The organism is Demequina sp. NBRC 110054 (assembly GCF_002090115.1).
Lineage (GTDB): Bacteria > Actinomycetota > Actinomycetes > Actinomycetales > Demequinaceae > Demequina.
Window position 1 is genome coordinate 681,820 of the sequence record NZ_BBRK01000005.1, and the last position, 47,595, is coordinate 729,414.

The 47,595-nt window shown below is 70.1% G+C and carries 44 protein-coding genes, 1 tRNA gene and 3 rRNA genes (1 of these 48 only partly in view); 14 read left to right on the top strand and 34 right to left on the bottom strand.

Annotation, left to right across the window (positions count from 1 at the left end; translation table 11 throughout):
- Positions 1–961 carry the 5' portion of an NAD(P)/FAD-dependent oxidoreductase gene (locus B7K23_RS12475; protein WP_304441567.1) on the bottom strand. The gene continues 362 nt to the left of window position 1, outside the view, so the window shows 961 of its 1,323 coding nt (coding positions 1–961); it begins with the start codon at positions 959–961; its stop codon lies off the left edge, out of view.
- 74 nt (positions 962–1,035) lie between these two features.
- Between B7K23_RS12475 and B7K23_RS15850 the strand changes: the two genes are divergently transcribed.
- A complete protein-coding gene (locus B7K23_RS15850) occupies positions 1,036–1,194 on the top strand; it encodes a hypothetical protein (RefSeq protein WP_200809833.1) in 159 nt (52 codons plus the stop codon).
- Positions 1,195–1,197: 3 nt separating this feature from the next.
- Here the strand turns inward: B7K23_RS15850 and B7K23_RS12480 are convergent, their stop codons facing one another.
- From B7K23_RS12480 to B7K23_RS12535, 12 genes are read right to left on the bottom strand one after another with little or no spacing between them, the layout of a single operon-like run.
- Positions 1,198–1,437, bottom strand: coding sequence for a MoaD/ThiS family protein (locus B7K23_RS12480; RefSeq protein WP_084126974.1), 240 nt, complete (start codon positions 1,435–1,437; stop codon positions 1,198–1,200).
- Positions 1,434–1,904: a cyclic pyranopterin monophosphate synthase MoaC gene (moaC, locus tag B7K23_RS12485; protein ID WP_084126894.1), complete on the bottom strand. Its 471-nt coding sequence runs from the start codon at positions 1,902–1,904 to the stop codon at positions 1,434–1,436. The genes B7K23_RS12480 and moaC overlap by 4 nt, the downstream gene beginning before the upstream one ends.
- Positions 1,901–3,073: a gephyrin-like molybdotransferase Glp gene (glp, locus tag B7K23_RS12490; RefSeq protein ID WP_084126895.1), complete on the bottom strand. Its 1,173-nt coding sequence runs from the start codon at positions 3,071–3,073 to the stop codon at positions 1,901–1,903. Before glp ends, moaC begins: the two co-directional genes overlap by 4 nt.
- Positions 3,060–3,767: a HesA/MoeB/ThiF family protein gene (locus B7K23_RS12495; protein WP_159451411.1), complete on the bottom strand. Its 708-nt coding sequence runs from the start codon at positions 3,765–3,767 to the stop codon at positions 3,060–3,062. Before B7K23_RS12495 ends, glp begins: the two co-directional genes overlap by 14 nt.
- On the bottom strand, positions 3,760–4,452 hold the full coding sequence (locus tag B7K23_RS12500; RefSeq protein ID WP_084126897.1) for a sirohydrochlorin chelatase: 693 nt from the start codon (positions 4,450–4,452) through the stop codon (positions 3,760–3,762). The genes B7K23_RS12495 and B7K23_RS12500 overlap by 8 nt, the downstream gene beginning before the upstream one ends.
- A 22-nt stretch (positions 4,453–4,474) precedes the next feature.
- On the bottom strand, positions 4,475–5,695 hold the full coding sequence (gene cobA / locus B7K23_RS12505; RefSeq protein ID WP_084126898.1) for a uroporphyrinogen-III C-methyltransferase: 1,221 nt from the start codon (positions 5,693–5,695) through the stop codon (positions 4,475–4,477).
- On the bottom strand, positions 5,692–7,068 hold the full coding sequence (locus B7K23_RS12510) for a glutamate-1-semialdehyde 2,1-aminomutase (RefSeq protein WP_307176063.1): 1,377 nt from the start codon (positions 7,066–7,068) through the stop codon (positions 5,692–5,694). The genes cobA and B7K23_RS12510 overlap by 4 nt, the downstream gene beginning before the upstream one ends.
- Complete coding sequence (gene hemB / locus B7K23_RS12515; RefSeq protein WP_084126899.1) at positions 7,065–8,045, bottom strand: porphobilinogen synthase; 981 nt, start codon at positions 8,043–8,045, stop codon at positions 7,065–7,067. The genes B7K23_RS12510 and hemB overlap by 4 nt, the downstream gene beginning before the upstream one ends.
- The gene (locus B7K23_RS12520) at positions 8,042–8,821 is read right to left on the bottom strand and encodes a uroporphyrinogen-III synthase (RefSeq protein ID WP_084126900.1); all 780 of its coding nucleotides are present in this window, start codon (positions 8,819–8,821) and stop codon (positions 8,042–8,044) included. Before B7K23_RS12520 ends, hemB begins: the two co-directional genes overlap by 4 nt.
- Positions 8,818–9,735: a hydroxymethylbilane synthase gene (gene hemC, locus B7K23_RS12525; RefSeq protein WP_084126901.1), complete on the bottom strand. Its 918-nt coding sequence runs from the start codon at positions 9,733–9,735 to the stop codon at positions 8,818–8,820. The genes B7K23_RS12520 and hemC overlap by 4 nt, the downstream gene beginning before the upstream one ends.
- A gap of 34 nt (positions 9,736–9,769) precedes the next feature.
- The gene (locus B7K23_RS12530) at positions 9,770–10,996 is read right to left on the bottom strand and encodes an MFS transporter (RefSeq protein WP_084126902.1); all 1,227 of its coding nucleotides are present in this window, start codon (positions 10,994–10,996) and stop codon (positions 9,770–9,772) included.
- The gene (locus tag B7K23_RS12535) at positions 10,993–11,718 is read right to left on the bottom strand and encodes a copper resistance CopC family protein (protein ID WP_143338269.1); all 726 of its coding nucleotides are present in this window, start codon (positions 11,716–11,718) and stop codon (positions 10,993–10,995) included. The genes B7K23_RS12530 and B7K23_RS12535 overlap by 4 nt, the downstream gene beginning before the upstream one ends.
- Before the next feature lie 107 nt (positions 11,719–11,825).
- Between B7K23_RS12535 and B7K23_RS12540 the strand changes: the two genes are divergently transcribed.
- The 3 genes from B7K23_RS12540 to B7K23_RS12550 are packed head-to-tail and all read left to right on the top strand — an operon-like array spanning position 11,826 to position 14,946.
- Entirely contained in the window at positions 11,826–12,992 is a 1,167-nt protein-coding gene (locus B7K23_RS12540; RefSeq protein ID WP_084126904.1) for a glycosyltransferase family 1 protein, read from the top strand.
- Positions 12,992–14,125, top strand: a complete 1,134-nt coding sequence (locus B7K23_RS12545; RefSeq protein WP_084126905.1) for a glycosyltransferase — start codon at positions 12,992–12,994, stop codon at positions 14,123–14,125. Before B7K23_RS12540 ends, B7K23_RS12545 begins: the two co-directional genes overlap by 1 nt.
- Positions 14,126–14,163: 38 nt before the next feature.
- The gene (locus tag B7K23_RS12550) at positions 14,164–14,946 is read left to right on the top strand and encodes a GDSL-type esterase/lipase family protein (protein ID WP_159451412.1); all 783 of its coding nucleotides are present in this window, start codon (positions 14,164–14,166) and stop codon (positions 14,944–14,946) included.
- Positions 14,947–15,096: 150 nt separating this feature from the next.
- Here B7K23_RS12550 and B7K23_RS12555 read toward each other — a convergent pair whose 3' ends face one another.
- Positions 15,097–15,681, bottom strand: coding sequence for a hypothetical protein (locus tag B7K23_RS12555; protein ID WP_084126907.1), 585 nt, complete (start codon positions 15,679–15,681; stop codon positions 15,097–15,099).
- Between the two features lie 233 nt (positions 15,682–15,914).
- Positions 15,915–16,541, bottom strand: coding sequence for a TetR/AcrR family transcriptional regulator (locus B7K23_RS12560; RefSeq protein ID WP_084126908.1), 627 nt, complete (start codon positions 16,539–16,541; stop codon positions 15,915–15,917).
- A 113-nt stretch (positions 16,542–16,654) separates the two neighbouring features.
- Between B7K23_RS12560 and B7K23_RS12565 the strand changes: the two genes are divergently transcribed.
- From B7K23_RS12565 to B7K23_RS12575, 3 genes are read left to right on the top strand one after another with little or no spacing between them, the layout of a single operon-like run.
- Positions 16,655–18,928: a glycoside hydrolase family 3 N-terminal domain-containing protein gene (locus B7K23_RS12565; protein ID WP_084126909.1), complete on the top strand. Its 2,274-nt coding sequence runs from the start codon at positions 16,655–16,657 to the stop codon at positions 18,926–18,928.
- 9 nt (positions 18,929–18,937) lie between these two features.
- On the top strand, positions 18,938–20,167 hold the full coding sequence (locus B7K23_RS12570) for an MFS transporter (RefSeq protein WP_084126910.1): 1,230 nt from the start codon (positions 18,938–18,940) through the stop codon (positions 20,165–20,167).
- Positions 20,168–20,208: 41 nt separating this feature from the next.
- Entirely contained in the window at positions 20,209–20,970 is a 762-nt protein-coding gene (locus tag B7K23_RS12575; protein WP_084126911.1) for a fructosamine kinase family protein, read from the top strand.
- 42 nt (positions 20,971–21,012) lie between these two features.
- Here the strand turns inward: B7K23_RS12575 and B7K23_RS12580 are convergent, their stop codons facing one another.
- The 3 genes from B7K23_RS12580 to B7K23_RS12590 form a co-directional block, all read right to left on the bottom strand.
- Positions 21,013–21,654 (bottom strand): MBL fold metallo-hydrolase, encoded by a 642-nt coding sequence (locus B7K23_RS12580; protein ID WP_084126912.1) that lies wholly within the window; start codon positions 21,652–21,654, stop codon positions 21,013–21,015.
- 81 nt (positions 21,655–21,735) lie between these two features.
- Positions 21,736–23,367: a SulP family inorganic anion transporter gene (locus tag B7K23_RS12585; protein ID WP_084126913.1), complete on the bottom strand. Its 1,632-nt coding sequence runs from the start codon at positions 23,365–23,367 to the stop codon at positions 21,736–21,738.
- Positions 23,364–23,708: a metalloregulator ArsR/SmtB family transcription factor gene (locus B7K23_RS12590; protein ID WP_084126914.1), complete on the bottom strand. Its 345-nt coding sequence runs from the start codon at positions 23,706–23,708 to the stop codon at positions 23,364–23,366. The genes B7K23_RS12585 and B7K23_RS12590 overlap by 4 nt, the downstream gene beginning before the upstream one ends.
- Before the next feature lie 162 nt (positions 23,709–23,870).
- On the opposite strand from B7K23_RS12590, the gene B7K23_RS12595 reads away from it, so the two are divergent.
- The 4 genes from B7K23_RS12595 (at position 23,871) to B7K23_RS12610 (ending at position 27,899) form a co-directional block, all read left to right on the top strand.
- A complete protein-coding gene (locus B7K23_RS12595; protein WP_084126915.1) occupies positions 23,871–25,058 on the top strand; it encodes an LLM class flavin-dependent oxidoreductase in 1,188 nt (395 codons plus the stop codon).
- On the top strand, positions 25,055–25,543 hold the full coding sequence (locus B7K23_RS12600; RefSeq protein ID WP_234996524.1) for a MarR family winged helix-turn-helix transcriptional regulator: 489 nt from the start codon (positions 25,055–25,057) through the stop codon (positions 25,541–25,543). Before B7K23_RS12595 ends, B7K23_RS12600 begins: the two co-directional genes overlap by 4 nt.
- 13 nt (positions 25,544–25,556) lie before the next feature.
- Positions 25,557–26,264 (top strand): CE1759 family FMN reductase, encoded by a 708-nt coding sequence (locus B7K23_RS12605; RefSeq protein ID WP_084126916.1) that lies wholly within the window; start codon positions 25,557–25,559, stop codon positions 26,262–26,264.
- A gap of 129 nt (positions 26,265–26,393) precedes the next feature.
- Complete coding sequence (locus B7K23_RS12610; protein WP_084126917.1) at positions 26,394–27,899, top strand: MDR family MFS transporter; 1,506 nt, start codon at positions 26,394–26,396, stop codon at positions 27,897–27,899.
- A 7-nt stretch (positions 27,900–27,906) separates the two neighbouring features.
- On the opposite strand, the gene B7K23_RS12615 is transcribed toward B7K23_RS12610, so the two are convergent.
- From B7K23_RS12615 to B7K23_RS15990, 4 genes are read right to left on the bottom strand one after another with little or no spacing between them, the layout of a single operon-like run.
- Entirely contained in the window at positions 27,907–28,614 is a 708-nt protein-coding gene (locus B7K23_RS12615; RefSeq protein ID WP_234996525.1) for an NADPH-dependent F420 reductase, read from the bottom strand.
- Positions 28,611–29,090, bottom strand: coding sequence for an NUDIX domain-containing protein (locus B7K23_RS12620; protein ID WP_084126919.1), 480 nt, complete (start codon positions 29,088–29,090; stop codon positions 28,611–28,613). Before B7K23_RS12620 ends, B7K23_RS12615 begins: the two co-directional genes overlap by 4 nt.
- 29 nt (positions 29,091–29,119) lie before the next feature.
- Entirely contained in the window at positions 29,120–29,881 is a 762-nt protein-coding gene (locus B7K23_RS12625) for an SGNH/GDSL hydrolase family protein (RefSeq protein WP_084126920.1), read from the bottom strand.
- 47 nt (positions 29,882–29,928) lie between these two features.
- On the bottom strand, positions 29,929–30,399 hold the full coding sequence (locus tag B7K23_RS15990) for a MarR family winged helix-turn-helix transcriptional regulator (RefSeq protein WP_084126921.1): 471 nt from the start codon (positions 30,397–30,399) through the stop codon (positions 29,929–29,931).
- A 25-nt stretch (positions 30,400–30,424) separates the two neighbouring features.
- On the opposite strand from B7K23_RS15990, the gene B7K23_RS12635 reads away from it, so the two are divergent.
- The 3 genes from B7K23_RS12635 to B7K23_RS12645 are packed head-to-tail and all read left to right on the top strand — an operon-like array spanning position 30,425 to position 33,496.
- Entirely contained in the window at positions 30,425–31,711 is a 1,287-nt protein-coding gene (locus tag B7K23_RS12635; RefSeq protein WP_255376307.1) for a multidrug effflux MFS transporter, read from the top strand.
- Complete coding sequence (locus B7K23_RS12640) at positions 31,708–32,556, top strand: HAD-IIB family hydrolase (RefSeq protein WP_084126923.1); 849 nt, start codon at positions 31,708–31,710, stop codon at positions 32,554–32,556. Before B7K23_RS12635 ends, B7K23_RS12640 begins: the two co-directional genes overlap by 4 nt.
- 40 nt (positions 32,557–32,596) lie before the next feature.
- Positions 32,597–33,496 carry an aldose 1-epimerase family protein gene (locus tag B7K23_RS12645; protein WP_084126924.1) on the top strand — a complete coding sequence of 300 codons (900 nt, stop codon included), beginning with the start codon at positions 32,597–32,599 and terminating at the stop codon, positions 33,494–33,496.
- Positions 33,497–33,716: 220 nt separating this feature from the next.
- Here the strand turns inward: B7K23_RS12645 and B7K23_RS12650 are convergent.
- From B7K23_RS12650 to B7K23_RS12700, 12 genes are all read right to left on the bottom strand, one after another.
- Positions 33,717–33,789: transfer RNA gene (locus B7K23_RS12650), tRNA-Ala, on the bottom strand.
- 64 nt (positions 33,790–33,853) lie between these two features.
- Complete coding sequence (locus tag B7K23_RS12655) at positions 33,854–34,495, bottom strand: histidine phosphatase family protein (protein ID WP_084126925.1); 642 nt, start codon at positions 34,493–34,495, stop codon at positions 33,854–33,856.
- Position 34,496: 1 nt separating this feature from the next.
- Positions 34,497–35,123, bottom strand: a complete 627-nt coding sequence (locus tag B7K23_RS12660) for a histidine phosphatase family protein (protein ID WP_159451414.1) — start codon at positions 35,121–35,123, stop codon at positions 34,497–34,499.
- Positions 35,120–35,482: a ribosome silencing factor gene (rsfS, locus tag B7K23_RS12665; RefSeq protein ID WP_084126927.1), complete on the bottom strand. Its 363-nt coding sequence runs from the start codon at positions 35,480–35,482 to the stop codon at positions 35,120–35,122. The genes B7K23_RS12660 and rsfS overlap by 4 nt, the downstream gene beginning before the upstream one ends.
- Positions 35,479–37,425: a hypothetical protein gene (locus tag B7K23_RS12670; protein WP_084126928.1), complete on the bottom strand. Its 1,947-nt coding sequence runs from the start codon at positions 37,423–37,425 to the stop codon at positions 35,479–35,481. Before B7K23_RS12670 ends, rsfS begins: the two co-directional genes overlap by 4 nt.
- A complete protein-coding gene (gene nadD / locus B7K23_RS12675) occupies positions 37,418–38,008 on the bottom strand; it encodes a nicotinate-nucleotide adenylyltransferase (RefSeq protein WP_234996526.1) in 591 nt (196 codons plus the stop codon). Before nadD ends, B7K23_RS12670 begins: the two co-directional genes overlap by 8 nt.
- 2 nt (positions 38,009–38,010) lie before the next feature.
- Positions 38,011–38,157 carry a hypothetical protein gene (locus B7K23_RS15855; RefSeq protein WP_200809834.1) on the bottom strand — a complete coding sequence of 49 codons (147 nt, stop codon included), beginning with the start codon at positions 38,155–38,157 and terminating at the stop codon, positions 38,011–38,013.
- Between the two features lie 75 nt (positions 38,158–38,232).
- Positions 38,233–40,980, bottom strand: a complete 2,748-nt coding sequence (locus tag B7K23_RS12680) for a cation-translocating P-type ATPase (RefSeq protein ID WP_159451415.1) — start codon at positions 40,978–40,980, stop codon at positions 38,233–38,235.
- A 79-nt stretch (positions 40,981–41,059) separates the two neighbouring features.
- Positions 41,060–42,346, bottom strand: coding sequence for a glutamate-5-semialdehyde dehydrogenase (locus B7K23_RS12685; RefSeq protein ID WP_084126931.1), 1,287 nt, complete (start codon positions 42,344–42,346; stop codon positions 41,060–41,062).
- 224 nt (positions 42,347–42,570) lie between these two features.
- Positions 42,571–42,687: ribosomal RNA gene (gene rrf, locus B7K23_RS12690) — 5S ribosomal RNA — on the bottom strand.
- Positions 42,688–42,772: 85 nt separating this feature from the next.
- Positions 42,773–45,872, bottom strand: a 23S ribosomal RNA gene (locus tag B7K23_RS12695).
- Positions 45,873–46,276: 404 nt separating this feature from the next.
- Positions 46,277–47,595, bottom strand: a 16S ribosomal RNA gene (locus B7K23_RS12700); the annotation flags it as partial.

Below are 47,595 nucleotides of genomic sequence, written 5' to 3' on the forward strand. Positions count from 1 at the left end.
TGAGCAGGGTGGGGACTCCGTGGAGGGCCGTGAGGTCGTACCAGGAGTGCCACCAGACACCCTCGGGCCCGAGCTGCCGGATCGCGTACACGCCCTCCTCCCAGAAGCGCTCCTCGAACCGCAGGAAGACCTTCTCGAACGCGTTCATCTCGAGCCGCGAAAGCGGCCCCGCCACCGCGGGAGGAAGGGGCGGATCGAACGCCAGGTCGCCGGCGTGAAGTACGCCGACGGGGACCGTGACCACCGCATCGTGCGCCTCGAAGCCCCCTCCCGTCGAGGTGACCCGCACGCCGTCCGAGCCCCACGAGACGCCTGAGACGACCTCGCCGAGCCGCACGTCCAGGCCCGCAGCCAGCCGAGTGGGCAGAACGTCGTAGCCTTCAGGGAACACGACCTCGTCGCCCTCGATCTCGTCGTCGTCGAGCCCGTGCGCCGCGAGGTCCCCTATCAACGCGCCGTACTGCTCCTCGCTGCGATGCTCGAGGTGCTCGCGCACAGGAGCCGCACGTGCGTCGTCCCACCCGAACGAGGCGAGCGCCGCGTCGGTGACGTCGCGGTACGAGGCATCGGGCGCGGAGCCGGCGATCACGGACACCAGAGCGGTATCGACGGCGTGCACGTCGGAGGCGAAGGACGCGGCGGCCTCGTCGGACAGGCGCGCGCCGTCGGGCCCGAAGTACGCGATCGGCCGGCTGTCGACCTGATACCCGCCGACGGTGAACTCGTGCACGCGCATTCCGAACGCTCGCGCCGCATCGAAGACCGGGCTGCCGTCGATCCCGTGGATCCACGAGGCGCCGAGATCCGTGACGGAACCGTCCTCACGCGAGGTCCACACGCGTCCGCCCACGCGGTCGCGCGCCTCGAGCACCACCACCTCGCGCCCCGCGCGGGACAGCAGCCGCGCTGCGGTGAGTCCCGCCACGCCTGCGCCCACGACCACGGTGTCGTACCGTCGCACCTGCTTCTCCATCCTTCTCGCCGCCTCGGCCCTACCGTTGACACCGCCTGTCAGCGAGTGCCAGCATTCCCGGCATGGGCTTTCTTGAGGGGATTCTGGCCTACGTTCTGGTCATCGGGGTCATTCTGTACGTGCTGTACCGGGTCATCCGGATGGCCGTGCGCGATGGGATCGTCGATGCCCACAAGCGCGTCGGCGCGCCGGCGCCGCTCCTCGACGAGGATCGCAACTGACCGCTATCCCCCCGCGAAGGGCGGAAGGACGTCCACGGTCGCGCCGTCGGGGATCGCCTCGCCGGGCTCGAGCAGCGTCCCGTCGGCCATGAGCGAGCACTTCGCGAGCACCGGCCCGAAGCCCTCGCCGAAGCGCAGCGCGAGCTCGGATCGCAGCGCGTCCTCGGTGGTCGCGGATGCCGAGGTCTCGGCGACGCCCGCGGCCTCCGCGGCGCCCGCGAACAGCCGCACCACGTGGCTCACGGACGCACCCACTCGCCCGAGCGCCCGCCGGACTTGCGGATCAGCTCGACGGACCGGATCGCGGTCGAGCGATCAAGGCCCTTCACCATGTCGATCACGTTGAGCGCCGCGACCGAGGCCGCAGTGAGCGCCTCCATCTCGACGCCCGTGCGGTCGGCGGTCGAGACGGTCGCCTCGATGGCCACCCCGTCGTCCTCGACCGCGACGTCCACCACGCATCCGTGCACACCGATCACGTGCGCGAGAGGCAGCAGCTCGGGGGTCCTCTTGGCCGCGGCGATCCCGGCCACCCGGGCTAGCGCGAGCACGTCCCCCTTGGGCACCGAGCCGGAGCGGAGCGCCTCGACGACCTCGGGTGAGCACGCGACGGACGCGCGCGCGGTCGCGGACCGCACCGTCGGCTGCTTCGCGGTGACGTCGACCATGCGCGCGTGGCCGGCCTCATCCAGGTGCGTGAAGTCGGTCATGGGGAGAGCCTCATGATGCCCACGGTATCGCCGGCCCGGACCTCCTCGGTGTCCGCGTCGACCATGGCGAAGGCCTCGGCCCTCGAGAGCGACCCGATCAGATGGGATGCCGAGCCGCCGGTCGTCGCCGGGAAGGCGAGTCCCCCCTCGAAGCGCACCGGCATCGCCTGCGCGCGGCCGGGAGGGCACCGCCACCCCTCTCCGACCACCGCGGCGCGCATCCCGGAATCCGGGAGCCGCAGCATCTCCCGCAGCATCGGCCTCACGACCACCAGGAACGTCACGACGACGGACACCGGATTGCCGGGAGCGCACACGATCGGCACGCCCCTCCACATCCCCAGCCCCTGAGGCTTGCCCGGCTGCATCGCGACCGGGCCAAACCACACTCCCTCGGGAGCGAGCGCCGTCTTCACGACGTCGTACGCGCCCGCGCTCACGCCGCCGGCGGTGATCAGCAGATCCGCGTCGAGCGAGTCGAGCGCCGCGACCAGGTCCGCCTCGGAGTCCCCGACGACGCGCACTCCCGCGCACACCCCGCCCCACTCCTCGATCAGCGCAGGCAGGGTCGTCGAGCTCGCGTCGAAGATCTCCCCTGGTTCCAGCACGGATCCTGGCGGCCGGATCTCGTCCCCGGTGACGACGACCCCGATGCGGGGACGACGCACGACGCTCACGTCCGGGGCACCCGCCGTCGCGGCCGCGGACAGGTCCACCGCGCGCAGCCGCCGGGGCGCGTCGAGGACCACGTCGCCCGTACGCAGATCCTCTCCTGCCTGCCTCACGAACGCGCCCGCGGAGGGCCAGCGTCTGATCTCGACCCGGTCGACGCCTCGGTCCGTGTCCTCGACGGGCACGACCGCGTCGGCGCCGTCGGGCATCGGGGCACCCGTCATCACGCGGGCCACGGTTCCCGGTGCGAGGGGCGGCGGCGCGATGCCCGCGGGGCCGTCCGCGCTGACGTCCCACGCGCCCGCGCCTCCGGAGCCGGAGGCGACGGCGTACCCGTCCATCGATGTCGTGCGGAACGGAGGCGCGTCGTACAGGGCGGCGATGGGCTCGGCGAGCGACCGGCCGAGCGCCGAGGCGAGCGGCACGCGCTCGACCCCCAGCGGCTCCACGAGCGCCATGGCCTGGGCGACGTGGTCGTCGACGCTACGCACGGACACCCGCGCGTGAGCGCACGGGTACGTCGCGCCAGCCTCCGGCGCGGCCGTCGACGATGCTGAGCCGACCCTCCATGGTCTGCTCGCCGAGGAGGGCGAGCAGGGTCTGCGTGGCCATCGCGGTGCCGACGAGCCCGCAGACGGGGCCGATCACGCCCTGGCCCTCGCACCCGTCGAGCGGGTCGAGCCCGCGGTCGGGGAAGACGTCGTCGAGTCCGACGCGATCGCCGAAGACGGTGACCTGACCGTGCCAGCCCTGGACCGCTCCCCACACGAGCGGGACGCCGAGGGAACGGGTGACCGAGAAGACGTCGCGGCGCGATACCCACGTGTCCGTCGCGTCGATGACGACGTCGTGACCCTTGAGCACGCCAGCATCGTCCGGTCCCAGGCGAATGGCCCGGGTCTCGACCCGGCACCACGGGGACGATGCGGCAAGGGCGGTCGCGGCGGCGTCCACCTTGGGCGAGCCGACGTCGGTGGGGCCGAAGAGGATCTGGCGCGGCAGGTTCGAGGTCTGCACGGAGTCGGCGTCGATCAGCGTGAGGCCGCCCACCCCTGACGCCGCGAGGTACTGCGCGGCCGGGCAGCCCAGTCCCCCGACACCGACGATCGCCACGCGGGCGGAAGCCAGCCGCTCCTGGCCTTCCTCACCGAATCCAGGGACGATGCGCTGCCGTACGAAGGGATCAGACACCACACGCCTCACGGTAGCGGTCGAGGACGATGCTCACCAGCAGCGGATGCGGCGCGAGAGGCGCGGTGACGCGGTCGGCGCCGGCGCCCGACAGCCGCTCCTGGAACACGCCGGGCGCGAGCAGGTACGACGCGATCGTCACGCCATCCTCCTCGCCGAACTCGCGCGCCTTGGTCACCGCATCGGTCACCGTCGGGTGGATGTCGGACGCGAAGCCGACGCGCACGGGACCGCCCCACGCGGTGCGAAGCATCTCGGCGGCCTTGGACGTGTCCGCCTGCGCGCGCTCGTCGGACGAACCCGCGGGCGCGAGCACGACGGTCGACTCGGGAGCGGCCCCGGCCTCGGCCAGGCGCTGCCGGAGCAGCTTCACGAGCTTCGCGTCGGGGCCGAGCGCGCGGGCGGACACGATGTCGGGGCGCGGCGCGACGGCATTGGCGATGTCGTGATGCACGTGATAGCCCGACGCGAGCAGCAGCGGGACCACCACCGCGGTCACGCCCTCGCCCTCGGGGATCTCCGCGATCACCTTCTCGAGCTCGGGGCCGTGGACGTCGACGTAGGCCTCCCGCACATCGACATCGGGAAGCGCCTCCCTCACCTCGTCGAGCAGACCGCGCACGACCGCGCGGCCCTCCTCGCTGCGCGTACCGTGCGCGCATCCGATGAGGATCGGAGACGTCATCCGTGGACCTCCTGATCGACTGTCACGACGGCGGCGTCGCCGCCAGCGCCGACGCCAGGAACGCCGGTGCGGCGACCCTGCCGAAGACGATAACGGCCGGAGGTTTCACCGCCGTTTCCCCTGCGATACGAACGATGTCAGCAAGTGAACCTCGCGTGACGCGCTCGCGAACCGTCGCGGCGGACTCGATGATTGCGACCGGCGTCGACGGGTCCGCGCCCTCCTCGAGGGCGGCCTCGACGAACGCGGGAAGCGCGGCGACGCCCATGAGCACGACGAGCGTCGCGCCCTCCCCCAGCGCCGCCCTCGCGGTCGGCTCGGGCCCGGCGTGACCCGAGGTGATGACGACCGAGGTCGACACCTGACGATGCGTCGGCGGGATCCCCGCGAGCGCGGGTGCGGCGAGCGCCGAGGTCACTCCCGGCACCACCTCGACGGGGATGCCCGCCTCGGCGCACGCGTGCACCTCCTCGCCTCCGCGGCCGAAGACGAACGGATCGCCGCCCTTGAGCCGTACAACTGTGAGGCCGCGGCGGGCACGGTCCACGAGGATCTCGTTGATCTCGTGCTGCGGGACCGGGTGGTTGTCGGGAGACTTCCCGACATTGATCACCTCGACGTGCTCCGGCAGCGCGGCGAGCAGCCCCGTCGCGCCGAGCCGGTCGGTCACGACGACGTCGGCCTCCGCCACCAGACGCGCGCCGCGCACCGTGATGAGGTCGACGCTGCCCGGACCGGAGCCGACCAGGACCACGCGCCCCGCACGTCGCCTCACGCGGCGCATGTCCACCTGGCCGGCGTCGAGCAGCGCGCCAAGAGAGTCGCGCACGCGGGCGACGCGCGCGGGATCGGGCGCACCCTCGGAGACGACGCCGATCGACAGGTCGCCGTGACGCGACACCGCCGCGACGCGCGCCTTGGTGGAGAAGCCGTCGGACGAGTTCACGCACCAGATGCGGCGGTCCGCGGCCCACGCCGCGACCTGCATGTTGATGTCCGCGTCGTCCGTCGCCGCGATGACCAGCCAGGCGCCGTCGAGATCCGTCGCGCGGACCTTGCGATCGATCCAGCGCACATCGCCGTGCGAGACCTGGGCGGCGACGTCGGTGCCGCACTCAGGCGCGACGACGGTGACGTCGGCACCCGAGTCGAGCAGGCCCCGCACGCGACGCGCGGCCACCACGCCGCCGCCGACGACCACGACGAGCCGGTCAGCGACGTCGAGCGACAGGAGCAGGCTCACGGCGCCTTGGCCTCACGCCCTCCCCAGGTCTTCACGGCGTCGATCACGCGATCGACGTGCGCCTCGGTGTGCGCGAGGGACACGAACCACGCCTCGTACGCGCTCGGGGGCAGCGCGACGCCGCTGGAACGCAGCGAGTGGAACATGTCGGAGTACCGCAGGGCGTCCTGGTCCGAGACCTCGTCGAACGTGATGGGCGGCTCGGACAGCCCCAGGAAGATCGAGAACAGCGTGCCCGCGCGCCCCACGGCGTGGGGGACGCCCGCGGCGTGCAGCTGCTCGCTCACGCCCTTGCGCAGCAGCGCCGACACCTTGTCGAGGCGGGCGTACGCGTCGTCGTCGAGAAGCCGCATCGTGGCCAGGCCCGCGGCGACCGCGACGGGATTCCCGGACAGCGTGCCGGCCTGGTAGACGGCGCCGACGGGCGCGAGGAGGTCCATGAGGTCGGCGCGGCCCGCGACCGAGGCGACCGGCAGCCCTCCGCCGATGACCTTGCCGAAGGTCACGAGGTCCGGCGACCATGGCTCGTGGCCCGCCGCGACGTCCGCGTCGCGCTCAAGCCCCCAGCCTCCTGCGGGGCCCGCGCGGAAGCCCGACAGCACCTCGTCGAGGATCATGACGGCGCCCTCGTTGCGGCACAGCTGAGAGATGAGGCGGTGGAAGCCCTCGGGCGGCGAGACGACGCCCATGTTCGCGGGGACGGCCTCGACGATCACCGCGGCGATGCGGGAGCCGTGCTCCGCGAAGGCGTCGGTGAGCGCGTCGACGTCACCGTAGGGCAGCACCATCGTGTCCTTCGCGACGCCGGCCGTGACTCCCGCGGAGTCCGGGACGCCCGAGGTCGCGAGACCCGAGCCCGCGGCGACGAGCAGCGCGTCGGAATGGCCGTGATAGCAGCCCGCGAACTTCACGATCACATCGCGGCCGGTCGCGGCGCGCGCGATGCGCAGCGCCGTCATCGTCGCCTCGGTGCCGGTAGATACGAGCCGCACCTTCTGCGCCGGCGCGTAGCGCGCGCGGATCTCCTCGGCGAGCTCGACCTCGGCCTCGGTGGTCGCGCCGAAGCTCAGGCCGTTCGAGGCCGCGGCTCGCACCGCGGACACGACCTGCGGGTGAGCGTGTCCGACGATGCCGGCCCCCCACGAGTCGACGAGGTCGATGAACTCGCGCCCTGCGGCGTCGGTGATCATCGCGCCCTTGGCGGACGCGATCGGCAACGGGTGGCCGCCGACGCCGTTCCACGCACGCACGGGGCTGTTCACGCCGCCGGGCATGACGTCGGCAGCGCGCTCCTCCCACGCCTTCTCGCCGCGCAGGGTACGCAGCCCCAGGCGGTTCATCTTCGTCTTCAGCTGCGACGAGATGGGCTTCATGCGTCCTCCTTCAGCCAGGCCGCGAGCTCGATCGCGGCATAGGTGACGACGATGTCCGCGCCCGCGCGGACCATCGAGGTGAGCGCCTCCAGGTGGGAGGCGCGACGGTCGATCCAGCCGTTCGCGGCGGCCGCCTCGATCTGGGCGTACTCGCCCGACACGTGGTAGACCGCGACGGGAACATCGGACTGGGCGGCGACGTCAGCGACGACGTCGAGGTACGGCAGCGCGGGCTTGACCATCACGATGTCCGCGCCCTCGGCCTCGTCGAGCGCCGCCTCGAGCGAGCCCTCGCGGCGATTGGCGGGATCCATCTGATAGGTGCGACGGTCGCCCTGGAGCTGACTGTCCACGGCCTCACGGAAGGGCCCGTAGAACGCGGAGGCGTACTTCGCGGCGTACGCGAGCAGCGACACGTCGGTGAAGCCCTCGTCGTCGAGCGCGTCGCGGATCGCGACGACCTGGCCGTCCATCATGCCGCTGAGGCCCAGCACGTGCGCGCCGGCCCGCGCCTGCGCGAGCGCCATTCGCTGGTAGACGAGCACCGTCGCGTCGTTGTGGACGTTGCCGTGCGCGTCGAGCACGCCGCAGTGGCCGTGATCGGTGAACTCGTCCAGGCAGAGGTCGGCCATGACGACGATGCGGTCGCCCGCGGCTGCGACTGCCTCGGCGATCGCGAGGTTGAGGATCCCGTCCGCCTCGCATGCGGCGGTGCCCTCGGCGTCGCGCACCGAGGGGATCGCGAACAGCATCACGCCGCCGAGCCCGGCCTCGATCGCCGCCTCGACGGCGGGCCGCACTCCCGACAGAGGGATCTGGTCCACACCGGGCAGCGAGGTGATCGGCCGCGGCACGTCCAGGTCCTCGTGCACGAACAGCGGCAGCACCAGCTGTGCGGCCTGAGGGCGCACCTCGCGCACGAGCCGACGCATCGCCGGCGTCGTCCTCAGCCTCCTCGGCCTCCTGGACAGGCTCATCGGTCTCCCTTCGCGGCGAGGGCGGCCGCGAGCGCGTCCGCCATTCCGTCATAGCTCGGTTCGGTGGCGACGGCGTCGACCCGCATGCCCGCCGCACGGGCAGCGGCCGCTGTCGTCCCCCCGATGGCCACCATCATGGTGGAAACCGGTACGTCGGCGCATTGCGAGGCGAGACGCTCGGCGACCGACCCCGACGTCAGCAGCACCGCATCGAACTCCCCGGCGCGCAGCGCGGCGACCGTCTCGGCCGAGGCTCCGGGGCCGTCGACGGTCCGGTACGCCTCGACCTGGTCCACGTCCCATCCGCGGCGCGCGAGGCCGCGGGGCAGCGTCGGGGCGGCCAGGTTGCCGAGCGGGACGAGCACGCGCCCCTCGCCCTCGGGCAGCTCCTTGGCGATCCCCGCGGCCGACTGGCGGCCCTGCGGCACGAACGACACCTCGAGGCCCACCTCGGCGCACACGGCCCTGGTGGACTCCCCGACGGTCGCGACGCGCGAGCGCGGCTGCGGCTCCGTGAGGCTCCTGCCTTCGCGCTCGGCGATCCTGTGCATCGCGAGCACCGCGTTGCGGCTCGTGACCGCGAGCCAGTCGTACTCGCCGTCGCACCACGCGATGACCGCGTCCGCGAGCGCAGCAGGATCCGAGGGGCCCTCGATCGCGATGAATCGCGCCTCGTCGACCGTCGCGCCCGCCGAGCGCAGACGCTCGGCCATCTCGCGACGCGCGGACGTGACGGGAACCAGGACACGCACATCCGCGAAGGGATGTGCGGTCATCGCGCTCCCATCAGGCGCGCGGCGCCGCGTCCCAGCAGTGCGTGGGCGGCCGCGCGGCCGACCGCGGAGGCCTCGGTGGCCGGACCGCGGGTGTTCTCGTTGAGCTGGAGGGAGCCGGCGGTGTTGGTGACTCTCAGCTGGAGGTGCAGCTCGCCGTCCCTCACGGTCGCGTAGGCGCCGACGGGAGCGGAGCAGCCTGCCTCGAGCACCGCGAGGGCGGCGCGCTCGGCGATGACCGAGGCCCGCGTGTCTGCATCGTCGAGCGCCTCGACGAGCTCGCGCACCATGGGGTCCGCGTCCTGCCGGATCTCGACCGCGAGCGCGCCCTGTCCCGGCGCGGGCACCATCACGTCCACGGGGAGCAGCTCGGTCGCCTCCTCGAGCCGACCGAGTCGGCTCAGCCCCGCGCCCGCGAGCACCACGGCGTCGAGGTCGTCCTGGATCCGCGCGAGCCGCGTGTCCACGTTGCCGCGGATGTCGACGATCTCGAGATCGGTGCGTGCGCGGCGCAGCTGCGCCGCGCGGCGCGGCGAGCCCGTGCCGACGCGGGCTCCGACGGGAAGCTCGTCGAGCGACGGACCGGTCGTGCACAGCGCGTCGCGCGGGTCCTCGCGCAGAGGGATCGCCGCGATGTCGAGACCGTCCGCGGGCTCGACGGGGATGTCCTTGAGCGAGTGCACGAGCAGATCGCAGCCGCCGTCGAGCAAGTGGTCTCGCAGCGCGTTGACGAACACACCGGTCTGAGACAGGCCGACGAGCGAGGCGCGCGAGGTGTCGCCGTGAGTCGTGACGATGTCGAGCTCGACCTCGGCCTCGATGCCCCGGGCGGCTGCGGCCGCGACGATCGCGTCGGCGACGTGACCCGACTGGGTCATCGCGAGCGCGCTGCCGCGCGTGCCGAGTCTCAGGTGCATCCGACTATCGTCCCACGTCGCGCGTGCGCGGCGCTCACCGCGCGGGGTCCACGTCGCGGAAGCCGGACCCCATGACGAGCACGATCGCAACGACGGCGCCGAGGAACGCGAGCCACGCGGGCGCGAGATAGCCGAGACCGAGCGCGATCAGCACCGCGCCGAGGCCCGACCCGAGCACGGTCGCCGCGTTGAGCGCCGAGTGCGACAGCGCCGCCCCGAGCGACGGCGAGGCGTGGATGACGTCCATGAGCCGGGTCTGCGAGGCCTGGCTGAAGACCTGCACGAAGGCTCCGAGCGCGACCAGGAAGACCACGGTCGGCCAGCCGGTGTCCCCGAACAGGCCGAGCAGCAGCAGCGATGTCGCGAGCCCGAACAGCCCCACACGCGCCGCGAGGAGGGTGCCCTTGTCGGTGAGCCAGCCTCCCGCGGTGGCGCCCACGGTCATCCCGATGCCGAACAGGGCCAGCGTGACGGTGACCGCCGTGGGGCTGAAGCCATTCGTGTCCTCGAGCAGCGGCACCATGTACGACTGGACGGCGCCGAGACCCGCGAAGCCCGCGACGATGATGAGGAACGACATCCACAGCGGGCGTCCCCTCAGGGTCGACAGCTCTCCGGTGAACGTCGTCCCCTTGGTACCGGGCACGCGCGGCGCATAGGCCCAGATGAGCGCGAGCCCCGCAAGCCCGACCACGGCCACGCCCCAGTACATCGTCCTCCACCCGAACGTCTCTGACCCCCACTGCATCGCGGGCACCCCGATGACGGTCGCCGCGGTGAGCCCGTACATGATGGTCGCGATCGCGCTGCCGCGCTTCTCGCGTCCGACGGCCAGCATGCCCACGTAGGCGGCCGTGCCGAGCAGCGCGCCATGCGGCAGCCCCGCGAGGAAGCGGATCACGAGCAGCGACCAGACGTCGGGCGCGAGCGCGGTGAGCGCGGAGGTCACGACGAACGCCGCGGACATCGTGATCAGCAGCCGCCTGCGACCCCATCCCGCGAGGCCGACCATGAGCAGCGGCGCCCCGATCACGACGCCGAGCGCGTAAGCCATGATCGTGTAGCCGATCATGTCGACCGAGGTGTCGAGCGTCCTGACCTGGTCCTGGATGACTGCGGACGCGCCGCCCTGGGTCAGACCGATGCCGAGCCCCGCGACGACGAAGCCCGCGAGCACCGCCGCCGGATGCGGCGAGCGCGCGCTGTCGGGAAGCCTCCACCGGGGCGCGCCCGAGGGCGCGACCGGCGGGAGGGCGGTCACCTCACACCTGGCTCGGCGGGTCCGCCGTCGGTGTCCGCGTCGGTCTCAAGCTCGGCGTCTCCCGACCCGGGAGACTCGGCCCCGCCCGCCACCGCATCGTCCCCGCGCCTGCGCACCCACACGATGACCGCCGTCGCGACGGCGATGAGCACCGCGACCCCGATCAGCCGCGCCCAGCCTCCGGTGCGGTCTCCCTCGGCCTCGACCGGCGTCGCCGACGCGGTCGGCTCGGCGGACGCGGAGGTCACCGCGGCGGCGATCGGGGTGGGGGACGCGGACGATGCGACGGTTGCCTCGGCACGGGGCGTCGACGACGCGCTCGCGGAGGGTTCGGCGGTCGGCTCCGCCGTCGTGACCGCCACTTCCACGAAGGCGAAATCGACCTGACCCTCGAGAGGGTGCCCGTCCTCGGCGACGACGCGGAACACGAGCGACCATTCGCCGTCCGTCAGAGCAGGCACCTGGGCCGTCACGGTGTTCTCAGCGGGGAACTCGGGCTCGAGCTCGATGCGCTCATCGTCCTTCACGAGCGCGAGCGTCGTGCCGAGGTCGAGCACCGCGCCGGAGAACTCGAGCGTGACCTGCTCGAGCTCGGTGAGCACGTCGCCGTCCTCCGGATCGGTGCCGACGAGCGACGTGTGGGCGTACGCGGCGCTGCCGGGAAGCAGCACGGCGAGCGCGACCACGAGCGCGAGAGTCGAACGAAGCATGGAGGTCCTCATGCGGCCATTGTCCACCGAAATCGCCGCTACCTGCCCGTCACCATCCGTTCATGCGCCACACCCCGAACTCTCACCCTTCGGACACCCGGTGGCGTGACAATGAAGCCATGAAGGTAGCGCTGGTCGCCGAGTCGTTCCTGCCGCACAACAACGGCGTGACGAACTCGCTGCTCCGTGTCATCGAACACCTCACCCTGCGGGGCGACGAGGCGATCGTGATCGCCCCCGAGTCGCGCGGCGCGCGCGGCCCGGTCCACTACGGGGTCGCGTCCATCACGCGCCTTCCCGCGATGGGCTGGCCCGGGTACCACGACGTCAGGGTCGCGCTCTCGGGCACGGGACGGCTGTCGCGCATCCTCGAGGACTACTCCCCCGACGTCGTTCACCTCGCGAGCCCGTTCGTGCTCGGCTGGACCGCCGTCAAGGCGGCGCAGGACCTGGGCCTGCCGACCGTGGCGGTCTACCAGACCGAGGTGCCGTCCTACGCGGACCGCTATCGCATGGGATGGGGCGAGGGCATCCTGTGGAACCGCGTGCGCAACATCCACCAGCGCGCGGACCTCAACCTGGTGCCCTCGACGTACGCGATGCGGCAGCTCGAGCAGCTGGGTGTCGAGCAGCTGCGGCTGTGGCCGCGTGGCGTCGACGCCGCACGGTTCAACCCCGCCAAGCGCTCGGCGACGCTGCGCTCGCAGTGGGCGCCGGATGGCGAGATCGTCGTCGGCTACGTCGGCAGGCTCGCCGCGGAGAAGCAGGTCGAGGACCTCGGGAGGCTCGCGTCGATCCCCGGCATCAAGGTCGTGATCGTCGGCGAGGGCCCCTCGCGCCCCAAGCTCGAGGCGATGCTCCCTGACGCGGTGTTCACGGGCTTCCTCAGCGGCGAGGAGCTCGCCCAGGCGACCGCATCGTTCGACCTCTTCGTGCACTGCGGGGAGCTCGAGACGTTCTGCCAGACCATCCAGGAGGCGCTCGCCTCGGGTGTGCCCGTGATCGCTCCTCGCCGGGGCGGCCCGATCGACCTGGTGAATCACGGCGAGACCGGCTTCCTCTACACGCCCGGCCGTCTCGACGAGATGGTCGACTACGTGCGGCTGCTCGTCGACAACGACGAGCAGCGGCTCCGCTACGGGAACCACGCGCGCGTGTCCGTCGAGGGTCGCACGTGGGCCAAGGTCTGCGAACAGCTGATGGGGCTCTACGCCGAGGCGATCCAGAGCCGCGCCGTCCTGCCCGACCGCCCGTGGGACTGGGCGGACGAAGAGGTGGTGCGCTGATGCGCATCGCGCACATCGCGAACTTCTACGGGCCCACGTCCGGGGGCCTGCGCACCGCGATGCACGCGCTCGGCCGGGGCTATGTCGAGCGCGGCCACAAGGTGCTGCTCGTGGTGCCCGGCGCCGAGGACACCGACGAGCTGACCGAGTACGGACGACGCATCACGCTCCAGAGCCCGATCCTGCCCCTGAGCGGCGGGTACCGGGTGATCTCGCGGCTTCGCGAGCTGCGCGGCATCCTGCGCGGCTTCCGTCCCGACGTGCTCGAGGTGTCGGACCGTACGACGCTGCGCTCGCTCGGAGGATGGGCGGCCCGCGAGGGCATCCCGTCGGTGTTCTTCTCCCACGAGCGCGCGGACGGCATCCTCGCCGCGAACCTCCCCGAGGCGCTCGGCGCACGGCTCCCCCTCGAGTCGATGGCTGACTGGCACAACCGCGGCACCGCGCGACGATTCACGACGATCGTGTCGACCACCGCCTACGCGGCCGAGGAGTTCGACCGCATCGGCGTCCCTGTCGAGCGGGTGCCACTCGGCGTCGACCTGGAGACCTTCCGGCCATCGCGCCACGACGAGGCGGTGCGCTCCGAGCTGGCCTCGCGCGACGAGACGCTCCTGCTGATGGCCTCGCGCCTGTCCTCGGAGAAGCGGCCCGACCTCGCGATCGATGCGGTGCGCCTGCTCGCGGAACGCGGCATGCCCGTGCGCCTGGTGTGCGCGGGCGGCGGCGCGCTCGACGCACAGATCCGCGCGCGAGCTCAGGGGGCGCCGATCGACTTCCTCGGATTCGTGTCGGGGCGCGACCGCTTCGCGACCCTGCTCGCGAGCGCCGACGCGGTGATCGCCCCCGGCCCGATCGAGACCTTCGGCCTCGCGGCGCTCGAGTCGCTCGCCTCGGGCACGCCCGTCGTCGTCAACGCCGCGTCCGCGCTGCCCGAGGTGGTCGCCGAGGCGGGCGTCGCCGCCAAGGGCTCGCCCAAGGAGTTCGCGGACGCGATCGCCACGCTGCTCTCGCGCCCCGCGGAGGAGCGCCGACGCACGGCGCGGAGCCGCGCGGAGCAGCTGCCATGGTCGGCCACGATCGACCGGATGCTCGCGATCCATCGCGGAGCGAAGGAGCGGGTCTCGGGCTGAGAGCCGGCCACGGGGACCTTCGGGGGAAGGAAGTCGCGATGCACGGTCCAGTGGTGGTGGCTCTGGGGGACTCGATCACCTATGGCGTCGGCGACGGCACGCAGAGGCCCGAGACCGTCACCGAGGTGCCGATCGGATGGGCCGCTCACGTCGCTCATGCGCTCGGTGCCTCGCGTTTCACGAATCTCGCGTCGAACGGGGCGCGCGCGAGGCATCTCGCGAGGAGCCAGGTCCCGACCGCGCTCATGGCGCGGCCCGACCTGGTGCTGATGACCGTCGGCGGCAACGACGTGCTGCGCGGCGACTTCGATCCGGAGGGCATCCAGCGCGACGTCGCGGACGCCCTCGAGCGGCTGACGCGCCCTGGCCGCTCGGTGGTGCTCCTCTCACTCGACCGCATCGGGCTGTTCGATCTGGTCGGAGGGCCGATCGCGGACGTGATGGCGCGACGCATCGGCGCGGCCAACGCGGCACTGCGGCTCGCGGCGGCCGGAACCGGGGCTGTGGTCGTGGATGGCGCCGCGGCGATCGCGCCGAGCGGCAAGCGCGGCTGGCACATCGACCGGGTGCACCCGTCGGCGATCGGCCATCGCGCGCTCGCGCAGCACGTGATCGACAGGCTCGGGGGCGACGTCGCGCCCGTCGCGAGTCTCCTGCCCCCGCCTCCATCTCCCGCGCTCGCGGACCGGCTGTGGTGGCTCGCCCGCCATGGCACCCCGTGGGTCGCCAAGAGGTCGCGCGACCTCATCCCGCAGGTCGCGGCGATGGTCACGCACGAGGTGCTCGAGGAGAGGCGCAGGGGCCGCAGCGCGACCGCGTGACCGCCCCTCCGGGGAACCGCGTCATCCCTGCGTGCAGAGGGCCCGCCCCCTTCGCCGGACACAGAAGCGCCCGGGCCGTCTGGGGGCTGACGGTCCGGGCGCTGTCTCGGGTCTCGTCGCGGCACGGTGTCGGGGCCGCGACACGAACTCCTAGTAGAGGATCACGCTCAGCTGCTTGACGATGGGGATCTCCCGCCACCACTTGCCGAGGCCGATCGACTGGTGGCCGAGCTCGACCCACACGATCGCGATCATCATGAGCGCGTACAGCAGGTGCTCGTCGAGGAACGGGTTCGTGGAGACAGGCATCTGGGTCATGTACATCATGACGACCATCAGCGAACCCGAGATCGCGCCGACCTTGGTCCCGATGCCGAGCATCAGCGTCAGGCCGACGCCGAGCAGGCCGAGCATGAACGGGATGTCGGTCCAACGCTGGCCGCCCAGCTCCACGAAGAACGCGTTGAACGGGCTGTTGACGTTGCCGGCGTACACCAGGTAGCCCTCGGTGACGTGGCCACCGTTGATCCAGGCGCTGTCGCAGAACGCGTCGATCGTGACCGAGGCGTCGTCAGCGACCGTGCGGCAGGTCGAGAAGCCGAGCCCCAGAAGCTTGTCTAGGAATGCCCACAGGAAGTAGAAACCGAGCGCGATGCGCGTGATGCTGAGCATCGTCCAGCCGAATGGGGAGCCAACCTTGCCTGAGGTGGTGGCGACCTCGTCGTTCACTGCCATTGTCTTCTCCTCGAATTCCGGTTTTCGAGCCTTTTGGTGATTCGTCATTGATCACCTATTCCCGAAGGTAGACCTGTCCACCGAGGTCTGCACGGGACGTCGGTCCCGCCGGGCGTGTCACCCGGCTTCCCTGGTACGCGCGATGAAGCCGCAAGCGGCGCCGAGGCGGCGGCCCGAGGGCAAGCGACAGCAAGGCCCGCGGCGCACCAGCGGGGCGTCGCGCTGGCGCGCGGCTACCCCTCGAGCGGGCGCAGCAGCAGCGAATCGAAGAAGCAGCGCAGGTCCGCAGCCATGTCGACACGCTCGTCGTAGAGCCACTGGATCTGCAGACCGTCCATCAGCGCAGTCGTCTGCCGCGCCGCCACGGCCGGGTCGACTCCGTCTCGCAGCTCGCCCGCCTCCTTGAGGTCGAGGAAGGTCCTCACCCACTGCTCGTGCACCGCGACGTAACGCACCTGGAAGTAGTCGTGCGCGGGATGCGTGTCGTCGGTGCCACGGGCAACGATCATCGCGAAGGCCTGCACGATGTTCCTCACGCCCGCGTTGTCCTCCGCGTGCCGCACGATCTCGGTCAGGATCCGCCGCCCCGGCGCATCGGCCGTGCCGTGCTTGCGCTCGGTCACCTCGTCGCGCCTCGCCAGCACCGCCGTAAGGAGGTCCTCCTTGCTCGGGTACTGATGCTCAAGGGCCGAGGGCGCGATCGCGCACGCTGCGGCCACGTCCGCCATGGTCACGGCATCCATGCCCCGCGCGGCGATGAGCGCGGTCGCGGTCGCGAGGATGTGCTCCCGCGCACTCCCTCTCGAGTGACCGCGGGCTGGCGGCTCGGCCGCACCGGGCGAGCCGGTCGTGTCGACCATCGCGCCTCCCCTCTGCCGTCTCACAGTAGCAAGTGGTACCTTGCGAGACGCAAGAGTGGGAATGGCCCCCGGCTCCCCTCGCCCATCCAACGACGCATGACAAGGAACGCGCCATGACCACCCCCGCCTACCTGGATCCCGCGCGCACCACTCCTGAGCGCGTTGCCGACCTCGTCTCCCGCATGACACTTCCCGAGAAGGTCGGGCAGATGATGCAGATGCACACCTACGACGGCGTGGATCACCTGGTCGAGGAGTGGCACGTCGGGTCCATCCTGCACGCGTCGCCCGAGAGCCTGACCCGCGCGCACGCGCTCGCCGACGCCTCGCGCCTGGGAATCCCGCTGCTCGTGGGCGAGGACTGCATCCACGGGCACTCGTTCTTCGAGGGCGCGACGATCTTCCCCACCCAGCTCGGCATGGCGGCGAGCTTCGACGCCGACCTCCTCGAGCGCGTGGGACGCGCCACGGCGCGCGAGGTGTCGACGACGGGCATCCACTGGACCTTCTCCCCCGTGCTGTGCATCGCGCGCGACCTCCGGTGGGGCCGCGTGTCCGAGACGTTCGGCGAGGACCCGTGGCTGATCGGCGAGCTCGCGTCCGCGCTGTTCCGCGGCTACCAGGGAGACGGCGCTGGCGACCGCGAGGGGATCCTCGCGACGGCGAAGCACTTCGCCGCCTACTCGGAGACCCAGGGAGGCCGCGATGCGTCGGAGGCCGACGTCTCGCAGCGCAAGCTCCGCTCGTGGTACCTGCCGCCCTTCGAGCGCGTCGCGCGCGAGGGCTGCCGCACCTTCATGCTCGGCTACCAGGCGATCGACGGCACGCCGATCACGATCAACGACTGGCTGCTGAACGACGTGCTGCGCGGTGAATGGGGCTACGACGGCATGCTCATCACCGACTGGGACAACGTGGGCAACCTCGTGCGCGAGCAGCGACTCTTCCCCGACTACGCCGAGGCCTCCGCAGCCGCGGTCAACGCGGGCAACGACATGATCATGACGACGCCCGACTTCTTCACCGGGGCGCAGGAGGCCGTCGCACGCGGACTGCTCGACGAGGCGAGGATCGACGAGGCCGTCGCCCGCATCCTCACCGTGAAGTTCGACCTGGGGCTCTTCGAGGACCAGCGCCGCCCCGACCTCGCCCGCCAGGCAGAGGTCATCGCGTGCGACGAGCACACCGCGCTCAACCTCGAGGTCGCGCGCCGCTCGATCGTCGTGCTCGAGAACGACGGCGTCCTGCCGCTGAATCGCGACGAGGTCGGCCGCATCGTGGTGGTCGGCCCGAACGCGGACGACCCCGACGTCACGCTCGGCGACTGGGCCGGCGCGTCCGGCCAGGCGGACTGGCTCATGCACGGTCACCCCCGGGCGCAGATCGTCACCCCGCTCGACGGCCTCCGCGCGAGCGCGGGCGACGACATCGAGATCGCGCACGAGCTCGGCGCGGAGATCCTCACCACCGAGCCCGACCCCGCCGGCGGCTACTTCGACGACGGTCAGCCGCGCGCCCAGATCGTCATCCCGCGCGAGCCCGACGACGCCCTCATCGACGCGGCGGTCGCGCAGGCCGAGGCCTCGGACGTGTGTATCGCGGTCGTCGGTGACCGCGGCGAGCTCGTGGGAGAGGCCAAGTCGACCGCGACGCTCGAGCTGCTCGGTGGCCAGATCGCGATGCTCGACGCGCTCGCCGACACCGGCACCCCGCTCGTCGTCGTCCTGATGGCCTCCAAGCCGCACGTCCTGCCCGCCTCGGTCCACGCGATGGCCTCGGCGATCGTCTGGGCCGCCAACCCCGGGATGCAGGGCGGCACCGCTCTCGCCGAGGTGCTGTTCGGCGACGTCGAGCCCTCGGGCCGACTGCCGATCTCCTTCGCGCGTCACGTCGGCCAGCAGCCGACCTTCTACAACCAGATCGACGCTCAGCACGGCGTCCGCTACGCCGATCTCACGCAGGAGCCCGCGTGGGTCCTGGGCCACGGACTGTCCTACACGACGGTGTCGTACTCGGGGCTCACGGTCCTGAGCCCCGAGGTGTCGGTCGACGGCACCGTCCACGCCGAGGTCACCGTCGCCAACACCGGAGCCAGGCCCGCGCTCGAGACCGTCCAGGTCTACGTGCGCGACGTGAACACGTCGGCGACGTGGGCGGATCGCGAGCTCAAGGCCGTGCGGCAGGTCGAGCTCTCCCCCGGCGAGTCCGTCCGCGTGGCGCTCGAGCTTCCCGTGAGCGCGTGCACGATCGTCGACGCGCGCGGCCACCGCGTGGTCGAGCCCGGTGAGTTCACCCTGCTGGTCGGCCCCTCGTCGCGCCGCAGCGACCTGCTGACCGCGACGTTCCACGTCGTGGTCGACGCGACCGCAGCCGCCTCCGGTTCGTAGAGTGCCTGCATGACGACTCCGACCGGCGCGGTCCCGCGCCACCTGAGCCGCGCCCGCGTCGGCGTCTCCCTGGTGTTCTTCACCAACGGCATCGTGCTCGGCGGCTTCGCGCCGCGCATCCCGGAGATCCGCGCGGGGCTGGAGATCTCGTACGGCGCGCTCGGGGTCGCGGCCGCGATGTGGCCCGTGGGGGCGCTCGCCCTGGGCCTGCTCGCCGCCCCGCTGATCCGACGGTTCGGCTCGGCGCGCCTCGCGGCGGTGACGATGATCGCGAGCGCCGCCGTGATGCTCGGCGCCGGCGTGGCGCCCACGGTGTGGCTGTTCGGCGCGGCGCTGTTCCTCGTCGGCGTCACCGACGCGTGGGTCGACGTCGCCCAGAATGCCCATGGCCTGCAGGTGCAGAAGCTGTATCGCAGGTCGATCCTCAACGCGTTCCACGCGCTGTGGTCGATCGGAGCCGTCGCGGGCGGCCTCATCGGAGGCGCGTGCGCGGGGCTCGGGGTCTCGGTCCCGCTCCAGTTCACGGTGACGCTCGCGATCGTGGTGGTGATGAACCTCGTCGCGTACCCGATGCTCCTGCCGCATGAGCCCGAGACGGTCGAGGACGTCGATCACGCCGCGGGCGAGTCCGCGGTGCCCCAGCACACGCCCCTCACCAGGATCCCTCTGCACACCTGGGGCGTCCTGCTGGCCCTCACCGTCATCGCGATCGGCGGCGGATGGGTCGAGGACGCCGCCTCGACGTGGTCGGCGAGCTACATGCAGGACGAGCTCGCGACCGGCGCCGCCCTCGCCGCCTTCGCCTTCGTCGCGATGCAGGGCAGCCAGTTCGTCGGGCGGCTCGTGGGCGACGGCATGGTGGATCGGTGGGGTCAGCGCGCGGTCGCGCGCGTGGGCGGTGGCCTCGTCGCGCTCGGCATGGGCCTCGCGCTCGCCTTCCCCTCCCCGTGGGGCACGGTCGCGGGCTTCGCAGCGGCGGGCTTCGGCGTCGCGACGCTCATCCCCGGCGCGATGCATGCCGCCGACGAGCTCCCCGGCCTGCGGGCCGGCACCGGGCTCACGATCCTGTCGTGGCTGCTCAGGCTTGCGTTCCTCGTGTCGCCGCCGCTGGTCGGCTGGATCGCCGATCAGACCTCGCTGCGGGCCGGGCTCACGCTCGTGCCGGTCTTCGGCGTGCTGATCGTGCTGCTCGCGGGCTCGATGGCGCCGCGCAAGGAGACCGCCGCCGCGGCCGCGTGACCGCTCGGCCCACCACGGAGGACGAAGGGAGCGCGCCCCGCATGAGCACCGTCGTCAAGGAGCGGGCCGACGCCCCGCACGGATTCTTCGAGGCCGAGGCCGCCGGGCTGCGATGGCTCGCGGAGGCGGACGGCCCCCGCTGTGCAGAGGTCATCGGTGTGAGCCCCGGGCGCATCGAGGTAGCACGGATTCATGAGATGGTCCCCACGGTCTCCGCCGCGCACAACTTCGGCGCGGCTCTCGCGCGCATGCACCTCGCGGGTGCCGCGTCGTTCGGCTCGCCCCCCACTGGCTGGGACGGGCCGCTGTTCATCGGCGAGCGGCGGATGCCCACCCTCACGTCGGAGTCGTGGGGCGAGTTCTACGCCCACCGCAGGGTCCTGCCCTTCGTGGACGATGCGGTGGCCGCCGGGAACCTCACGGTCGCCGAGGCCGACGTCGTGCGGCGCGCGTGCGACCTGATCGCGGCGAGAGGATTCGACGACGACGCGCCTCCCGCGCGCCTCCACGGCGACCTGTGGGCGGGGAACCTGCTCTTCGGCGCCGACGGCGCCGTGCTCATCGACCCCGCGGCGCACGGTGGGCACGGCGAGACCGACCTCGCGATGCTCGCGCTGTTCGGCGCCCCGCACCTGGGCGCGGTCCTGAACGGCTACGCGTCGACGTCGCCGCTGCGGGAGGGCTGGCGCGCGCGGATCGGGCTGCACCAGCTGCACCCGCTCGCCGTCCACGCCGTCGGTCACGGGAGGGCGTACGGCGTCGCGCTCGCAAGCGCCGCGCGTGGCGTGCTGGACGCGGGGTGAGGTCTCCCGCCGCGGGCTGATCTCGGGGCTCAGACCTCAGGGTCAGACTTCGGTCGAGTCGCCCACCTCGAGGCGCTCGAGCGGGATCGGCACGCGACCGACCTGGCCCAGATGCGCGTCGAGCATCGTGAGCCCGATCTCGCTCAGCGCGGCCTCGTGGATGGCGATCGCGCGGCGAGGCGACACGGCCGAGAGGAACGCCGCGGCGTCGGGGAAGCGTGTCCAGGGCCCCGAGACGGGCACGAGCAGGGTCGCGACCGCGATGTCCGGCACCTGATAGGAGTCGCCAGGGTGGTACACCCGCCCGCCGACCAGGTACCCGACGCTCGGGACCCGTGGCTCCTGCGGGTAGATCTCGGCGTGCAGGCCGCCGAATACGTCGACGTCGAAGCCGACGACGTCCGTGCGGTCACCCGGGTTCACGAACTCCACCGCGGTCCCGATCTCGGCCAGGCCACCGACGACTGCCTCGAGCCCGACGATGGGAAGCGAGGGCCTTCTGGCGAGCTCGGCCTCGAGGGCGGCTCGATCGAAGTGGTCGGGGTGCGCGTGGCTGATGAGCACGGCGTCCGCCTGGGACAGCAGCTCGGGAGCGCGCGGTTCGAACACCCCGGGATCGATCAGCAGGGTGCGTCCTCGCTCCTCGAGCGTGACGCAGGCGTGCACGTGCTTGGTCAGACGCATATCGGACCTTCCCTGGTCTCGGGGCTGTTCTTGCACCCTACGCCCGAAAGCTCGACGGCCTCTGACACCGAGGGTCAGGCGTCATTCACTCACCACGCGCGCCGCGACGATGGCGCGCGCACACTCGATCGCGTCGTAGAGGTGGGCGAACACGTGGTCGTCCTCCTCGAGTGCTCCCATGTGCGCGAGAAGGCCGACGTGACGGTCCTGCACCCCCTTGATGAGAACCACCACGCCGCGCCGCTCGAGCGTCGTGACGAGCTCCGTGAGCACCTGGGCTCCGGTGGTGTCGAGCAGCCGGATCTGCGACATCCGCAGAATCACCACCTCGACCCCTTCGATCCGGGCCACGCGGTCAAGCACCCTGTCCGCGGCGCCGAAGAACAGCGCGCCGTCCAGCCGCAGCAGAGCGATGCGCGCATCGCCAGGCACCGGCAGACCGGGCAGCTCCTCGCGATGCACGCCGGCGGACATCGAGACGGCCCGCAGCGCAAGCACCGCGGCCACGCCTACGCCGATCACGATGGCGTAGATAAGGTCCACGCTCACCGTGATGAGCGCGGTGAGCACGAACAGCAGCGCATCGGACCTCGAAGCCTTCATGACGGAGCGGACAACGGACGGCCTCACCATCGACACCGCAGTGACCATGAGGACTCCTGCGAGCGCGGCGAGGGGGACCCGCGCCACGAGCCCCGAGGCGACGAGCACGATCACGAGAAGCACGACGGCGTGAGTGACCGCAGAGACGCGTGTACGGGCCCCCGAACGGACGTTGACGGCGGTGCGCGCGATCGCACCCGTCGCGGGCATGCCGCCGAACAGCCCGGACGCGACCGAGGCGAGACCCTGGCCGACAAGCTCGCGGTCGGCGTCGTAGCCACCGACGTCGGTGTAGGTCTGCGCAACCCTCGCCGACAGCAGCGACTCGATCGCCGCAAGCGCGGCGATCGCGATGGCTGGCGCCGCGAGGCTGCGCAGCGAGGCAAGATCGAGCTCCGGCAGGGTCGGACTGGGAAGGCCGGTCGGCAGCGCTCCGATAGTTGGGACGTTCACGCCGAGCGCCGTCGCGCCCAGCGCCACGGCGACGATCGCGACGATCGCGCCAGGAACTGCCCCGGTCACGAGGGGCCAGAGCCTCATCACCGCGACGACGGCAAGCACGAGCGCGAGCGCCGGCCACGCGACTCCCCAGTCCGCACCGAGCACGGCGTCGACCGCGGCTCGCCAGGCCTTGACCCCGCTCTCCCCGTGCGCGAGCCCAACGGCCATCGGTACCTGCTGAAGGAAGATGATGATCGCGATGCCGACCGTGAACCCCTCGATCACGGGCCACGGGATCAGGCCGACGAGCCTGCCGAGCCGCGCGACGCCCGCGGCCACGACGAGCAGGCCAGCCATCACGGTCACGAGCGCGAGCGCGGACACGCCGCGGTCGGCGAGCACGGGCGCGAGGACCACGACCATCGCGCCGGTCGGCCCGGACACCTGGACATGGGACCCGCCAAGGACTGCGGCGACGACGCCCGCGACGATCGCGGTGATCAGTCCCGCGGCCGCGCCCGCCCCCGAGGACACTCCGAAGGCGAGTGCGAGCGGCAGCGCCACCACGCCGACGGAGACACCCGACAGCAGGTCGACTCGCCAGCTGCGCCGCAGCTCCGCGTAGTCGCGTCGCGAGGGCAGCAGGGATCTCCAGGCAGCGCCGCTCATGCGCGCTCCCCCGCTCCGAGTGAGGAGGTCACCTCCTCATGCGCCCGCAGCACGTCATGCAGAAGCGTGCGAGCGGCGGCGAGCAGCGCCGCGACCGACGGGTGCGCGAGCCGGTACGCGACAGTGCTGGCCCGACGCTCGGAGCGGACCAGATCGTATCCGCGCAGCACGCGCAGGTGCTGCGACAGATGCGAGGCCTCCATCCCGGTGATCTCCAAGAGCTCTGCCACGGTGCGCTCGTCCTGCTCTGCGAGCAGCTCGAGCACCCGGATGCGGACGGGATGCGCGAGCCCCTTGAACAGGTCGGCCTTGACCTCGTTGAGCGGCCTGCCTGTGTGCATGCCGTAGCCCCCTCCATCGCGATGTGATGACTTCATCATGTCACCAAGAAGGCGCCGCAGGGGCACGGGAGATCGATCCGAGAGGAATATCACGCCGCCTCTCGCGTTTTTAGATGCATACGCATATAGTTGGGGCAGCCAGCCCCGGAGCGAGGAGTCATCATGCAGTTCGGCCTCATGTCCGTCTCGGACATCACTCGAGACCCCGTCAGCGGACGCACGCCGTCAGAGGCGGAGCGCATCAAGGCGATCGTGACGATCGCCAAGCACGCGGAGGACGTCGGCCTCGACGTCTTCGCGATCGGCGAGCACCACAACCCGCCCTTCTTCTCGTCGTCCCCGACCACCCTGCTCTCCCACATCGCCGCGATGACCGAGAGGCTCATCGTCACGACGTCGACGACCCTCATCACGACCAACGACCCGGTGCGGCTCGCCGAGGAGTACGCGATGCTCCAGCACCTCAGCGACGGCCGCATGGACCTCATGCTCGGCCGCGGCAACACCGCGCCCGTCTACCCGTGGTTCGGCCAGGACATCCGCCAGGGCCTCCACCTCGCGCTCGAGAACTACAACCTCCTCCACCGCCTGTGGCGCGAGGACGTCGTGGACTGGGAGGGCAAGTTCCGCACGCCCCTCCAGGGCTTCACCTCGACGCCGCGCCCGCTCAACGACGTGGCCCCGTTCGTGTGGCATGGATCGATCCGCACGCCCGAGATCGCCGAGCAGGCCGCGTACTACGGCAACGGCTACTTCGCGAACAACATCTTCTGGCCCAAGGAGCACTACCGCCGCCTGATCGACTACTACCGGCGCCGCTTCGAGCACTACGGCCACGGCACGCAGAAGCAGGCGATCGTCGGACTCGGCGGCCAGGCCTTCATCGCCAAGAACTCGCAGGAGGCGCACTCCCAGTTCCGCCCCTACTTCGACGAGGCCCCGGTGTACGGCAACGGCCCGACCATGGAGGAGTTCGAGAGCTCGACCCCCCTGAGCGTCGGCTCGCCGCAGGAGGTCATCGACAAGACCCTCACCTTCCAGGAGACGTTCGGCGACTACCAGCGACAGCTGTTCCTCATGGATCACGCGGGGCTGCCCCTCAAGACCGTGCTCGAGCAGCTCGACCTGCTGGGTGGCGAGGTCGTCCCGGTGCTGCGCAAGGAGCTCGAGGCGCGACGCGACCCCGAGTCGCCCGCGAACCCGCCGAGCCACGCGGACCTCGTCAAAGCCAAGTACGGCGACCAGCCGCCGCGCCAGCCCGCGCCGAACGCCAACCGCGGCGACAACGTCACCGGCGGATCGCCCTACCAGGACTCCGAGGCGGAGGTCACCGCCTACCCGACGCTGTGAGCGCCGCGACCACTCCCGCCCCGGCGGCGCCCGCATCGTCCGGGAGCGCCGGCACGACCCGGACGCGCCTCGCGAACGAGACGTGGGAGGCGGTGTTGACGGCCTACTCCCAGCTCATGCGCGGCTTCGCCGAGGAGGACGTCTGGTCCGACGCGTCGATGCGCGAGTACGACGTGCTCTACACGCTCAGCAAGTGCGACAGCCCGCAGCGGCTGTCCGACCTGGGGCGGCACGTGCTGCTGAGCCAGCCCGGGCTGTCCCGCCTCGTCGACCGCCTGGTCGACCGCGGCCTCGTGTCCCGCTGCGCGGACCCCGCCGACGCCCGCGCCTCCCACCTGTCCCTCACGGAGCAGGGCCGCGCGGTCCAGCGCACGATCGGCCGCTCGCACGGCCGGTCGGTCGCCGAGGCCATGACCGCGGCGCTGTCCGACGACGAGCTCGTGCAGCTGCGCGACCTCGTCTCCCGCCTGTCCTCCCCCTCCTGAGAAGGAGCCCCGCATGAACCAGACCGACCCCTTCCGCCTCGTCGTCGTGAGCGCGGGCGTGTCCGACCCGTCGTCCACGCGACTGCTCGCCGACCGCCTCACGCAGCGCGTCGTCTCCGCGGCGGGCGAGCGCGACCGCGAGACCACCGTCACCGTGATCGACCTGCGCGAGCTGCTTCCCGAGCTCCCGGCAGCCCTGTCCACGCAGCTGCTCGGGCCGCGCTTCCAGCGCGCCGTCGAGGCGCTGTCCCAGGCCGACGGAGTGATCGCCGCCGCTCCCGTGTACAAGGCCGGCGCCTCGGGCCTGTTCACCTCGTTCTTCCAGGTCCTCGACAACGACCTGCTGATCGGAAGGCCCGTCGCGCTCGCCGCGACCGCCGGCACGGCGCGCCATGCGCTCGTCGTGGACGAGGAGATGCGCTCGCTGTTCGCGTACCTGCGCGCGCTGCCCGTGCCCACGAGCCTCTTCGCGGCAACAGAGGACTGGGGCGACGAGGCGCTCAACTCCCGCATCGACCGCGCGGCGCACGAGCTGGTCCTCCTCATGGAGTCAGGCTTCGCCCGCGCGGTGCGTGAGCAGTCCTGGAAGCGCTACCAGCACTCCTACGGCTCCGACGCGGGGCGCGAGCTCGAGATCGACACGGACACGGACCTCATGCGCCTCGCGGCCGGCGGCTCGCTCGTGGACGCGGAGGACCCGTTCGACCCTCGCACCGCCTGACAGGCGCCGCACTGCGCGAAGGGCGTCGGCGGGCCCGCGGGAGGGTGCGCAGGGGTTACGCTCGAACCATGTGAGGCGCGGCTCCGCGCGCTCGACCCACCTCCACGCTCAGGAAGGCACCGCCGCCGCATGTCCGACCCCACGCCACGCCTCGCCGTCGACCCGGCGTCCGACGACCAGGCCGTCGCCGAACAGCCGGTCTCGACCGACGAGAGGCGCCGCAACCTCACGGTGATCTGGATGCTGATCGTCGCGGCCTTCACGGTGATCCTCAACGAGACGATCATGGGCGTCGCGATCCCGCACCTCATGACCGATCTCGGCATCTCGGCGAGCGACGCGCAGTGGCTCACGACCGCGTTCCTGCTCACGATGGCGGTCGTCATCCCGACCACCGGCTTCCTGCTGCAGAAGTACCCCACGCGCGGGCTGTACCTGCTCGCGATGGGACTGTTCACCGCGGGCACGCTGCTCGGCGCCCTCGCGCCCGGCTTCGAGGTGCTGCTGGTCGCGCGCGTGGTTCAGGCGTCCGGCACCGCGATCATGTTCCCCCTGCTGATGACCACGGTCATGGAGCTCGAGCCGCCTCAGACCCGCGGACGCCGCATGGGCAGCATCGGCGTGGTCATCTCGGTCGCGCCCGCGATCGGGCCCACCGTGTCCGGGCTCGTGCTGTCCGTCGCGAGCTGGCGGTTCCTGTTCGTCGCGGTGCTGCCGGTCGCGCTCGCCGTGCTGATCGTCGGCATCGTCAAGATGCGCACCGTGAACGAGCCGAGCCACGCGCGCATCGACCTGATCTCGGTCCCGCTGTCGGCTGTCGCCTTCGGAGGCGTCGTCTTCGGCCTCAGCAGGCTCGGCGAGAGCGTGGGTGAGGACCTCACGCTGGCCTACGCCTCGTTCGGCGTCGGGATCGTCTTCATGGCGCTGTTCGTCTGGCGACAGCTGCGGCTCCAGCGAGAGGACCGCGCGCTTCTGGATCTGCGGACGTTCCGCACACCGATCTTCTCGATGGCCGTCGTGATGTTCGTCGTCGCGATGATGTCGCTCTTCGGCGCGATCATCCTGCTGCCGCTGTTCACGCAGGAGGTCCTGGGCATGTCCGTGCTCCAGGCAGGTCTCATGCTGCTGCCCGGCGGCCTCATCAGCGGCCTGCTCGCTCCCCCCGTGGGGCGCCTGTACGACCGCATCGGCCCTCGCCCCCTGCTGATCCCCGGCGCGGTGCTCATCGCGACCGCGATGCTCGGCATGGCGCTGTCCTCGCGCGTCGACGCCCCGTGGTGGCAGATCCTCGTGTCGCACATGCTCATGAGCACCGGCCTTGCGCTCACGTTCACGCCGTTGTTCTCCACGAGCCTGGGATCGCTCCCCGAGCACCTGTACTCGCACGGCTCCGCGACGGTCTCGACGCTCCAGCAGGTGGCCGCCGCAGCAGGCACCGCGCTGTTCGTCTCCGTCATGACGGCCCTCACCGTGGCCGGCACCGCGGACGGACTGCCGGCAGCCGAGGCCCAGGCCACGGGCATCCGCACGGCCTTCCTCATCGCCGCAGGGATCGCCGTGGTCGGCATCGTGCTGGCGCCGTTCATCCGCAAGCCCGAGGACACCGCAGGCGGCGCACGCCCCGCCGCACTTTGACGCCGCGCTAGGCGCGTCCCCTCGCGCGGCGCAGCACGCGCCCGCGCTGCGAGCCCCAGAAGCGGTCGAGCATGTCCCGGATCTCCTCCGCGTCCTCGTCGGCGCCGAACGCCTCGGTGCCCGGCTCGAACCGGACCCCGTCCGCGAGCGCCCCCGCGGGGACAGGATCGAAGCCCAGCGCGTCGACGAGCGCCGCGACGGCCGCGACGTCGTCCGGGTCGTCGCCCGCGATCGCCGCGCCGCGACGCTCGGGATGCCCCGCAGGGAAGGCGAGGTTGTCGAGCTCGTAGAGGCTCATGTGGTTCAGCGCCTTGACGACGCGGGACGCGGACAGATGCCGCTGCACCGTCTCCGACGTCGACGTCAGCGGGTCGTCCAGGTCCGGGCGAGCGCCGTCCGTCTCCCACCAGTAGTTCATGGCGTCCACCACGAGGCGGCCCGCGAGCGCCTCGGGCGCGAGCGCGGCGTACCTGCCGAGCGGGATCGCGAGGATCACGACGTCGGCAGCCGCCGCATCGTCCAGGGAGCCGGCGCGAGCGCCGGGCGACCCGAGCGCGATCGCGGCCGCAGTCCGCTCGAGGGAGCCGGAACCCGCGACGGTCACGGACAGCCCGGCCCTGCGCGCGAGCCTCGCGAGAGCGCTGCCGATGCGCCCCGCGCCGACGATGCCGACGGAGCCGGGAACGCCGACGGGTCGCGGCGCCGTACCGCTCACGCCTCGAACGTCGCGACGTCGGAGCCCATGAGCGCCGCCGCGACGCGACCGCTCATCTCCTCCGACATCTCGGGCATCGCGTCCACGGGGAACCATGCGGCCTCGGTGTTCTCTCCGTCCGCGGGGAACGGCTCGCCGCTCACGTAGCGGAACCGGAAGGTGAGGTCCAGGTACTGCGAGCGGTCGCCGTTCGCGTACGTCATGGGCGGCAGCGACTTCACCCTCACGAGCGCCTCGGGCGCCGCGACGATGTCGGCCTCCTCGAGGCATTCGCGCGCACCCGCGACCGCCGGCTCCTCGCCCGGGTCGATGATGCCGGTGACGGGCGTCCACGCGCCGTTGTCGGCACGCTTCACGAGCAGCACCTGCCGTCCCTGATCGCTGTCGCGCAGGACGACCGCGGTGACGCCGGAGAGCCACAGCAGCTCGTGACCGACGCGCTCGCGCAGGGCAAGGACGAAGTCGGGAGTAGGCATGAGGCCAACCTACCGGCGGTCGACGGCGTTCAGTCGGTGCCCGCGGGCACCGGCGACCAGTCGGCGTGCTTGGGCACGCGCCCGTCGCCCGAGGACCGGCCCGTGAGGCGCCGCCCGATCCACGGCAGCACGTACTGCCGGGCGTACCGAAGCTCGCCGACCAGGCTCATCCCGGAGGGATCGGGGACGTCGAGCGACGGCAGGGGCGTCTCGTGGCCCAGGTGCGTGAGCACGCGAGCCGCGACGCGCGAGTGACCGAGCGCGTTGAGGTGCAGGCGGTCGGGCGCCCAGTAGCCCGGACGACGCATCTCCTGGTCCGTGAGGTTGTCGATGACGCTCGCGTGGGGCAGGTCGGCGACGTAGTCGATGACGAGGTCGGTGAAGTCGCGCGCGCGGCCGAGCATGAGTTCGGCGCGGGGCATCTGCAGGGACGGCGCCGCACCGGTGAGGATCACGATACGCACGCCCGCGTCGCCCGCGCGATCGACCATGCGTCGCGTGAGGTCCATCATCCGGCTCATGTCCCAGCCGGGGCGAAGCATGTCGTTCCCGCCGCCGTCGACCGTCATGAGGTCGGGCGCGGGGTCGAGCGACAGCGCGGCATCGCACTGCTCGGTCGCGATGGGCTCCAGCAGGCGTCCGCGGATCGCGAGATTCGCATAGTGCACCTGCTCCCCCGTCGACACCGCGAGCCCGGCGGCGACCATGTCCGCCCAGCCGCGCACCGAGCCGTCCTCGAGCTCGTCCCCTACACCCTCCGTGTAGCTGTCACCGATGGCCACATAACGCATGCCCCCACGATATCGGCGCGCCGGAGTGCCAGCGTTCACTGTGCCGGTCAGGAAGGGGGCCCCGTCAGGGCCTCATCGATTCGCTCGAGGAACTCGGCAGCGCTCGCTGCGGAGTCCAGATCGTCGACATGAGGCGCAAGCAGATCCCTCCAGTGCGCACGCAGCGACGCGAGGTTCTCCGCCGCTCGCGCGGTCGCCCACAACTCGACGCACCGCGCATCGTCCTCCGCCTTGCGCCTCTCGACCAGGCCCTTCTCCTCAAGAGCCCTGATGGCGGCACTCGCATTGCTCGGCTTGAGTCCGATCGCCACTGCGAGAGCAGAAGGCGAGACCCCGGGGTGTCGGTCCACATGTTGCATCACGAGCACTTCGACACCGCCCAGCGGCACGAGCCCCTCCGCGCGCTGCTCGGCAGCGTGCAGGCGCCGCGCGAGCACGAGCACTGCGGCAGCCAGGTCGGCGAGATCGGCCTGCACCGCCGTCCGGCCGGACTTCGCCGTCGCCTCCGTCTCGGTCATCGTCGACCTCCTCACGTTTTCTGTATTGTACTATAGTTATGACTTCATAACCTTGGGAGGGACCATGACCGACACGACGACGCGCGCCTCCACACGCACCCAGACATCCCAGCGCCCCAGCAAGGCCGTCGGCACCGCGATGCTCGGCGCGCTCGCGCTCCTCGCCGCGGTGTCGCCGCTCGCAACCGACCTATACCTGCCCGCGTTCCCCGACATGGCGTCGGACCTCGCCACCACGAGCGCGGGCGTGCAGCTGTCACTCACGGCATTCATGATCGGAGCGGGCGTCGGCCAGGTGGTCTTCGGGCCGCTGTCGGACCGCGTGGGCCGGCGCGTACCGCTCCTGGTCGGCACAGTCGTCTTTCTCCTCGCCTCGGTCGGGGCCGCACTCGCCCCCACGATCGGCATCCTCATCGCGCTGCGCGTCCTGCAGGGCCTCGGTGGCGCCGCAGGCATGGTGATCGGCCGCGCCGTCATCGCCGACCGCGCGCACGGCGCGGAGGCCGTGAAGGCTCAGACCCTCATGATGCTCGTCGGCGGCGTCGCCCCTGTCGTCGCTCCCCTGCTGGGCTCGTTCCTCGCCGACGCCATCGGCTGGAGGGGGCTGCTGTCCGTGCTCGCGGTCTTCGGGCTCGCATGCGTCGTCGCGGTCGTCACGCTCGTGCCCGAGACGCGCACCGTCGAGGCACGCCGCGCGGAGCTCACGGTGTGGCAGGAGACCCGAGTGGGGCTGTCCGCGCTGCGCAACCGCGCGTACCTCGGCCACACCGCTGCCTTCGCGTTCGCGTTCGCAACGATGATGGCGTACATCTCGGCCTCGCCGTTCATCTATCAGGACCTCATCGGCCTGGGCACGGTCCAGTACGGCCTGGCGTTCGGGCTCAACGCGCTGCTCCTCATGGCGACGAGCGCCGTCGCTGCCAACCTGACGGGCAAGGTGCACACGCGCCGACTCGCCGCTGTCGGCCTAGGTATCACGCTCGTCGCAGTCATCACACTGACGGTCGTCGCGTCGTCCTCGGCGCCCGCCTGGACGCTCATGATCCCCGTCGCTTTCGCGATCGCGCCGCTCGGGCTGGTCTTCGGCTCGACGACCGCGCTCGCTCTCGACTCGGCGCCCGAGGCGCCCGGCATGGCCTCCGCCGCGCTCGGCCTCGGACAGTTCGCGCTCGCAGGACTCGTCGCCCCTCTCGTCAGCCTGGGCGGAGAAGACACGGCCGTGCCCATGGCCCTCGTCATGCTCGTGTCCGCAGCCATCGCGAGCATCGCGCTGCGCCTGGCCGGTCGCGGAGCGGATACCCTCGACGGGTGACCAGTAGCGCAGTCTCCGCACCCAAGGCCGTCTTCCTCGATATCGACGGCACGTACGCCGACCGAGGGACGGTGCCTCCCGAGCATCGCGACGCGGTGAGGGCGGCCCGCGAGGCCGGGCACAAGGTCTTCCTGTGCACCGGGCGGCCCCTGTCCCTGATCTTCCCGCAGATGCTCGAGGCGGGCTTCGACGGGATCGTCGCTGCCGCGGGCGCCCACGTCACGGTCGGCGGCACGGTGCTGCAGGACCTGCGGTTCCCCAGGGACCTCGCGTCGCGAACCCTCGCGGTGCTCGACGCGCACCATGGGGTCTACTGGCTCGAGACACCCGACGCCACGTATGCGCACCAGTTCGCGGTCGACACGGTCGACGACCACATGCCCGACCACCTGAAGAGGGCCGACGAGCACGGCAAGGCGCGCGCCCAGGTGCTCAGCCACCTCACGATCGTCGACGACCTCCACCAGGTGAGCATCGGCAAGGTCACGGTCATGCACGCCGACATCCCGCTCGCGGAGGTCGCCGCCCAGGTCGGCCCGGATCTCGGCGTGATCGAGAGCTCGATCCCCGGGATGGGTGACCGTGCCGGCGAGCTCTACATGGCTCAGGTGCACAAGGCCACCGGCATCGAGGCGGTGATCGCCCACCTGGGGATGAGCCGCGAGGACGTGATCGCGTTCGGCGACGGCCCGAACGACATCGAGATGGTCGAGTTCGCGGGCGTCGGCGTTGCGATCGAGGGTTCGCGGGACGAGCTCCTCGCGGTTGCCGATCGCACGTGCCCCGGCCCGGAGCAGGCGGGCCTCGCGTCCGCGTTCGCCGAGCTGGGACTCATCCCCCGCTGACCCGTCGCGCCGACCCCTGAGGGAGCGGTACCGTCGAGCCATGACACCCAAGTCCGGTCAGCAGGTGACCCTCTCCCACGGCGACCAGGTCGCCACCATCGCCGCCGTCGGCGCGGCCCTCCGCGAGTACAAGGTCGGTGGGCGCGACGTCGTCGTCCCGTTCGACGCCGACGAGATCCCGCCCGCCTTCAACGGCATGGTCCTCGCGCCGTGGCCCAACCGCCTCCAGGACGGCGTCTACACGTTCGGCGGCGAGGAGCTTCAGGTCCCGGTCTCCGAGCCCGACCGCGGCACCGCGCTGCACGGCCTCGCGTGCTGGGAGCGCTGGGAGGTCGACAGCGTGAGCCCCAGCTCCGTGACGATGGCGCTCGAGCTGCCGGCGAGCCCCGGCTACCCGTTCCAGCTCACGCTGACCACGGCGTACTCGCTGTCGGACGCGGGGCTCACCATCACGACGACCGCACGCAACGAGGGCGACGTACCGCTCCCCTACGGCGTCGGCTTCCACCCGTGGTTCGCCCCCGGCGAGGGCTCCCTCGACGAGTGCGCGATCCAGCTCACCGCCGCGTCGAACGTCACCGTCGACGAGCGCCTGCTGCCCACGGGTGAGGTGCCGGTCGACGGCAAGTTCGACATCCGCGAGGCCACGAGCCTCGACGGGGTGTCGTTCGACGACGCATGGGTCGACCCGATCCTCGACGCCGAGGGCCGCTCGTGGTGCCGCCTCACGGCCGGCGACGGCGCGGTCACCGAGATCTGGGCGGATTCTGAGGCGACCGCCTGGCAGATCTGCACCGGCGACTTCCCGTCGATCGACCGCGCGGGCGTCGCGATCGAGCCGATGTCCTGCATCGCGGATGCCTTCCGCACCGGCGAGCGCCTCATCACGCTCGCGCCGGGCGAGTCCCACTCGCTCACGTGGGGCATGCGCCTCAGCTGACGCACGTTCGCCGCACGAGCGCGGGTCGGACCTTCGGGTCCGGCCCGCTTCGTCGTCTCCCGGGCCGCGATCCCGCGTCCTGGACGATGCGACGGGAGCCCTGGACGCATCGTCCACGAGGGCGCCTGGCAAGGCCGGGAGCGCCTGCCGGCGCATCGTCCCCAGAAACGCGAAAAGCCGCCCCGAAGGGCGGCTTCTGCGGTGCTGTCTCCACACCACGTGGAGCTGAGGGGACTCGAACCCCTGACCCCCTGCATGCCATGCAGGTGCGCTACCAGCTGCGCCACAGCCCCAAGATCTTGCGATCCTGCGCTCCGAAGAGCGAGTAAGACTCTACCCCAGATTCACGGCAAAGTGTTAATCGCCGTCCTGAGCCTCCACGCCGCGGGGCAGTCGCGCACCCGAGGGGTCGATCCCGTAGCGCTCGAGCGACCAGGCCCCGGTCGAGGAGCGCGTGAGGACGTTCCAGTGCCCGTGCGGCAGCTTGCCCAGGGAGGTCGACAGCGGCGGCATCCCGAGCAGCCTGAGCGCCCCCAGCATGAGTGCGCTGCCGTGGCTCACGACGGTGACCAGGCGCCGGCCTCGGCAGGCCTCCTCGAGGCACGCCGCGACACGCGCGCCCACGGCGTCCGAGCGGCCCCAGCCCTCGATATCGGGGTCCTCGCCGCGCATCCTGGCCTCGTACTGCTCGGGCCAGCGCGCGCGGACGTCGTCCCACGTGAGGCCCTCCCAGGCGCCGTACGAGCGCTGGGTGAGCCGCGCATCGGCCACGGGCTCGAGGCCCGCCGCGCGGCCGACCTCGCGAGCCGTGTCGAGGGCGCGCAGGAGCGGCGAGGACAGCAGCGCGTCGGGGGTGCCGTAGGCGTGGCGCAGGTGGCGAGATGCGGCGCGCGCCTGGATCCGGCCAGCCTCGCCGAGCGGGACGTCGAGGCTGCCCTGGAGGCGACCGGAGACGTTGTAGTCGGTGCGGCCGTGCCTCAGCAGGATCAGCGTCGTCATGTCAGGCCCTCACCGGCTCCGCTCCGACGTTGTGGCGGTCGAGCGACCAGCCGCCGTCGCCCGAGCGCACCAGGCGGGACCAGCATGCGTTCTCGAGCGTGCCGACGGCGCGGCCGGTCACGGGTGCGCCGATCAGCGTCGCGATAAGCATCCGACCGGTCGAGCCGTGCGAGACGAAGACCAGGTCTCCCCCGCCCGCGACGTCGACGCGCGCGGCCCATTCCTCGGTCGCCGCCACGGCCCGCTCCGCGAGCTCGGCGTGCGTCTCGTAGCCCTCGATGCGCGGCTCCAGGCCGGCCTTCCAGCGGTCGTAGTCCTCGGGGTGGTGCACCTGGCGCAGATCCGCCTCGAGGCCCTCCCACACGCCGTAGGAACGCTCTCCGATGCGCGGGTCCTTGTGGATCGGCACGCCGAGCCCCGCGAAGAGGATCTCCGCGGTCTCGATCGCACGCGACAGGTGCGAGGCGACGACGGTCGGTGCCTCGCCGAGCTGGGTGAGCAGCCCGGACGATGCGGCCGCGGCCTGCGCACGGCCGGTGTCGTTCAGCGGGATGTCGGTCGAGCCCTGGAGACGGTTCTGCAGGTTCCAGTCCGTCTGGCCGTGGCGGACGATGTGAAGCCGGGTCACTGCGCGTCGGGCAGCGGCACCACGGGACAGTCCTTCCACAGCCGCTCGAGCTCGTAGTAGGCGCGATCCTCCTGGTGCATCACGTGCACGATCACGTCGTTGAAGTCCATGAGGGCCCAGCGGCCCTCGCGCATGCCCTCGCGGCGGATCGCCTTGGCGCCCTCGTCGAGCAGCGCCTCCTCGATGCCCTCGGCGATCGCGGTGACCTGGCGCTCGTTGGTGCCAGAGGCGACGACGAACACGTCGGCCAGCGGGAGGTGCTCGGAGACGTCGAGAGCGATGATCTCCTCGGCCTTCTTGTCGGCCGCGGCGCGAGCCACGGCCTCGGTCAGCGCAAGGGCGCGGTGGGAGGCCGTCATGCGCCGCGCACCACGAGCTGGTAGACCAGCAGGCCGAGGACGAAGGCCACCGCACCGATGACGAGGAAGTGCGCCCAGTGCATGTCGCGGGCGCCATGGGTCGGCTCGAGCTGCGGCACCTCGCGGCGCGGCACCTCGATGCCGTCCGTCACGGGCCCCGCGACGATCGGCTCCGAGGCCTCGCCCTGCGTCGCCGACTGGGTCGCGGGACGTGCGGCCTCCTCGAGCGCGGCGAGGTCGGGCATCGGAAGGGCTCCGACCGCGGTCTGCTCGTCGGGGTCGAAGTCCGTGGGCCCGCCCAGCAGCGGGTGCGTGTCCCACACGGACGGGGCCTCGCCGTGGCCGCGCGTCGGAGAGGTCCCGAAGGCGGTGACGGGCGGGAACGCCTGGGTGGGCGCGTCGTCCCCGTGCTGCGCGGTGAGGGCGTGGGGCGCCGCAGCGGGCGTGATCGTCCGAGCGGCGGGGTCTCCGAACACCTCGGCGGGCAGCTCGCGCTCGTGCGGCGCGGGCTCGCCGAGCCTGTCCGCGACGGCCGCACCCGCGGCGCGCGCCGCGTGATCGACCGTCTCCGGATCGATGGCGGCGGTGGCGGTCCAGATGCCCGCGGGGGCGGACCCTTCGGCCGCGGGTGCCTCCGCCTCGGCGGTCGCGGTCTCCTCGGGGGGCGCAGCCGCCTGGAGAGCCTCCTCGAGCGCGGCGGCCTCCGGGGTGAGCGTGCCGCGCGTCGCGGGCTGCTCGGCGGCGGGCGACTCGACGGGCTCGGCCGCCTCGTCGGCGACGGGCTCGGCCACGGCCACCTGCGCGGGCGTCGGCTCCGACGACGCCTGTCCCGCGGCGGGAGTCAGGGGCGGCAGGGGCGTGCGCTGCATCGGGGCGGCGGCCTGCGCACGGGCGTGGGCCGCGCCCTCCTCCATCATCTTCGCCTGGGGCGAGCCCGGGGGGAAGAGGGACAGCAGGCTCGCGGGGAGGCCGCTGGCCGGAGGCTCCTCCGACGCTGCGGGCTCCTCGGCGGACTCGACGGGCTGGGCCTCGACGTCCGGCGCGGTCTGCTGGGTCGCGGGCTCCTCCGCAGCGGGCTGCAGGAGATCCTGCTCTCCCGGCGTCTGCGCGGAGCGCGGCTCGTCAGGGGTGGATGCCTCTCCCGGCTGATCGGCGGCGCGTCGCCGCGTGAGGCCGGTGAAGGGCAGACGACCTGCCTCCTCAGCGTCCTCACCCGAGGAGGGGCTCATGATCCCCGCGTAGTCCTCGACCACAGGCGCACCGGTGCCGGGCTCCTCCGACTGCGACGGCGCAGTCTCCTGAACGCTCGGCGAAGGCTCGCTCGAGGGCCACGCGAACTGGGCCGCGGCGGGAGCCACGGCCTCCGCCGTCGGCCACTGCACGGCGGTGTCCCCCGGCTCCTCGGCCGGGGCCTCGTCGAACGCCTCTCCGGAGGGTTCCTCAGCATCGTCGGCTGCGGACTCGACGACAGGCGCGGCAGCCTCGACCGGCGCGACGGCCTCAACCGGCTCGGCCGCGGGCTCTGCGATCGCGTCGGCGACGGGTGCCTGGGCGGGGTACTCCTCTGCGGGCGGCTCCTGCGTCGGCGGCTCGCCGTGGCCATCCTGGCCCGCGGACACACGGCGCAGCTCCTCGGAGGTGACCTCCGCTTCGAGCGCCGCCTGCTCCGCGCGTTCGCGGGCTTGTCGCTCCTGCTCCGCGACGACCTCGGGGGTCATCGCGGGGAGCTGACCGGTCGCGAGCATCTCCTCCTCGGCGGTCCACGTCTCCATCGGGTGCTGGGTGCGCTCAAGGGCACGCCGCTCCTTGCGCGTCAGCGGACGTCCGTCCTTGCCGATCGCGGCCGTCTGGCTCGTGGCGAGGTCGTCGAACTCGGCCGCCGCGGCCTGCTCCGCGCGCAGGCGTCGTTCGCGCCGCGAGAGCGGCGCACCCGAGTCAGTCATCCGTCCCTCCGATGTACAGATCGTGCTCCTGGATGTAATCGGCAACAGCATGAGGGACGAGGTACCGGATAGGTCGCCCCTCTCCGACCCGTCGCCGAACGTCCGTCGAGGATACATCCAGCGCGGGGGCCTCTACCACTGCATACGCGCCGCTAGACGGTGACATCGCGTGTCCGGGCCTGGTGACCGCGACGAAGCGCGCGAGGGCGAGGAGCCGGTCGGCGTCACGCCACTCCGAGAGCCTCGCGAGGGCGTCCGCGCCGGCGATGAAGTACAGCTCGGCGTCGGGCTGCTGTGCCCGCAGGTCCTCGAGCGTGTCGACGGTGAATGTCGTGCCGCCTCGGTCGATGTCCACGGTCGACACGTCGAGCCGCGGATCGTGCGCCACCGCGAGCCGGCACATCGCGAGTCGATGCTCGGCGTGCGCGGGGCCGTCGGGCTCCTTGAAGGGCTGCGCGGCCGTCGGCACCAGCAGCACGCGGTCGAGGCCGAGGGACGCGCATACCTCGCTGGCCGCGGCCAGGTGGCCGTGGTGGATGGGATCGAACGTCCCCCCGAGGACTCCGACGCGGGTGCCTGCCACGGTCAGTGGCGGCTGCCGAGGCTCCGGAACGAGTACGTGATCAGCAGCAGACCGGCCAGGGCGCCGAACGCCAGCAGCCCGATCGCGGGCGCATTGATGCTCGACTCATGAACGGCCTCGGCGACCGGGGCAACCTCGCTGAAGATCACGGTGATCCCTCCTTCATCGGGCACAAGTATTCCATGCCGCGGTCCGTGCGCCGATCTGCCGCTCTGTGAGAGCGCTCAACGTGCCCGCGCGGGGGCGACGACCTCGGTCACCTCGGCGACGGTCGCCGTCGCGGCGCGCCGGCGGCGCAGCGCCTTGTCGAGCTCGACGATGGCGACGACCGCGGCCGACAGCAGCACGCACGCGAGCCATTCGGCTCCGGTCAGTGACGTCGTATCGAGCCAGCGCTGGAGGAAGGGCAGCTCTGTGGCGACGATGGTCGCGGCGATCGGCCACGGCGCGAGCCTCCCTACCGCTCCCCAGGGGCCCCGGATTCCCGACTCCGGGTCGCGCCGGAGGGCCACACCGGTGCCGACCGTCACGAAGGACACGATCACGAACGCCATCGTCATCGGGGGCGAGGCACCGCCTTCGGGGTCGAGCTCGCTCTCGAGCACGAGCAGGGGAACGAGCGCGGCGATCGCGAGCGAGCCTCCGTAGATGAGCCAGCGGACGAGAGACGCGGTGCTCGCGAGGCCTTCGGACGTGTCGCGCGGCGGGCGCCGCATCAGGCCACCCGATGCGGGGTCGGTGATGATCATGAGCACGGGGAAGAGCACGACCGCGAAGTTGAGGACCAGGGTCATGACCGGCGTGAGGGCCACTCCCCCGTTGACGTCGAGCAGGCTCGCGGCGAGGAACAGCAGCACGAGTGCGATGAGCTGCGCCATCTGGAACGTGAGGTAGTTCGTGATCTTGCTGTAGACGACGCGCCCCAGCCGCACCGCATGCACGAGCGTCGCGAAGTTGTCGTCCGTGAGCACGAGCTTCGCTGCCTGCTTGGTCACCTCGGATCCGCTGCCCATCGCGACGCCGATGTCGGCCTGCTTGATCGCGGCCGCGTCGTTGACAGCGTCGCCGGTCATGGCGACAACATCGCCCTGGCCCTGGAGATGCTGGACGAGCCTGAGCTTGTCCTGAGGAGTGACCCTGCCGAAGACCGACAGGCCCTCGAGCCTCCCGTCGAGCTCCGCATCGTCCATGGCGTCGAGCTCGGCCCCGGTGACGGCGTCGCCCTCGAGCCCGAGCTCGCGGCCGATCGCGGCCGCCGTGACCGCGTGATCGCCGGTGATCATGCGGACCTGAATGCCCGCGGCGTGCGCCTCGCGCACTGCCTGCGCGGCCTCGGGACGCAAGGGATCGACGATGCCGACGACGCAGACGAAGGTCAGGCCCTGGATCGCGGACATCGGGTCGGCGAGCGCCGCCTCCTCGTCCTCCTCGTCGACGATCTTGAGCGCGAGGGCGAGCGTGCGCAGCCCCTGAGAGGACCTGTACTCGATCTCCTCCGTCACGGCGTCGCCGACTTCGGCCACGGGAGTGACCTCGCGCCGCGCCGCGACAGCATCCTCCGACCTCGCAAGAAGCACATCCGGAGCGCCCTTCACCGCGGCGACAAGCCTGCGTCGCCCCTCCCATTCGAGGCGATGGAAGGTGGCCATGAACTTGTAGTCGGAGTCGAACGGCACCTCGGCCACGCGGGGGAACTGGCGGTGCGCCTCCGCCACGTCCACGCCGAGCTTGTGCGCGAGGACCACGAAGGCAGCCTCGGTCGGGTCGCCGACCACCTCACCCTCCGCCGACACCGTCGCGTCGTTCGGCAGCGCGAGCGCATAGGCGAGCGGGCCGCCCGGATCGACTGGCTCCCCGTCGGCGCTCCTGATGGCACCCTCGAACGAGTAACCCGCGCCGTCGACCGTGAAGGTATGGCCCGCGACCCAGATCGAGCGCGCGGTCATCTGGTTCATCGTGAGCGTGCCGGTCTTGTCGGAGCAGATCGCGCTCGTCGCGCCGAGGGTCTCCACGTCGTTGAGGGAGGCCACGATCGCCTTCGCGTCGGCGAGCTGTCGCGAGCCCCAGCCGAGCATGCCCTGGACGAAGGTCGGCAGACCGGTGGGGATCGCGGAGATCGCGACCGCAGTGCCGAGGAACATGAGGTCGGAGAAGGAATCGCCGCGACGCAGGCCGAGCAAAACGATGACGGCGACCGCGCCCCACGCCACCGCGCCGATCACCTTGGTCAGGGAGCCGAGCTCCTTCTGGAGCGGGGACTGCACGCGCTCGACGCCGGTCAGCATCGTGGCGATCGCGCCCATCTCGGTGCCCATGCCCGTCTCCACGACGACCGCGGTCGCGGTCCCCCGAGTCACGGAGGTGTTCTGATAGACCATCGTGACACGGTCGCCCAGAGGGGTGTCGGAGTCGAGGGAGGCGTCCGCGCTCTTCTCGACCGGTGCGCTCTCGCCGGTAAGCGCGGCCTCCTGTGCCTCGAGCGTGCTCGAGCGGAGCAGCCGCGCGTCGGCGGGCACGATGTCGCCCGCTTCGAGCTCGAGCACGTCGCCCGGCACCACCTCGGCCGCCGGGACCTCCGTGACGGCGCCGTCCCTGCGCACCCGCACCATGGGCACCTGCATGGTGGCGAGCGCGTCCACGCTCGCCTGCGCCTTGCGTTCCTGCGCCGCGCCCGACCACACGTTCGCGATGACGAGCAGGCCGATCATGATGGCCGTGGAGGTCTCCGCGATCACTGCCGAGACGATGCAGACGCCGACGAGCATGAGGTTCATCGGGTCGGCGAGCTGGTTGAGCGCCATGCGCCACACACTCGGTGGCTTCGCCGCGGTGAGCTCGTTCGGACCGTGCTCGGCGAGGCGAGTCTGCGCTTGCGCGCCGGTCAGGCCCTCGGGGCCGGACCCCCGCGCCTCCACCGCCTCAGAGGAGGTGAGGGTCCACCACGCCGTCCGCTGCTCCGTCGTCGCGCTCACAAGATCTCCCGGTGATCGTCTTTGGCCGCTCACCTGGGAACTTACTCTTGTTGGCGCTTGTGCGGCACCCCGCCATCACTCAGGGCCGGACGTGACCGTCGCCGTAGGCGATCCACTTGGTCGTCGTGAGCTCGCCGAGGCCCATCGGGCCGCGCGCGTGCAGCTTCTGCGTGGAGATGCCGATCTCCGCGCCCAGACCGAACTCGCCGCCATCCGTGAAGCGCGTGGACGCGTTCACCATGATCGCCGCGGTATCGAGCCGGCTCGAGAAGGCCTCGGCGGCGTTGATGTCGTCCGTGACGATCGCCTCGGTGTGGCCCGTCGTATAGCGCTGGATGTGGTCGATCGCCTCGTCCAGAGAGTCGACCACCTTCACGGCCAGGTCGAGGCTCAGGTACTCGGTCGCCCAGTCCTCCTCCGTCGCGGCGACGATGTCGACGCTCTCGGGCGCGAGCACCGCGGTCTGCTCGTCTCCGTGCAGCACGACGCTCTCGGCTGCGAGGGCAGTCAGGAGCGCGGGCATCACCCGAGGAGCAGCGTCCTTGTGCACCAGCAGGGTCTCGGCGGCGTTGCACACGCCCACGCGCTGCGCCTTCGAGTTGACGGCGATCGCCACGGCCCGCTCCGTCGGCGCGGACGCGTCGACGTACACGTGGCAGTTGCCCTCGCCGGTCTCGATGGTCGGCACCTTGGACTCGCGCACGACGGTCTGGATGAGGCCGTGCCCACCGCGGGGCACGAGCACGTCGACATAGCCACGGGCACCCATGAGCACCTTGGCACCCTCGCGCCCGTACGCGTCGATCGACTGGATGGCGTCGCGGGGAAGACCGCAGCTCTCGAGCGCGCCCTGAAGCACATCGACGATGACCTCGTTCGACGACTGCGCAGCTGAGCCGCCACGGAGCACTGCCGCGTTGCCGGACTTCAGGCACAGCGCGGCAGCATCGACCGTCACATTCGGTCGCGCCTCGTAGATCATGCCGACCACACCCATCGGCACGGACTTCTGGAGGAGCCGCAGACCGTTGGGGAGGGTCGAGCCGCGGCGCACCTCTCCGATCGGGTCGGGCAGCCCTGCGACGAACCGCAGCGCTCCGGCGATCGCGCCGACGCGCTCCTCCGTCAGCGTGAGGCGGTCGAGCAGGCCTGCGCTCATGCCGCCGGCGCGCTCACGCTCGACGTCGATGGCGTTGGCCTCGACGATGCGAGCGGCCTCGCTGACGAGGGCATCGGCCATGGCGTGCAGCGCCTGGTCCTTGGCGGCGCGCGTCGCGGTGGCGAGCGACCGTGAGGCCTCCTTCGCGCGGCGGCACGCGTCGAGGACGGCGGTCTCGGTGTCGAGGGGGACTGCGGTGTCGGTCATGCGGTCAAGTCTATGTGCCGGTAGCAGGCCAGCCACAGGCGATCTGGACCACGGACGCTCGCAGGCTCGGCTCTGCCGACGAGTGCCGGCCCAGCGGCTGGGCCCGGTGGGAGGGCCCATATACGCCAATGGGCCGCCACGATTGGCGGCCCTTCTTGGGTCAAACCCCTACCAGGGGAAATGCCGAAGGGCCGCCTTGTGGGGCGGCCCTTCGTGAAGTGTGTGTTCCGCAGCGTCCTACTCTCCCACACCCTGGCGAGTGCAGTACCATCGGCGCTGAGAGGCTTAGCTTCCGGGTTCGGAATGGGACCGGGCGTTTCCCTCTCGCTATGGCTGCGGAAACTCTATGGAGATGTCAAACGGGTTCCCGTCCGTATCTCGGGAACCGCACAGTGGACGCGTAGCATTACTTCGAAAATCTTGAGTGTAGTCAAGTTATCGGCCTATTAGTACCGGTCAGCTTCAAGAGTCGTTAGTCCTCTCTTCCACATCCGGCCTATCAACCCAGTGGTCTGCTGGGGGCCTCTCGGAGCAAGCTCCATGGAAATCTCATCTTGAAACAGGCTTCCCGCTTAGATGCTTTCAGCGGTTATCCCTTCCCAACGTAGCCAACCAGCCGTGCTCCTGGCGGAACAACTGGCACACCAGAGGTTGGTCCACCCCGGTCCTCTCGTACTAGGGGCAGCCTTTCTCAAATTTCCTGCGCGCGCAGCGGATAGGGACCGAACTGTCTCACGACGTTCTAAACCCAGCTCGCGTACCGCTTTAATGGGCGAACAGCCCAACCCTTGGGACCAACTCCAGCCCCAGGATGCGACGAGCCGACATCGAGGTGCCAAACCATGCCGTCGATATGGACTCTTGGGCAGGATCAGCCTGTTATCCCCGGGGTACCTTTTATCCGTTGAGCGCTGGCGCTTCCACATGCCACCAGCGGGTCACTAGTCCCGACTTTCGTCCCTGCTCGAGCTGTCACTCTCACAGTCAAGCTCCCTTGTACACTTGCACTCGCCACCTGATTGCCAACCAGGCTGAGGGAACCTTTGGGCGCCTCCGTTACTCTTTGGGAGGCAACCGCCCCAGTTAAACTACCCACCAGGCACTGTCCCTGATCCGGATTACGGACCGAGGTTAGATATCCAGAGTGATCAGAGTGGTATTTCAACAATGACTCCACCCATACTGGCGTATGAGCTTCAAAGTCTCCCACCTATCCTACACAAACCACACCGAATACCAATACCAAGCTATAGTAAAGGTCCCGGGGTCTTTCCGTCCTGCTGCGCGTAACGAGCATCTTTACTCGTAGTGCAATTTCGCCGAGTTCGCGGTGGAGACAGCGGAGAAGTCGTTACGCCATTCGTGCAGGTCGGAACTTACCCGACAAGGAATTTCGCTACCTTAGGATGGTTATAGTTACCACCGCCGTTTACTGGGGCTTAAATTCAAAGCTTCGCCTTGCGGCTAACCTCTCCTCTTAACCTTCCAGCACCGGGCAGGCGTCAGTCCGTATACATCGTCTTGCGACTTCGCACGGACCTGTGTTTTTAGTAAACAGTCGCTTCTCCCTGGTCTCTGCGGCCCTCAAACGCTTACGGCAGCAAGTGCCTTCACGCCTCAGGCCCCCCTTCTCCCGAAGTTACGGGGGTATTTTGCCGAGTTCCTTCACCACGATTCTCTCGATCGCCTTAGTATTCTCTACCTGACCACCTGAGTCGGTTTGGGGTACGGGCGGCTAGAACCTCGCGCCGAGGTTTTTCTTGGCAGCATAGGATCACCGATTTCCCGCTAATGCGGTCACCATCAGGTCTCAGGCATGTGAGCTGCGGATTTGCCTACAGCTCGCCCTACACCCTTAGACGTGGACAACCATCGCCACGCTCGGCTACCTTCCTGCGTCACCCCTGTTACTACGCTTGACTACTACGGATCTGGTTCGTGCGCGCCACCGAGATTCCCCCGAAGGGTTCACCGGCTTTGGGCACTTAGCATCGTCCGCCTCGTCATGGGCGGTTCTTCGCCGGTACGGGAATATCAACCCGTTGTCCATCGACTACGCCTGTCGGCCTCGCCTTAGGTCCCGACTTACCCAGGGCGGATTAACCTGGCCCTGGAACCCTTGGTCATTCGGCGGACGGGTTTCTCACCCGTCTTTCGCTACTCATGCCTGCATTCTCACTCGTGTGGCGTCCACCACTGGGTTACCCCGCAGCTTCACCCGCCACACGACGCTCCCCTACCCATCCACACGCCTGGATCTAAAAGACCAAGCAGTGTGTGAATGACACAACTTCGGCGGTGTACTTGAGCCCCGCTACATTGTCGGCGCAGAATCACTTGACCAGTGAGCTATTACGCACTCTTTCAAGGGTGGCTGCTTCTAAGCCAACCTCCTGGTTGTCTATGCAACTCCACATCCTTTCCCACTTAGCACACGCTTAGGGGCCTTAGTTGGTGTTCTGGGCTGTTTCCCTCTCGACTACGAAGCTTATCCCCCGCAGTCTCACTGCTGCGCTCTCACTTACCGGCATTCGGAGTTTGGCTGACGTCAGTAACCTGGTGGGGCCCATCGGCCATCCAGTAGCTCTACCTCCGGCAAGAAACACGCAACGCTGCACCTAAATGCATTTCGGGGAGAACCAGCTATCACGAAGTTTGATTGGCCTTTCACCCCTATCCACAGCTCATCCCCTCGGTTTTCAACCCAAGTGGGTTCGGTCCTCCACGCGGTCTTACCCGCGCTTCAACCTGGCCATGGATAGATCACTTCGCTTCGGGTCTAGAGCATGCGACTGAAAACGCCCTATTCGGACTCGCTCTCGCTACGGCTGCCCCACACGGGTTAACCTCGCCACATACCACTAACTCGCAGGCTCATTCTTCAAAAGGCACGCTGTCACCCCATCTAGGGAGGCTCCAACGGATTGTAAGCACACGGTTTCAGGTACTATTTCACTCCCCTCTCGGGGTACTTTTCACCCTTCCCTCACGGTACTGATTCGCTATCGGTCAGTAGGTAGTATTTAGGCTTATAGAGTGGTCTCTACAGATTCACACGGGATTTCTCGGGCCCCGTGCTACTTGGGATGACTCTCAGGAGTCCGCGAAATTTCGTCTACGGGGGTCGCACCCTCTATGCCGGGCCTTTCAATGCCCTTCGACTATCACGCGGATTTCTTACTCCTTGAAGGATCGGCAGATCCCTCCAAAAGGTCCCACAACCCCGCATACACAACGCCTGCCGGCTTGACATGCATACGGTTTGGCCTGATCCGCTTTCGCTCGCCACTACTCACGGAATATCTCTTCCTGTCGGTACTGAGATGTTTCACTTCCCGACGTTCCCTCCACTCGTCCTATGTGTTCAGACGAGGGTCACTGGACATGACTCCAGCGGGGTTTCCCCATTCGGACATCCTCGGATCAAAGCTTGTTTGCCAGCTCCCCGAGGCTTATCGCAGGCTACAACGTCCTTCTTCGGCTCCTACTGCCAAGGCATCCACCATGTGCTCTTAAAAACTTGACCACAGATATCAAAGATGCTCGCGTCCACTGTGCAGTTCTCAAACTACGGCCGGTCCCACACAACACCACAGCCTGCAGACGTTGACGTCTGGGGTTCTCGCGGTTCAGTGTGGCCCGTCCAGCCGGTCATCAGGATGTATCCCTGACCACCAAGCCCGGAAAGAATCGATCCTCAAACCCTTACAGGTTCAAGCGGTCCGACCTTTCAGGACCCAACAGTGTGCCAACCGCGATGCTCCAAGGACTCAAGCGTTCCAACCATGCAAGCACGGCGTACTAGCTGCCCTATGAAGCAGCGCCTCCGTCGATGTTCCATCCATGAGCACTCGCCGCTCTACATGTGAGAGCAGAAACGAGGCCTGGACACCACCAGTGACAAGCACCGGGATGCCAGATGCTCCTTAGAAAGGAGGTGATCCAGCCGCACCTTCCGGTACGGCTACCTTGTTACGACTTAGTCCCAATCGCCAATCCCACCTTAGACGTCTCCCTCCCAAAGGGTTAGGCCGACGGCTTCGGGTGTTACCGACTTTCGTGACTTGACGGGCGGTGTGTACAAGGCCCGGGAACGTATTCACCGCAGCGTTGCTGATCTGCGATTACTAGCGACTCCAACTTCATGAGGTCGAGTTGCAGACCTCAATCCGAACTGAGACCGGCTTTTTGGGATTCGCTCCACCTTACGGTATCGCAGCCCTTTGTACCGGCCATTGTAGCATGCGTGAAGCCCAAGACATAAGGGGCATGATGATTTGACGTCATCCCCACCTTCCTCCGAGTTGACCCCGGCAGTCTCCTATGAGTCCCCACCATGACGTGCTGGCAACATAGGACGAGGGTTGCGCTCGTTGCGGGACTTAACCCAACATCTCACGACACGAGCTGACGACAACCATGCACCACCTGTATACCCCGCTAAAAGCACTCCCTATCTCTAGGGATAGAAGGTATATGTCAAGCCTTGGTAAGGTTCTTCGCGTTGCATCGAATTAATCCGCATGCTCCGCCGCTTGTGCGGGCCCCCGTCAATTCCTTTGAGTTTTAGCCTTGCGGCCGTACTCCCCAGGCGGGGCACTTAATGCGTTAGCTGCGACGCGGAACTCATGGAATGAGCCCCACATCTAGTGCCCACCGTTTACGGCGTGGACTACCAGGGTATCTAATCCTGTTCGCTCCCCACGCTTTCGCTCCTCAGCGTCAGTTGTGGCCCAGAGACCTGCCTTCGCCATCGGTGTTCCTCCTGATATCTGCGCATTCCACCGCTACACCAGGAATTCCAGTCTCCCCTACCACACTCTAGTTCGCCCGTACCCACTGCAGACACGAGGTTGAGCCTCGTGCTTTCACAGCAGACGCGACGAACCGCCTACGAGCTCTTTACGCCCAATAATTCCGGACAACGCTTGCGCCCTACGTATTACCGCGGCTGCTGGCACGTAGTTAGCCGGCGCTTCTTCTGCAGGTACCGTCACTTTCGCTTCTTCCCTGCTGAAAGGGGTTTACAACCCGAAGGCCTTCATCCCCCACGCGGCGTCGCTGCATCAGGCTTGCGCCCATTGTGCAATATTCCCCACTGCTGCCTCCCGTAGGAGTCTGGACCGTGTCTCAGTTCCAGTGTGGCCGGTCGCCCTCTCAGGCCGGCTACCCGTCGTCGCCTTGGTGAGCCATTACCTCACCAACAAGCTGATAGGCCGCGAGTCCATCCCAGACCGAAAAACTTTCCC

Coding starts and splice junctions, on each gene's coding strand:
- B7K23_RS12540 (WP_084126904.1), top strand. CDS start 11,826: ATGAAGGTAGCGCTGGTCGCCGAGTCGTTCCTGCCGCACAACAACGGC.
- B7K23_RS12620 (WP_084126919.1), bottom strand. CDS start 29,090: ATGCCTACTCCCGACTTCGTCCTTGCCCTGCGCGAGCGCGTCGGTCAC.
- B7K23_RS12645 (WP_084126924.1), top strand. CDS start 32,597: ATGACACCCAAGTCCGGTCAGCAGGTGACCCTCTCCCACGGCGACCAG.
- B7K23_RS12510 (WP_307176063.1), bottom strand. CDS start 7,068: ATGAAGCCCATCTCGTCGCAGCTGAAGACGAAGATGAACCGCCTGGGG.
- B7K23_RS12500 (WP_084126897.1), bottom strand. CDS start 4,452: ATGACGTCTCCGATCCTCATCGGATGCGCGCACGGTACGCGCAGCGAG.
- B7K23_RS12625 (WP_084126920.1), bottom strand. CDS start 29,881: ATGCGTTATGTGGCCATCGGTGACAGCTACACGGAGGGTGTAGGGGAC.
- B7K23_RS12585 (WP_084126913.1), bottom strand. CDS start 23,367: ATGAGCGGCGCTGCCTGGAGATCCCTGCTGCCCTCGCGACGCGACTAC.
- B7K23_RS12550 (WP_159451412.1), top strand. CDS start 14,164: ATGCACGGTCCAGTGGTGGTGGCTCTGGGGGACTCGATCACCTATGGC.
- B7K23_RS12605 (WP_084126916.1), top strand. CDS start 25,557: ATGAACCAGACCGACCCCTTCCGCCTCGTCGTCGTGAGCGCGGGCGTG.
- B7K23_RS12580 (WP_084126912.1), bottom strand. CDS start 21,654: ATGCGTCTGACCAAGCACGTGCACGCCTGCGTCACGCTCGAGGAGCGA.
- B7K23_RS12595 (WP_084126915.1), top strand. CDS start 23,871: ATGCAGTTCGGCCTCATGTCCGTCTCGGACATCACTCGAGACCCCGTC.
- B7K23_RS12545 (WP_084126905.1), top strand. CDS start 12,992: ATGCGCATCGCGCACATCGCGAACTTCTACGGGCCCACGTCCGGGGGC.
- B7K23_RS12575 (WP_084126911.1), top strand. CDS start 20,209: ATGAGCACCGTCGTCAAGGAGCGGGCCGACGCCCCGCACGGATTCTTC.
- B7K23_RS12555 (WP_084126907.1), bottom strand. CDS start 15,681: ATGGCAGTGAACGACGAGGTCGCCACCACCTCAGGCAAGGTTGGCTCC.
- B7K23_RS12590 (WP_084126914.1), bottom strand. CDS start 23,708: ATGCACACAGGCAGGCCGCTCAACGAGGTCAAGGCCGACCTGTTCAAG.
- rsfS (WP_084126927.1), bottom strand. CDS start 35,482: ATGACGGCCTCCCACCGCGCCCTTGCGCTGACCGAGGCCGTGGCTCGC.
- moaC (WP_084126894.1), bottom strand. CDS start 1,904: ATGACCGACTTCACGCACCTGGATGAGGCCGGCCACGCGCGCATGGTC.
- B7K23_RS12610 (WP_084126917.1), top strand. CDS start 26,394: ATGTCCGACCCCACGCCACGCCTCGCCGTCGACCCGGCGTCCGACGAC.
- hemC (WP_084126901.1), bottom strand. CDS start 9,735: ATGCACCTGAGACTCGGCACGCGCGGCAGCGCGCTCGCGATGACCCAG.
- B7K23_RS12520 (WP_084126900.1), bottom strand. CDS start 8,821: ATGACCGCACATCCCTTCGCGGATGTGCGTGTCCTGGTTCCCGTCACG.
- B7K23_RS12670 (WP_084126928.1), bottom strand. CDS start 37,425: ATGACTGACTCGGGTGCGCCGCTCTCGCGGCGCGAACGACGCCTGCGC.
- B7K23_RS12560 (WP_084126908.1), bottom strand. CDS start 16,541: ATGGTCGACACGACCGGCTCGCCCGGTGCGGCCGAGCCGCCAGCCCGC.
- hemB (WP_084126899.1), bottom strand. CDS start 8,045: ATGAGCCTGTCCAGGAGGCCGAGGAGGCTGAGGACGACGCCGGCGATG.
- B7K23_RS12685 (WP_084126931.1), bottom strand. CDS start 42,346: ATGACCGACACCGCAGTCCCCCTCGACACCGAGACCGCCGTCCTCGAC.
- B7K23_RS12570 (WP_084126910.1), top strand. CDS start 18,938: ATGACGACTCCGACCGGCGCGGTCCCGCGCCACCTGAGCCGCGCCCGC.
- B7K23_RS12535 (WP_143338269.1), bottom strand. CDS start 11,718: ATGAGGACCTCCATGCTTCGTTCGACTCTCGCGCTCGTGGTCGCGCTC.
- B7K23_RS12565 (WP_084126909.1), top strand. CDS start 16,655: ATGACCACCCCCGCCTACCTGGATCCCGCGCGCACCACTCCTGAGCGC.
- B7K23_RS12655 (WP_084126925.1), bottom strand. CDS start 34,495: ATGACGACGCTGATCCTGCTGAGGCACGGCCGCACCGACTACAACGTC.
- B7K23_RS15850 (WP_200809833.1), top strand. CDS start 1,036: ATGGGCTTTCTTGAGGGGATTCTGGCCTACGTTCTGGTCATCGGGGTC.
- B7K23_RS15990 (WP_084126921.1), bottom strand. CDS start 30,399: ATGACCGAGACGGAGGCGACGGCGAAGTCCGGCCGGACGGCGGTGCAG.